Origin of the sequence: uncultured Abiotrophia sp., from assembly GCF_938010525.1 — a bacterium.
Lineage (GTDB): Bacteria > Bacillota > Bacilli > Lactobacillales > Aerococcaceae > Abiotrophia.
Window position 1 is genome coordinate 1 of sequence record NZ_CALLVK010000010.1, and the last position, 50,641, is coordinate 50,641.

The 50,641-nt window shown below is 45.6% G+C and carries 50 protein-coding genes, 1 tRNA gene and 1 riboswitch; of the genes, 10 read left to right on the plus strand and 41 right to left on the minus strand.

The annotated features are described in order from the left end of the window. Positions 1-75: 75 nt before the first annotated feature. From Q0339_RS01540 to Q0339_RS01585, 10 genes are all read right to left on the minus strand, one after another. Positions 76-822 carry an alpha/beta fold hydrolase gene (locus tag Q0339_RS01540; protein ID WP_298077021.1) on the minus strand — a complete coding sequence of 249 codons (747 nt, stop codon included), beginning with the start codon at positions 820-822 and terminating at the stop codon, positions 76-78. Positions 823-889: 67 nt separating this feature from the next. Beyond that, the gene (secG, locus tag Q0339_RS01545; RefSeq protein ID WP_083316232.1) at positions 890-1,126 is read right to left on the minus strand and encodes a preprotein translocase subunit SecG; all 237 of its coding nucleotides are present in this window, start codon (positions 1,124-1,126) and stop codon (positions 890-892) included. A 67-nt stretch (positions 1,127-1,193) separates the two neighbouring features. Beyond that, on the minus strand, positions 1,194-1,979 hold the full coding sequence (locus Q0339_RS01550) for a sulfite exporter TauE/SafE family protein (RefSeq protein ID WP_298077022.1): 786 nt from the start codon (positions 1,977-1,979) through the stop codon (positions 1,194-1,196). 288 nt (positions 1,980-2,267) lie between these two features. Beyond that, positions 2,268-3,566 (minus strand): phosphopyruvate hydratase, encoded by a 1,299-nt coding sequence (gene eno, locus Q0339_RS01555; RefSeq protein WP_298077023.1) that lies wholly within the window; start codon positions 3,564-3,566, stop codon positions 2,268-2,270. Positions 3,567-3,675: 109 nt separating this feature from the next. Further along, on the minus strand, positions 3,676-5,205 hold the full coding sequence (gene gpmI, locus Q0339_RS01560) for a 2,3-bisphosphoglycerate-independent phosphoglycerate mutase (protein ID WP_298077024.1): 1,530 nt from the start codon (positions 5,203-5,205) through the stop codon (positions 3,676-3,678). Further along, positions 5,205-5,960 (minus strand): triose-phosphate isomerase, encoded by a 756-nt coding sequence (gene tpiA, locus Q0339_RS01565; RefSeq protein ID WP_268444953.1) that lies wholly within the window; start codon positions 5,958-5,960, stop codon positions 5,205-5,207. The genes gpmI and tpiA overlap by 1 nt, the downstream gene beginning before the upstream one ends. A gap of 75 nt (positions 5,961-6,035) precedes the next feature. Next, positions 6,036-7,226: a phosphoglycerate kinase gene (locus tag Q0339_RS01570; RefSeq protein ID WP_070755291.1), complete on the minus strand. Its 1,191-nt coding sequence runs from the start codon at positions 7,224-7,226 to the stop codon at positions 6,036-6,038. A gap of 199 nt (positions 7,227-7,425) precedes the next feature. Continuing rightward, positions 7,426-8,427: a type I glyceraldehyde-3-phosphate dehydrogenase gene (gene gap / locus Q0339_RS01575; RefSeq protein ID WP_298077025.1), complete on the minus strand. Its 1,002-nt coding sequence runs from the start codon at positions 8,425-8,427 to the stop codon at positions 7,426-7,428. A gap of 26 nt (positions 8,428-8,453) precedes the next feature. Continuing rightward, positions 8,454-9,503, minus strand: coding sequence for a sugar-binding domain-containing protein (locus tag Q0339_RS01580; RefSeq protein ID WP_298077026.1), 1,050 nt, complete (start codon positions 9,501-9,503; stop codon positions 8,454-8,456). Positions 9,504-9,891: 388 nt separating this feature from the next. Further along, a complete protein-coding gene (locus tag Q0339_RS01585; RefSeq protein WP_291428612.1) occupies positions 9,892-10,362 on the minus strand; it encodes an S-ribosylhomocysteine lyase in 471 nt (156 codons plus the stop codon). Positions 10,363-10,589: 227 nt separating this feature from the next. Between Q0339_RS01585 and Q0339_RS01590 the strand changes: the two genes are divergently transcribed. Further along, positions 10,590-11,252 carry a hypothetical protein gene (locus Q0339_RS01590; protein ID WP_298077027.1) on the plus strand — a complete coding sequence of 221 codons (663 nt, stop codon included), beginning with the start codon at positions 10,590-10,592 and terminating at the stop codon, positions 11,250-11,252. 394 nt (positions 11,253-11,646) lie between these two features. Here Q0339_RS01590 and Q0339_RS01595 read toward each other — a convergent pair whose 3' ends face one another. The 14 genes from Q0339_RS01595 to Q0339_RS01660 all read right to left on the minus strand — a co-directional run bounded on the left by Q0339_RS01595 (position 11,647) and on the right by Q0339_RS01660 (position 19,068). After that, a complete protein-coding gene (locus Q0339_RS01595; RefSeq protein WP_298077028.1) occupies positions 11,647-11,784 on the minus strand; it encodes a hypothetical protein in 138 nt (45 codons plus the stop codon). Between the two features lie 92 nt (positions 11,785-11,876). Beyond that, positions 11,877-12,113, minus strand: coding sequence for a hypothetical protein (locus Q0339_RS01600; RefSeq protein WP_298077029.1), 237 nt, complete (start codon positions 12,111-12,113; stop codon positions 11,877-11,879). A gap of 181 nt (positions 12,114-12,294) precedes the next feature. Next, the gene (locus Q0339_RS01605; protein ID WP_298077030.1) at positions 12,295-12,666 is read right to left on the minus strand and encodes a replication protein; all 372 of its coding nucleotides are present in this window, start codon (positions 12,664-12,666) and stop codon (positions 12,295-12,297) included. 8 nt (positions 12,667-12,674) lie between these two features. Then, positions 12,675-13,247, minus strand: coding sequence for a hypothetical protein (locus Q0339_RS01610; protein WP_298077031.1), 573 nt, complete (start codon positions 13,245-13,247; stop codon positions 12,675-12,677). Continuing rightward, positions 13,235-13,405 carry a hypothetical protein gene (locus Q0339_RS01615; RefSeq protein ID WP_298077032.1) on the minus strand — a complete coding sequence of 57 codons (171 nt, stop codon included), beginning with the start codon at positions 13,403-13,405 and terminating at the stop codon, positions 13,235-13,237. The genes Q0339_RS01610 and Q0339_RS01615 overlap by 13 nt, the downstream gene beginning before the upstream one ends. A 143-nt stretch (positions 13,406-13,548) precedes the next feature. After that, on the minus strand, positions 13,549-13,734 hold the full coding sequence (locus tag Q0339_RS01620) for a hypothetical protein (RefSeq protein ID WP_298077033.1): 186 nt from the start codon (positions 13,732-13,734) through the stop codon (positions 13,549-13,551). After that, on the minus strand, positions 13,706-14,137 hold the full coding sequence (locus tag Q0339_RS01625) for a hypothetical protein (protein ID WP_298077034.1): 432 nt from the start codon (positions 14,135-14,137) through the stop codon (positions 13,706-13,708). Before Q0339_RS01625 ends, Q0339_RS01620 begins: the two co-directional genes overlap by 29 nt. Further along, positions 14,134-14,610, minus strand: a complete 477-nt coding sequence (locus Q0339_RS01630; protein WP_298077035.1) for a hypothetical protein — start codon at positions 14,608-14,610, stop codon at positions 14,134-14,136. The genes Q0339_RS01625 and Q0339_RS01630 overlap by 4 nt, the downstream gene beginning before the upstream one ends. Positions 14,611-14,664: 54 nt before the next feature. Next, on the minus strand, positions 14,665-14,868 hold the full coding sequence (locus Q0339_RS01635) for a hypothetical protein (protein WP_298077036.1): 204 nt from the start codon (positions 14,866-14,868) through the stop codon (positions 14,665-14,667). Between the two features lie 281 nt (positions 14,869-15,149). Further along, a complete protein-coding gene (locus Q0339_RS01640) occupies positions 15,150-17,528 on the minus strand; it encodes a DNA primase family protein (protein ID WP_298077037.1) in 2,379 nt (792 codons plus the stop codon). Next, positions 17,529-17,843 carry a helix-turn-helix transcriptional regulator gene (locus tag Q0339_RS01645; RefSeq protein ID WP_298077038.1) on the minus strand — a complete coding sequence of 105 codons (315 nt, stop codon included), beginning with the start codon at positions 17,841-17,843 and terminating at the stop codon, positions 17,529-17,531. 11 nt (positions 17,844-17,854) lie between these two features. Continuing rightward, positions 17,855-18,292: a hypothetical protein gene (locus Q0339_RS01650; RefSeq protein WP_298077039.1), complete on the minus strand. Its 438-nt coding sequence runs from the start codon at positions 18,290-18,292 to the stop codon at positions 17,855-17,857. 171 nt (positions 18,293-18,463) lie between these two features. Beyond that, positions 18,464-18,742 (minus strand): helix-turn-helix domain-containing protein, encoded by a 279-nt coding sequence (locus Q0339_RS01655; RefSeq protein ID WP_298077040.1) that lies wholly within the window; start codon positions 18,740-18,742, stop codon positions 18,464-18,466. 122 nt (positions 18,743-18,864) lie between these two features. Continuing rightward, a complete protein-coding gene (locus tag Q0339_RS01660) occupies positions 18,865-19,068 on the minus strand; it encodes a helix-turn-helix domain-containing protein (RefSeq protein ID WP_298077041.1) in 204 nt (67 codons plus the stop codon). Between the two features lie 155 nt (positions 19,069-19,223). On the opposite strand from Q0339_RS01660, the gene Q0339_RS01665 reads away from it, so the two are divergent. Continuing rightward, positions 19,224-20,090, plus strand: coding sequence for a helix-turn-helix transcriptional regulator (locus Q0339_RS01665; RefSeq protein WP_298077042.1), 867 nt, complete (start codon positions 19,224-19,226; stop codon positions 20,088-20,090). Positions 20,091-20,235: 145 nt separating this feature from the next. After that, a complete protein-coding gene (locus Q0339_RS01670; protein ID WP_298077043.1) occupies positions 20,236-21,378 on the plus strand; it encodes a site-specific integrase in 1,143 nt (380 codons plus the stop codon). A 104-nt stretch (positions 21,379-21,482) separates the two neighbouring features. On the opposite strand, the gene Q0339_RS01675 is transcribed toward Q0339_RS01670, so the two are convergent. Then, a tRNA-Ser gene (locus Q0339_RS01675) sits at positions 21,483-21,570 on the minus strand. A 138-nt stretch (positions 21,571-21,708) separates the two neighbouring features. Further along, positions 21,709-21,810, plus strand: a riboswitch (THF riboswitch). Positions 21,811-21,869: 59 nt separating this feature from the next. Here Q0339_RS01675 and Q0339_RS01680 point away from each other — a divergent pair. Next, positions 21,870-22,433 (plus strand): folate family ECF transporter S component, encoded by a 564-nt coding sequence (locus Q0339_RS01680; RefSeq protein ID WP_298077044.1) that lies wholly within the window; start codon positions 21,870-21,872, stop codon positions 22,431-22,433. Positions 22,434-22,513: 80 nt separating this feature from the next. Next, entirely contained in the window at positions 22,514-23,065 is a 552-nt protein-coding gene (locus Q0339_RS01685; protein ID WP_298077045.1) for a GNAT family N-acetyltransferase, read from the plus strand. Positions 23,066-23,169: 104 nt separating this feature from the next. Here Q0339_RS01685 and Q0339_RS01690 read toward each other — a convergent pair whose 3' ends face one another. Beyond that, positions 23,170-24,522, minus strand: a complete 1,353-nt coding sequence (locus Q0339_RS01690; protein WP_298077046.1) for an FAD-dependent oxidoreductase — start codon at positions 24,520-24,522, stop codon at positions 23,170-23,172. A 285-nt stretch (positions 24,523-24,807) separates the two neighbouring features. On the opposite strand from Q0339_RS01690, the gene Q0339_RS01695 reads away from it, so the two are divergent. Both Q0339_RS01695 and Q0339_RS01700 read left to right on the plus strand, forming a co-directional pair. Continuing rightward, entirely contained in the window at positions 24,808-26,298 is a 1,491-nt protein-coding gene (locus Q0339_RS01695) for a flavocytochrome c (RefSeq protein ID WP_298077047.1), read from the plus strand. A 164-nt stretch (positions 26,299-26,462) separates the two neighbouring features. Beyond that, a complete protein-coding gene (locus Q0339_RS01700; protein WP_298077067.1) occupies positions 26,463-27,953 on the plus strand; it encodes a helix-turn-helix domain-containing protein in 1,491 nt (496 codons plus the stop codon). An 83-nt stretch (positions 27,954-28,036) separates the two neighbouring features. Here Q0339_RS01700 and Q0339_RS01705 read toward each other — a convergent pair whose 3' ends face one another. Together Q0339_RS01705 and malQ are read right to left on the minus strand one after the other, a co-directional pair. Further along, the gene (locus Q0339_RS01705; protein WP_298077048.1) at positions 28,037-30,316 is read right to left on the minus strand and encodes a glycogen/starch/alpha-glucan phosphorylase; all 2,280 of its coding nucleotides are present in this window, start codon (positions 30,314-30,316) and stop codon (positions 28,037-28,039) included. Between the two features lie 127 nt (positions 30,317-30,443). After that, positions 30,444-32,138: a 4-alpha-glucanotransferase gene (malQ, locus tag Q0339_RS01710; protein WP_298077050.1), complete on the minus strand. Its 1,695-nt coding sequence runs from the start codon at positions 32,136-32,138 to the stop codon at positions 30,444-30,446. 97 nt (positions 32,139-32,235) lie between these two features. Between malQ and Q0339_RS01715 the strand changes: the two genes are divergently transcribed. Beyond that, positions 32,236-32,484, plus strand: a complete 249-nt coding sequence (locus tag Q0339_RS01715) for a hypothetical protein (protein ID WP_298077051.1) — start codon at positions 32,236-32,238, stop codon at positions 32,482-32,484. Positions 32,485-32,531: 47 nt separating this feature from the next. Here Q0339_RS01715 and Q0339_RS01720 read toward each other — a convergent pair whose 3' ends face one another. Together Q0339_RS01720 and Q0339_RS01725 are read right to left on the minus strand one after the other, a co-directional pair. After that, positions 32,532-33,704 carry a hydroxymethylglutaryl-CoA synthase gene (locus Q0339_RS01720; RefSeq protein ID WP_298077052.1) on the minus strand — a complete coding sequence of 391 codons (1,173 nt, stop codon included), beginning with the start codon at positions 33,702-33,704 and terminating at the stop codon, positions 32,532-32,534. Between the two features lie 90 nt (positions 33,705-33,794). Continuing rightward, positions 33,795-35,072, minus strand: a complete 1,278-nt coding sequence (locus tag Q0339_RS01725) for a hydroxymethylglutaryl-CoA reductase, degradative (protein WP_298077053.1) — start codon at positions 35,070-35,072, stop codon at positions 33,795-33,797. 129 nt (positions 35,073-35,201) lie between these two features. Here Q0339_RS01725 and Q0339_RS01730 point away from each other — a divergent pair, with 129 nt between their 5' ends. Then, the gene (locus tag Q0339_RS01730) at positions 35,202-35,888 is read left to right on the plus strand and encodes a YggS family pyridoxal phosphate-dependent enzyme (RefSeq protein WP_298077054.1); all 687 of its coding nucleotides are present in this window, start codon (positions 35,202-35,204) and stop codon (positions 35,886-35,888) included. Between the two features lie 69 nt (positions 35,889-35,957). Here the strand turns inward: Q0339_RS01730 and Q0339_RS01735 are convergent, their stop codons facing one another. The 11 genes from Q0339_RS01735 to Q0339_RS01785 all read right to left on the minus strand — a co-directional run bounded on the left by Q0339_RS01735 (position 35,958) and on the right by Q0339_RS01785 (position 49,397). Further along, the gene (locus Q0339_RS01735) at positions 35,958-36,422 is read right to left on the minus strand and encodes a hypothetical protein (RefSeq protein WP_268445006.1); all 465 of its coding nucleotides are present in this window, start codon (positions 36,420-36,422) and stop codon (positions 35,958-35,960) included. Positions 36,423-36,534: 112 nt separating this feature from the next. Then, positions 36,535-37,041 carry a hypothetical protein gene (locus tag Q0339_RS01740; RefSeq protein WP_298077055.1) on the minus strand — a complete coding sequence of 169 codons (507 nt, stop codon included), beginning with the start codon at positions 37,039-37,041 and terminating at the stop codon, positions 36,535-36,537. Between the two features lie 151 nt (positions 37,042-37,192). Next, entirely contained in the window at positions 37,193-38,059 is an 867-nt protein-coding gene (locus Q0339_RS01745; protein WP_291431238.1) for a helix-turn-helix transcriptional regulator, read from the minus strand. Positions 38,060-38,215: 156 nt separating this feature from the next. Continuing rightward, entirely contained in the window at positions 38,216-40,021 is a 1,806-nt protein-coding gene (glmS, locus tag Q0339_RS01750; protein ID WP_298077057.1) for a glutamine--fructose-6-phosphate transaminase (isomerizing), read from the minus strand. A 658-nt stretch (positions 40,022-40,679) separates the two neighbouring features. After that, a complete protein-coding gene (locus Q0339_RS01755; RefSeq protein ID WP_023391066.1) occupies positions 40,680-41,231 on the minus strand; it encodes a DUF402 domain-containing protein in 552 nt (183 codons plus the stop codon). A gap of 129 nt (positions 41,232-41,360) precedes the next feature. Then, complete coding sequence (locus Q0339_RS01760) at positions 41,361-43,079, minus strand: ABC transporter ATP-binding protein (protein WP_298077059.1); 1,719 nt, start codon at positions 43,077-43,079, stop codon at positions 41,361-41,363. After that, positions 43,076-44,767 (minus strand): ABC transporter ATP-binding protein, encoded by a 1,692-nt coding sequence (locus tag Q0339_RS01765; protein ID WP_298077061.1) that lies wholly within the window; start codon positions 44,765-44,767, stop codon positions 43,076-43,078. The genes Q0339_RS01760 and Q0339_RS01765 overlap by 4 nt, the downstream gene beginning before the upstream one ends. Then, complete coding sequence (mutY, locus tag Q0339_RS01770) at positions 44,764-45,927, minus strand: A/G-specific adenine glycosylase (protein ID WP_298077062.1); 1,164 nt, start codon at positions 45,925-45,927, stop codon at positions 44,764-44,766. Before mutY ends, Q0339_RS01765 begins: the two co-directional genes overlap by 4 nt. A gap of 96 nt (positions 45,928-46,023) precedes the next feature. Next, the gene (locus tag Q0339_RS01775) at positions 46,024-46,566 is read right to left on the minus strand and encodes a biotin transporter BioY (RefSeq protein WP_023391070.1); all 543 of its coding nucleotides are present in this window, start codon (positions 46,564-46,566) and stop codon (positions 46,024-46,026) included. A gap of 178 nt (positions 46,567-46,744) precedes the next feature. Then, the gene (locus Q0339_RS01780; RefSeq protein ID WP_298077064.1) at positions 46,745-48,184 is read right to left on the minus strand and encodes a hypothetical protein; all 1,440 of its coding nucleotides are present in this window, start codon (positions 48,182-48,184) and stop codon (positions 46,745-46,747) included. Between the two features lie 7 nt (positions 48,185-48,191). Beyond that, complete coding sequence (locus tag Q0339_RS01785; RefSeq protein ID WP_298077065.1) at positions 48,192-49,397, minus strand: AI-2E family transporter; 1,206 nt, start codon at positions 49,395-49,397, stop codon at positions 48,192-48,194. A gap of 118 nt (positions 49,398-49,515) precedes the next feature. On the opposite strand from Q0339_RS01785, the gene Q0339_RS01790 reads away from it, so the two are divergent. Beyond that, complete coding sequence (locus Q0339_RS01790; RefSeq protein ID WP_298077066.1) at positions 49,516-50,541, plus strand: lactonase family protein; 1,026 nt, start codon at positions 49,516-49,518, stop codon at positions 50,539-50,541. The last annotated feature ends 100 nt before the right edge of the window (positions 50,542-50,641 follow it).

Genomic DNA, 50,641 nt, shown 5'->3' on the forward strand with positions numbered 1-50,641 from the left:
CAAAATTCTTTTTTCAATGCTTGTGAGTGCACTCATAGCGTCTCATGCACCTCCTTTGTTTTAAATTAAATTTCTTTAGTTATCAAATGCTTGGATAAATTGCAATAGGCTAGCTTCGAAGTCTGACCGATTGCGGTTAGTGGTAATAACATGGGTGTTCTCTTCACACCAGTGGAAGCTGATTTTGGCAGATTCCAGAGCCTCTAGCAAATCATAGACCGCTTCTGGATCCACTAATTCATCTTGGGCTGATTGAACAATGTAAACAGGCAGCTCAATCGAAGCGAGTTTGCCTTCAAAACCACGAGCGAAAGCCTGAATATCCGCCACCTGTTGCCGGTGGGCAGTCCGCACTGCTTCTTCCGTCTGCAAATAGTCAGGTAAATCGCCTCGCTTTTCTGCCAAATAGCGGGCAAAGGCCATGAAGCGATTTTCTAAATGCAGGCCATCCCGACTAATTACTGGCGAATTAAAGACGCCCCCACCAAGAAGTTGACTATCCGCCTCACATAGGGCGCGCATGGCCATAACTCCGCCCATCGATAGGCCGAAGACCAGGACTTTTTCGTAGCGTTCTTTCATAAAGGCTAGAGCCTCTTGTAAGTCTTGCCACCAGATTTCAGGACCCGCATTCAAGATATCCTGAATATCAGTCGTCCCATGGCCTGTAAATAAGGGACAGAGTACTCCATAGCCTTGACGATTCAGCAGCCCAGCCTGAGGTCTTACGTCAGCCGTGCTACCTGTGTAGGCGTGGCAGAGAATGATACCAAGCCTAGCTCCCGGAGCTTCTACATAATAGGCACCCTTAGAGAGGGGCATAATCATTCCTCCTTTTCAAGAAAAAAGACCTCTGAGTCTAAGGTCAGAGATCTAAAACTTAAGCAACTTATTTAGAAGAGAAATAAGCAAGTGCTAAGGCTAACACAAAGAACAAGACGCCAAACACCACGGTTGAGCGAATGAGAAAAGCCTCAAAACCACGGGCCTTGGTCTTACTCATTTGGTTCTCGGCACTACCACCTGACAATGAGCTTGCTGCATTACTTTTAGATGGTTGCATGATGACCAACATAATTAGAATAATTGATACGATGACTAAGGCAACAGTCAATACTTCTGACAAGGTACTTCCTCCTTTTTCGAAAATCTCTACCCCTTATAATACCACATATTAGGCAAGCTAACAACTCCTAATGCCATAATTGAAAGGCATTATAGAGATTAATCCCAATGACTAGCACGACCACCCATTGAAAGACCCGCCGAACTGCTTGGTCGGATAGAAGTCGTGACATCCGAGCCCCCAGTAAGCCACCCACGATAGCCGCTGGTACGATATATACCAAAATCGACAGGTCATAACGTGTAAAACCTGCCCCCCAGGCAATGGTCACCAACTTGGTTAACTGGGAACAAAAAATAGTAGCAATAGAATAAATCGTGGCTTCCTTGATCGGCATCGCGAAAACGAGCATAAGCAAGGAAACATTAATAGGTCCTCCGCCGATTCCTAATAGACTGGCAAAAAATCCCAAACTTAAACCTACAGCACTATACCAGAGTGCCCCTTGCTTGGACCAATGTAAATTTTCGTAGTGCGTGTAAATCATGGCAAAAACTAACAGCGTCACTGTCACTGCGATTTGAATCAGGGTAACCTGACTGGCCTGCGCTACTCTTTTAAGCAAAAACTCAAAAGTTTGATTTCCCAGATAGCCGCCCAAAACTGATCCTAAGGCCAGATAGGCTACTTGCTGCCACTGGATTTTACGTCCCGCTTGAACTTGACGTATGGTCGATACCAAAGACATGGTAAAGACTGCCACCGTCGAATAAAAAGAGATGGCCACTACCGAATCATGACCTACAAAGTCCAAAACCGGCTTGATAATGACACCACCGCCCATACCCGACACGCTACCTACCGCATTGGCAACTACAATAATCAGAAAATAAAGTACTCCTATTCCGCTCACACTTATTCGCGCTCCTCTGACCTCATCACTTCTCGTCACTTCTATTTTACACAAAAACAAGGCACTTTGAATAGTGAAGCGACTTCTTTTTTCTACTTCTAACTAAGTTCTATTCCCTACAAGTTCTAACTTATCTTAAGTTTTTAATTTCTCTTATTAGCGACTACTTCCCTCTTCAATTTCACATAAGAAAATATCTTAAGCTAACAAACAAATCAACATTTTGCATAGTCTAGACAATATAAAAGAGGCTAGGACACATGTCCTAGCCTCAAACTTACTTAAGGACTATTTACCTAAGTTGTAGAAAGACTTCAAGCCGTCGTAGCGAGCTACTTCGCCTAATTCGTCTTCGATACGGAGTAATTGGTTGTACTTAGCAATACGGTCAGTACGTGACAATGAACCAGTCTTGATTTGGCCAGCGTTAGTTGCTACGGCGATATCAGAGATGGTTGAGTCTTCAGTTTCACCTGAACGGTGAGATACTACTGCAGTGTAACCAGCTTTTTGAGCCATTTCGATTGCATCGAAGGTTTCAGTCAAGGTACCGATTTGGTTAACCTTGATTAAGATTGAGTTACCAATCCCTTTTTCAATCCCTTCAGACAATTTAGCAGTGTTAGTTACGAACAAGTCGTCACCTACTAATTGAACTTTAGAACCTAAACGGTCAGTCAATAATTTCCAACCATCCCAGTCGTTTTCGTCCATACCGTCTTCAATGGTGATGATTGGGTATTTGTTAACCAATTCTTCCAAGTAGTCTACTTGTTCAGCAGAAGTACGTTTTGCACCTTTGTCGCCTTCGAACTTGGTGTAGTCGTATACGCCATCTTCGTAGAATTCAGAAGCTGCACAGTCGAAACCTAAGAATACATCTTTACCTGGTTCCAAACCAACGTTCTTGATAGCTTCTAAGATAGTTTCTACGCCATCTTCAGTCCCTTCAAAGTTAGGAGCGAAACCACCTTCGTCACCAACAGCGGTTACTAAACCACGTTTGTGTAAGATAGATTTCAATTCGTGGAAGATTTCTGCCCCCCAACGAAGTGCTTCTTTGAAGCTTGGTGCGCCTACTGGCAAGATCATGAATTCTTGGAAAGCGATTGGAGCGTCAGAGTGAGAACCACCATTGACAATGTTCATCATTGGTGTTGGTAATACTTTCGTATTGAAGCCACCTAAGTATTTGTAAAGTGGAACGTTTAAGTAGTCAGCAGCAGCGCGAGCAACAGCAATCGATACACCTAAGATTGCATTAGCACCGAGTTTCCCTTTGTTAGGAGTCCCGTCTAATTCAATCATCAATTTGTCGATGGCGTTTTGTTCTAAAACATCGTAGCCTAACAAAGCGTCAGCGATGACGTTGTTCACGTTGTCAACTGCTTTAGAAACCCCTTTACCTAAGTAACGTGATTTGTCGCCATCACGCAATTCAACTGCTTCATATTCACCAGTTGACGCACCTGATGGAACCATCCCACGACCGAAGGCACCACTTTCAGTGTAAACATCTACTTCGATGGTTGGGTTACCGCGAGAGTCGAGGACTTCACGAGCATAAACGTCTGTAATGTATGGCATATTGTTCTCTCCTTTAAAGTTGATTAGCCTCTTAATTACTTAAGAGTATTGCCACTATCTATTTTAGTGATTTTCGTGGCAAAATGCAAAGATTTTCTTGCTTTTTAACCTATTTCTTAATGAGGGATTCCCCGGTCATTTCTACCGGTTGCGCAACCCCTAATAAATCCAACATGGTTGGGGCCAAGTCAGCCAAACGACCGCCTGAACGAAGCTCTACTCCTGGCTTGGTTACAATGACTGGCACTGGGTTCGTTGTGTGGGCAGTCATTGGTTGACCGTCTAAAGTCACCACTTCGTCTGAGTTCCCGTGATCAGCTGTAATGATGGCAGAACCGCCTTTGGCTAAGATTAAGTCAACGACTTCACCCAAGCACTCGTCAACTGCTTCAATTGCTTTGACAGTTGGTTCTAACATACCAGAGTGACCTACCATGTCAGGGTTAGCGAAGTTAAGGATGATGGCATCCAACTTATCTTCATTGATGGCAGCTACTAAGGCATCCTTGACTTCATAAGCAGACATTTCTGGCTTGAGGTCATAGGTTGCTACCTTAGGAGATGGGATTAAGATCCGATCTTCGCCTGGGAATTCCTCGTGACGGCCACCACTCATGAAGAAGGTTACGTGAGGATATTTCTCAGTCTCTGCAATCCGTAATTGTTGTTTGCCACTATTAGCAAGGACTTCACCGATGGTGTTTTTGAGGTCAACCTTCTTGAAGGCAATCTCTGCTAAGACATCATCGCTGTACACAGTGAAGGTCACGAATTTGAGGTCTTTTGGATAGTCGCCGCGGTCAAAACCGTCGAAAGCTGGGTTAGACAAGGCAGTCCCTAATTGGATAGCCCGGTCTGGACGGAAGTTGAAGAAGACAACAGAGTCGCCAGATTCAATCTCAGCTACTGGTTGACCACCTTCAGTGACCACAAATGGCACGACAAATTCATCATAAACTTCTTCTTTATAAGAAGCTTCAATCCCTGCCACAGCAGAGTCAAATTGAGCGCCTTTACCGTGAACCATGGCATCATAAGCCAGTTGCACCCGTTCCCAACGCTTGTCACGGTCCATGGCATAGTAACGACCAGAAATGGTTGCGAAGCGACCTACGCCGACTTCACCAAAGACTTCTTCAGTCTTCTTAACGAAGTCTAAACCTGAAGATGGCGCCACGTCACGACCATCTAAGAAGCCATGCACATAGACTTTTTCAAGGCCATATTGCTTAGCTAAACGCAAGAGCGCAAAGAGGTGCTCGTAGTGAGAGTGAACCCCACCGTCAGAGATTAAGCCCATCAAGTGAAGAGCTTTACCTGATTCTTTGGCTGCTTTCACCGCTTCAACCAATTCAGGAATTTCGTAGAATTGGCCTTCACGAATGGAAATGTTAATACGGGTTAGGGATTGATAGACAATACGCCCTGCCCCAATGTTCAAGTGACCTACTTCGGAGTTACCCATTTGGCCATCTGGCAAGCCCACGTCTTCGCCGCTGGCTTTGAGTTGGTTATGAGGGTAAGTTTCCCAGTAACGGTCAAAGTTTGGTTTCTTGGCTGCTTTAACGGCATTCCCGAACACTTCGTCGCGAATAGCGAAGCCGTCCAAGATGATTAAGGCTACAGGAGCTTTTGACATTATTTCACACCTTCTAATAACGCTAAGAATGATTCTGGTACTAAGGAAGCACCGCCGACTAAGGCACCGTCAACATCTGGACATGACATGTATTCTGCCACGTTCTCAGGTTTAACAGAGCCACCGTATTGCACGCGCACAGCGTCTGCTGCTGCTTGACCAAAGTTCTTAGCTACGACTGAACGAACCGCTGCACACATTTTTTGTGCGTCTTCTTGGGTTGCAGATTTACCAGTCCCAATCGCCCAAATTGGTTCATAAGCGATAACAGAAGCTTTAACTTGATCTTCTGAGAAGCCTGCCAAAGCAGCTGTTACTTGTTTTTCAACAACTTCTTCTGCTTGACCTGCTTCGTATTGTTCTAAGGTTTCACCACAGCAGATAATTGGCACCATGCCGTTGCGGAAGATTGCTAAGCCCTTCTTGTTAACGTCTTGGTCTGTCTCATGGAAGTATTCACGACGTTCTGAGTGACCAATGATAACATAGTCAACACCTAATGCTTTGAGTGATGCTGGGCTAGTTTCACCTGTAAAGGCACCTGCATCTTCGAAGTAGCAGTTTTGTACTGCCAAACCTAAGTTTGAGCCAGCTAAACTTGCTTTAACGTCTGAAGCCACTAAGGCTGGAACGCCTACAACTGCTTCAACAAGATCTGCGGAAGGTAATTTACCTTTAACCGCCTCAACGAAGGCTTTCGCTTCTTCGTTGGTTTTGTTCATTTTCCAGTTACCTGCAATAATTGGTTTTCTCATTAGTATCCTCCTAAGGATTATGGAAGGCCCCGGGGCTTAGAGACTAGCCCCAGCCTTCACAGATTGATTGAATTCTTATTTATCTGAGATAGAAGCAACCCCTGGTAATTCCTTACCTTCGAGGTATTCTAAGGACGCGCCCCCACCAGTTGAGATGTGAGTGAATTTATCAGCATAACCTAATTGAGCAGCTGCTGCCGCAGAGTCCCCACCACCGATAATAGTTGTTGCCCCTTCAAGGTGGGCAATTGCTTCGCAGACCCCAATGGTCCCGCCAGCAAAGTTAGAGAACTCGAAGACACCCATTGGCCCGTTCCATACAACGGTTTTAGCATCTTGTAAGTAGTCAGAGAAGAGTTTAACAGTCGCTGGACCGATGTCTAAACCTTCTTGATCTGCTGGAATAGCATCTGAAGGCACCACTGTAATTGGTGCATCATTGCTAAATTCTGGCGCCACCTTGTTGTCAATTGGCAATACTAATTTGTCGCCAGCCTTGGCCATGATTTCTTTAGCTAATTCTACGCGATCAGCTTCTAAGAGCGAAAGCCCTACTTCGTAGCCTTTTGCTTTGAAGAAGGTGTAAGCCATCCCACCACCGATTAAGACTTTGTCAGCCTTATCGAGGAGGTTTTCAATAACCCCGATCTTATCGGAGACCTTAGCCCCACCTAAGATAGCAACGAATGGACGTTTTGGATTGTCAACTGCACCACCGATGAACTTGATTTCCTTGTCCATCAAGAAACCAGCGGCAGTTTCCAAGTGGCTAGCCACCCCAACGTTAGATGCGTGAGAACGGTGTGCAGTCCCGAAAGCATCGTTGACAAAGAGGTCACCCAAGCTTGCCCAGTATTTACCCAATTCAGGGTCATTTTTAGATTCTTTTTTACCGTCGATGTCTTCAAAACGAGTGTTTTCGAATACTAAGACATCGCCTTCAGCTAAACCATCGATAGCTGCTTCTAAAGCTGCCCCACGGGTTTCTGGCACGAAAGTTACTTCCTTACCTAATAATTCACCTAAGCGTTTTGCAACTGGAGCTAAAGACTTAGAAGCCTTGTCTTCTTCAGTTTTAACTTTACCTAAGTGAGAGAAGAGGATGAGTTTTGCTTTGTTATCGATTAAGTATTGGATAGTTGGCAAAGCTTGAACAATCCGGTTGTCGTCAGTGATGACGCCGTCTTTCATTGGAACGTTGAAGTCCACCCGAACTAATACCTTTTTACCTGCTACATCTAAATCTGTTACGATTTTTTTTGCCATATAAAAACCTCCTTGGGCATGCGATTTGGTGCTGTTATCAATTGACAGCAGTGACTCTTCCTGGCGATGGGTCAACCTGCTGATGCAACTGACCTCAACACCAAAGCGGTGATATAAAAACAAAAGGCGAGGAAGCTTGTCACTTCCCCGCCTAGAGTGTCATGCGACTAAGCTCGACATTCGTATATGAAACTTATGATTATAAGCTTGCGAAGTAAGCTAAGGTACGAATTAATTGAGCAGTGTATGACATTTCGTTGTCATACCAAGATACAGTCTTAACTAATTGTTTGTCGCCTACAGTCATTACTTTGGTTTGAGTTGCGTCAAATAATGAACCGTAAGTGATCCCTACGATGTCAGAAGATACGAGTGGATCTTCAGTGTAACCGTAAGATTCGTTAGCTGCTGCTTTCATTGCTGCGTTAACTTCTTCAGCAGTTACAGGTTTTTCTAAAACAGTTACTAATTCAGTTAAAGAACCAGTTGGTACAGGAACGCGTTGTGCAGCCCCGTCTAATTTACCGTTCAATTCTGGGATTACTAAGCCGATAGCTTTAGCAGCACCAGTTGTGTTAGGTACGATGTTTGCAGCTGCTGCGCGAGCACGACGCAAGTCACCTTTAGGGTGTGGAGCGTCCAAGGTGTTTTGGTCACCAGTGTAAGCGTGGATAGTAGTCATTAAACCTTCTACAACGCCGAAGTTGTCTTGTAAAGCTTTAGCCATTGGAGCCAAGCAGTTAGTAGTACATGAAGCACCAGAGATTACTGTTTCATCCCCAGTTAAGATGTTGTGGTTAACGTTGTAAACAACTGTTGGTACGTCGTTACCACCAGGAGCTGAGATAACTACACGTTTAGCACCAGCTTTTAAGTGTAATTCAGCTTTTTCTTTTGAAGTGAAGAAACCAGTACATTCAAGCACGATATCTACACCTAATTCACCCCAAGGTAATTCTTCAGGATTACGGTTAGCTAAAACTTTAACTTCTTTACCGTTCACACGGAAAGCACCGTCTAATACTTCAACTTCACCGTTGAAACGACCTTGAGTTGAGTCATATTTTAATAAGTGTGCTAATTGTTTAGCATCAGTTAAGTCGTTGATTGCTACAACTTCCAAACCTTCTACATCTTGGATACGACGGAATGCTAAACGACCGATGCGTCCAAAACCGTTAATACCTACTTTTACTGTCATATTTGACTTCCTCCTTAAGGAAAAAATTATTTTAACGGGGTATTAGCCCCACTTAAAACCATATTCGCAATTCCTTCATCACAGATTAGAACACCATGATGTTGGATAAGTTTGTAGTAAGCCTCTACAGCGCGGGCCTTGCTAGCGCCGCCTACTACGGTAATCAAGAGAGGCACCTCACGCAAAGACTGGAATTGAATGCCAAATCTCGGTAAACGTAAGACCTCCTGGCCACTTTGATTGAAAAACACCCCAAAGGCTTCCCCAACCGCATCTTGGTCCTTCAATAATTGTTTCTGCGTCGCAGTTAAATCATGCCGTTCTGCCATAACATTAGCATTACCGACCGATAATAAGAGTACATTAGCCGTCTTGCTTAGTTCAACAGCGTGACGTATTGAAGGGTTATTGAGTAGTACTTGCGAAACTTGCTCCCCGATATTTTCAGGGATAAAGAGTGGCACAAATTGACCATCTGTCTGTTTAGCCATCAAGCCTCCGATATTGTTGGCTTGAATATCATAGGAGCCCCCAACTCCACCGCGGGCAGGTACAAAGACTAAATCCCGTCCCTCTCCCAATTGAGGTGTGAATTCTTGGGCTACTTGAGCTAGGGTAGTTCCCCCAGTCATGGCTAAGACATGACGTCCTTGATCCAAGTTCAAGGCCAGAAACTCTGCTACCTTGCGTCCTAGTCGGCTCCCAACCTTAAGGTCGATATCGGCATCTCCTTTGACAATCCAGACTTCTTGGAGCCCTAATTTCTCCTTGACTCCCTGAGCCAATTCGAAGAACTCATGGTGATCATCTAAGGCCTGCTCCATGGCTTCTAAAACATCTAAGCCAATAGGCGTTAACCGAATCCCCGACTGCTTGACATCAACCAAGCCCTGAGATCGCAAGCTATCCATCAAGGTCCGCAAGCTACGCTCTGATAGGGCCACTTCCTCTGCTAGGGTCTTACGACCAATCCGCTCGGGATGTTGGGCCAAGGTCTTCATTATGCGCAATCGCTGTACTAATTCTTGGCCGACTTGCGGGACGACTTTCTCAATCAAAGAAAACATATCTCGCATCATCTGCCTCCTTTGGTCAAAGATTGACCATGCAAAGCTTCTCAGACTCCTGTCTTAAGAAGAATTGCTCCTTCTCTAACCTCTTTAATGATACCATTCTTATTCCTATAATGCAAATGTTAAACCGCATACATTTATATTTCTCATGTAATTTTCATCTTATTGCGAATGGTCGGAAAACGACCAACCGATAGGAAGTGCTTTCATGAAAATAACGCTACCATCGCTTTTTGTGTCCTATAACAGGCTAGGGATGGCAAACTAACGACCTACTCTCTCATACTAGGACCTAGACCTTACCCTATCTTTCCTGTCGGCAACATTTTTTTGATTCCTATCTTGGAGTAGACAAAAAGGACAGGCCTGGGCCTGTCCTTTTTGATATAAATTAACGGATTACCTGATCACGGACAAAAGGATCCGTGCTAATGCCTTGTTCTAAGACCAAACGGGCATATTCTTTGGCGCCCCAGAGCGAATGATCCTTGTAGTTCCCACATTCCTTAGCGGTGGCTGCCGGAATATCAGTAAAGCCTTGAACCTTCTTCAAAACATTGGCTAGCGCTTGAGCCACTTCTGCTGGCGTGTGTTCATTCCAAATCACCATGTAATAGCCAGTACGGCAGCCCATTGGCGAGATATCCACGACCCCTTCCAACTCATCGCGTAAGTTAATGGCCAAATAGTGCTCCAGAGTATGGAGGGCTCCTGTAGGGATTGCATCTTGGTTAGGTTGCAAGAAACGCATGTCATATTTTTGCAAGAGGGCTCCAGATTCGTGGCGCTCCGTGCCAGCTAGGCGGACATAAGGCGCCTTAACGGCATTATGATCCAGGGTAAAACTTTCTACTTGTGCCATAGTATTCCTTCTTTCTATCTTTCTTCAGCCAGAAATCCGTTTGTCAGTCCCTTTTTAGGAGGGGGAGGAAGTTTTTCTTCCTATAAGATACGGGTTATTTCTAGTTACTATTATAGGTATTTTGCGCCTGAACTTCAACCCGTCTGCTTGAGGATTTCCTGATAGGCAAATTAGGGGAATTATGCTAGAATAATAGGGTTGTGAAATCAAGAAAGGAACTTTAAAGAATGTCTCAACCCCGCCCACTCACTCTCCAGGAAAAAATATATTACCTGTCTATCTCCATCTTACTCAATACATTTGGCAATGCTCTGACCATTTCCATGAATATGGGCTCTTCCATGTGGACCGCTGCTTCAGTCAATATTTCCAATTACTTTCCTATTCAACTGGGCACCGTCTTGCTCTTCAACGCCTTGCTAGGCATTATCCTGAACATTATCATTGATAAGAAAATAGATATTCCCCTGATTATAGGGAACTTTGCCTTCATCTTCCCTTTCAGTGTCATGGTCCAGTTTTTCGTTCAAGGTATGGGCTGGATAGGCTTACCTGGTCTGCCTATTTGGCTACGACTGGTCTTGAATGTGGCTGGCATCTTCTTGATTGCTATTGCCATTTCCATCTATCAACGGGTCAATTGGATTATTCATCCTTTAGATGAATTGACTAACACCATCCGCTTCAAGTTCTGCAATGGCAACCCAGTACATGCGCAACTCCTAACCTTTAGCATCCCAATTGCTATGCTGATTATTATGTTTGCCCTCTCCGGCCATCTCTATGCCGTTAACCTGGGCACCATCGCCGCCCTGCTCTGCCAAGGCGCTTGGATTGGTTGGGCCGACAAACGCGTCTTCGCTAGCCTGCCTCATTATTTTAGAGATTAAAATGTCAAAAGCCATCCTTACGTGGGATGGCTTTTTTATCTGATATAACGGAGACGGTGGGGAGCAATCAGGTAAATCTGAATCGCATCATTGGCTAGCAAAAAGCCCAATATTACCAGGGTTGTTGTTGATTTGTTACCTATTGTCACTGATTGGCACTCCTCGTTATCTAACCCGATATCTAAACCAGTTTATTTCCCACGGACGGTTGGGCGCATCATACAAGATGCGCTCTTTTTATTTGCCCTGAAAAAGAAAAAGGCCAGTCGCACAATCAGGCGGCTGGCGCTAATTGGAGATTCTCCAGGCTAAAAATATGGGAGCAAGTCCCTCCATACTTCGATTCTATCATTAGCTATACTCTAAGATAAAGAAAAAAGCACCTCGAAAGTCGCTAGAATTTGGCCACCATACGACCAATGAGTTCGTAGGCCTTTTCTTCCGTTATTTCATCGAAGTTAACGTAGTCACTTACTAGAATCTTATCAAACCAGTAAAAACTAGCTTTCCATCCACCATCAAATACATACATAGTATCAACATCAAATTTGAGTACTTTAGGATTTTCAGTTGTAGTCACATAGTATGCTTTCACTTAAATCACCTTATTTCGATTTATTTCTTCTAAAAGGCGCTTGTAGTTAATTTATTGGGTGTTAAAAACTCTACTTCGAGCCCCGATAAGGCACCGTCAATCTTTTTATCTAGCAGTACCGATTGCTTGTCTCCAAAACCGAAATTTCTAATTTTATAAACAAAGTCTCCAATTTTTAAAAAATCACCGGGAGTCGCCATAACGGGGGCCTCTGATAGAACCACAACAGAACCAATCGGAGATTGGTAGATGCCTTCAATTTTCATTATGTTACCAACCTCTTCAATATTGATTCCAAATATCTTATGGGTATATTATACTCCTTTCTACCGTGAATAAAAAGAGCAAATCTTATTGATTCGCATAAGAGAGCTATAAGGCAAGCTTCTTTTTTGTCTAAGCCATGATGGTTTGTAATTTTTCATGTTTCATATTTTTAAAACTCCTTTATTTGTTATTATCTGTAATCTGCTCCAAGCGTTCGATACGTTCTTCTAGATCCTCTAATTCCAGCCCTTTATACGCTTTATCAAGTACTAGCTGGGCAGCGTTTATCTTGGCGTATGGGCTAGCTTGGGGGTTATCTAGAATTTGCTCTAGTTCTTGGGTTGCTTTTAGTGCTAAAAACTGTAGGCGTGCGGTTGTTTGCTTCATAATCTCCCGTCGCATCTTCTTGTAGGCCTCACTAAATACTTCGTTACGAAGATAGTTTCTTCCGGTCTTTGGAGATATGCCAGCGGTACGGCATGCTTGATTGACCGTTGGCTCCGATAGAAGAGCGAGTAAAAACTTCTCCTGACGGGCTGTTAGGTTGGACATAGTATCACCTAGAAGCCCGCTAGCTTCGCTACTTCGTCACCGCTAATCAAAGCAATTTGGCCATTGGATCTAGTAGTGGCAAATTCGCCACCAAAACCTAACTCTAGTTCTAAGGCCTCTTTTTCTGCTTTGAGTGTTCTATATCCTGAATCAGATTCTGCTTTAAAATCTCTTTCCATTAAGAGAGCATCCATGTATTCCCCAAGACCTTTATCCCTTAGAACCTTCTCTAAAAACAGTTCAGTATACTCGCTATGAGGAGCACGAAGTGTTTCTGCTGCGTATTCTTTCAAAGTTGCTGTTGGCATCAACTCGACCTTAAGCGTCAGCTCTTGACGGTCTAGCAACTCCTCAATGGTCGGTTTTCTAGGTACAATCTCTTTACTTTTCTCTTGGAATTTACGCATTTCGTCAGAGAACTTGATAATCTTATCTTTCACTGCCTGAATGGTCTCAACCTTTAATTCTGCGCACTCCTTTTGGAACTCTTTCCGCAAGTATTCTTTGTCATATACGCCTCTGGCATTATTATTACGGTATTTTTCAATAAGATTCTGTGTTTTTGTTACTAATTGTTGCATTGTTTTTCCTCCTTAACATCATCAATAAAAATTATGGTATTTGGTCCTAGTTTCTTTAGATCCGATTCTGTGGGCTCGTGGTCAAAGAAAACTACTTCACGGATCTCGCCGCCCCTGGCATTCTCCAACTTCTCGAGCCTCCTAATGAGTCGACTCATGGCAATATACCTCCTGTTCTCTGTATTGATACCACACCAGGGCCGTATAATGCCCGTTACGGTGTGCAATCAGCTTAGGCGCCTTGGGGTTGCATACGCACGGCTCGCGTTTGAATTCAGCTAATTCTTCCATGATGCCTTTTTTACTGTCGCTGTATAAAAGCCTGATTCGCTTTTGCATCTTCATATTCACCTCGATTCATTCGTTCGTTATGGACTTCTGTAACTTTATCGGCCCATTCTTTTGATTCCTGATAGAGTTTTCCCCTTATTGCTAATAGCTGCGCCAGGGTGTGCTGCTTATACTTCCATAGCTTCGGTTTGGGCATTTGCTAACCTCATTTCTAGCAAGGTTTCAGCCAAGGCTTTTACTGCTCGCTTCTCAAGAAACGATACTTCTTGGCGGGTAATTCCTAAGATCTCAGCCATTTCCGGGTGAGTGCCACACTTTACGCACCAGTTACGTCTTATACCCAGTGGCAACTTTCGGTGGTGTGATCTAGGGTGACCTAGATAGCGCGGTCTATATTCTCCCATAGTGAAGTACTTCAGATAGAGTAAGCGCCCAAGGTCTTGAGGCATCTGCTTGAGGGCAGCCATGAATTCCTGGAGCTCTGCTAATTCGTCCGGTGTGGCCTGATGCTTTAACTTAGAAATTAGATACATACGGCATAGGTATAAGTTAGTAACGCTTACCATGCACTCACCTTTAATTAAAAATACTGGCTTCATATTGCAAACAACTCCTTCAATTCGTTTTCCATTCCCTCAATATCTACCATGGACGCGTTGCTCATCTCATCGGAAGGGATTACCCCTAAGACGTGGCCGGTCATATAGAATTCTATTTCTTGAATATAGTCGTACACTCGCATCATTAAAGGGGATGCCCCGTATTCAGCCAATAACTCGTGTTTGAGGGCAGTTACCTCTAAGACGGTAAATTCATCGGTGAATAACCGGAGCCTTGTTCTAGCCCGCTCTAGCCGGGTAGATATAATAGATTCATCGGTTAGTATCTCCACAATGGCTTTCTCTGGCGAGAGGGCTCGCTGTACGTCCGCAAATTCGCCTTGAAGGCCGCATCCAGTGAAAGATTTGGCAGCATAGTAGTGTGAAGAGACGGCTCTTAAGGCAAGCTCTAGCGACTCAATGCGCTGCGGAAGTGCCAGGTAATACTCTATTAGACTTTTAACTTCATCCATCTAACCCCCCCTGGGTATATAAAAAGGACGCATAACAGATATACACTCTGCGTATTATTCTCCTTTGTATTCGTGTTTGGTATGTTCAAGTGCCCCGTAAGGTGGCTTTTGTACTGTGTAATGTAAGCCGTTCTCTATCCGCTTATGGAAGACCATGCCCCGGCTTACCAGGTATTCCTCTATGAGTTTCTCGACGTCGACCCACACAGTGGATAACTTTCCTTCATCTACCTCAATCGTGATGTTCCGTCTTGGCATCCGATCGCCTCCTTTCTGTTCAGAATCGTTTTATACTCCACATTCAAAGGGCTTTAATCGGGAGCACCAAAAACGTTGATACAATAATGTTTGTAGCGTTCTTCCAGTTCATCCAGATTGTTTTCACTTTGTTTATTTTTCTTAATTCTTGTACTTTTATCTCCTATATACCTATATATTCTATATTTCTCTAATAATATAAAATAATCTGGATGAAAAGGATGAAAGGGTATAAAGGTTGATTTATCAGTTTTTCTAGTCATCCTGATTATTTGGATGAATTAGGATGAATCAGGATGAGTTTCTGGGCCGTCGGTTTTCGATACAGTCCAGTTCATTCCTGTAATAGGATGATCTCGCATCTCTGGGGGTAAGTGTAGAGTATCTGAATGACTGAAGTAAGCCTTACGATGCTCGTATTTATTGCCAGTTAACTTATTAAGTCCGGTCACAACTCCCCTTGCCAAGTGATAAGGCACCTTCTCCTTAGATCTCATCTCTTCGAGAAACTCACCATAGGAATAACGGATAAAATTCATCGGAACTAATGCCAGCTCGTGGTAACCAGACTCGATATACACACTCTCTAGGTAGGCCTCTAGATAGTCGTTTTCCTTCCGGTATTCGGCCAAGGCGTCTTGGGCAGCTTGTGGGTGGATGAAACTATCAAACTTCAATCTGATAGCCTTAGAGAGGACATATTCAAGCACTTTCGGGTCTTCCATGTACTTATCCTTAATCTTCTTATCCTCTGCTTTGCCGTTGAAGTCAGCATTGAATGGGATAATCAGCATCCGTCGATAAAGGCCCTGGGACTTATTCCGCATTCTAGGCATCTCGTTGGCACTGAATAAACAGAAAAGCTTAAAGGCTATGTCATAGGCTGGCCCCTGTTTGATTTCCACGCCTACAGAGTCCCCTGTTACTACACTCATGAGGTTTGACGCATCATCAATGTAGCCACTACTGATATCGTCCCCGATATTGCACACCTTCCCCATGAGGCGGGCCATATCGAAACGGTGCTTGCTACTATCGAAGTTGTGTGGCTTGAGGGTCGAGACGTTGCTAGGACCGATTAATTGGATCAGCATCTTTTGGAAAGTCCCCTTCCCGTTGTTCCCACCGCCTACTAAGAACCCCATCTTGCCCCGCGTGTGGTTCGGGTTCAATGACTCATTGATTACTTGCCATAGGAGCGTGATAACTTCTTCATCGTCGCATGCTATTGTTTTTAGCCAGGCGTCAAAGTCAAAGTATTTAGGGCACTGCGCATCCGGTTTGAAGTTCGTCGCTATCTTACTGGTAATAGCATACTCTGGGCTAAATGGCAGTAAGGTATCAGTACTCAACTGATAAATGCCGTTATTAACGGGAATTAGGTCACTATTTTGGAGAGTAGGCACTAGCGGCACTTTTGTTCTGAGTTGGGCTATAACGTTTTTCCATTGGGCAGTATTATGTCGCCATTCAATACACTGGATAAGCTCCTGAATCAAGGTATCACTGGCTACGTAAACGCCTGTATCGAAGTTATAAATATACAGAGGGGCAGTATCTTTTTCAGTACCAATTAAACGGAAATGGCAGTATTGCTTGAGTTTATCGGCCACAATAGCCGCGTGCATCGGTGCGGGTAGTTTTACTTCCCCTTTACTGTTTACAGTGGAATTCTCCGCTCGCCAGGTATTGCCCACCTGGGCCAGGATCTTCTTAAGCGCGGCTATTGAAGTAATCGACGCTTTGAGGTTTACCATCCGGACCCGTTCAATAAAGGTCATGGTCCCCTCATTCACCGCATCATTCCGATAGATAGCATCTTGTAACTGGGCTACATTGTTGGCTTCATAGGCATGGTTTCCCTTGGCCAGCCATACCGCATAGTTATAGGCCTGGTCCTGGGTCAACTCCCCTACCTGGAGACTCTTCAAGAGAGAATACCGGAGGGCAGACCAATTGCTTTCGCTATCTAGGTTCTTGCTATCGTTTTGAATGTACTGGCGGACTTCCTCGTCATAATCGGCGGTTTTAGTTACGCCAGGAGCCACACCCTGGGATACAGGCATTACCTTAGCCGGCTGGACAAAATTTAAGGCTATTGGCTGCTCTACTGGCTTAACTGGATAAGGCTTGCCCATGGCTATGATGCGGGCCTCGTGTTGGTTGTCTTCAGTTGAAACCGGAAGTCCCTGGAGTTGGGACCATGTTCCGCTTGAATGGTCGTAAGGGAAATCTAATTTGTCAGCTAATTCTTTAAGGACTTGTGCATATTCAACTTCATTTGCCGGACGCTCCAGTGCAACTACCAATCGATAGCGTGGCTTATTATCTGTATAACTAATTGTGGGGTAAACGATATGGCTATACTCTCCTAGGAGCCAACCTATACGGCCCTTGAACTCTTCTTTTGATACTGTTAAATCGTCATAATCGAGGAAAGCCAAGGTTCGGCTCTTGAGGCTTTTATTATTTCGAACTATGCGGCCATCAGGCCCCGGCTCAATTTCTCCAGCTATTGCGTATTCGGCGTTTTTTTGCTTAAACTCTTCCTTTGACCCTACTTGCATTGGCGCCTGGTAGTTAGCAATGAAGGTGAAATCATTTTCAGCATCCGAGGGCTCTAACTTGTTTGTTCTAATCCCGATACTTTTATAGATCATCTACTCACCTCCCAGAGGGCCTAAGGCTTGCTCTAAGCGTTCCAATTGCTTAGGTTGGGGAATAGTTGTCCCTGATAGATAACGCCCGATAGAGGATAAACTAACGCCACTAATCGAGGCGAGGGCTTCCCGGTCTAGCTTCTTCTTTCGCATCATCGTCTCAAGTCGGGTGCTGAATGCCTCTAAGCGAACCTCCTGGTCGGTTAGTTCTACTTGGATGCCTTGTAGCTCGTTGATACATGCCTTAATCATGAAGTTACCAGGCTGTAAGGTCAGAGCTTCAATTACTTGATTGAGTCGTTCGCTTGTTTTCATGGTAGGCCTCCTTAGATTTTTAGCTCGCCTGTAGCCGCGTATTTAACGCCCTTATAGAAGCCGTTAATAAATCGTTCCTGGCTCGTGTGGCCTAGTAGATCGTCGGTGAGGTCGTCTAGCTCATCTGAACCTTGTTCTTTTATGAGGCGACTATAACAAGATCTAAGACTTACTGATTTTTCATCATTAAGGGCATAAGTTTCTTCCTCACTCTCCCAAAACAGATTGGCTAGTTCCTCGCGACTTACAGATTCACATGATTCAATGTCAAGTAACTGGTCCGTTAAACCGTCTAGGCGATCAATTAGGGCGTTAGTCGTTTCGTGGAGGGTATCTAGCAAGCTAATAACTCTTTCTCTTGGAAGATTGATAGTATCGGCACCCCAGAGTGCTTGGCTTTGTAACTTCAGAATGCTTTGGATAGCGTCGATTTCTTTAATTGGGTTCATAATAGTTTACCTCTTTCGGTTTAGTATAATTTGTGGTAGAATAAAGCCAGTAGGTTGCTATGAACAACGGTCTACCAATCGTATTATCATAGCCTTTTGAGTTTAGGAACGGTGGGGTTCCTAAGCTCTTTTTTTTATGTCTGTGGGAGGACTATTTTTTATTTGATAGGTCTACTGGCGGTGTTTTTCAATGTATGCGTATAACTCTGCTTTCTTAATATAGAGCTTGCCTTCTACTTGATATGTAGGGAGCCCGTTTGCTATCCAGTTCTTGAGAGTACCCCTAGAAACTGCTAGGAAGCTCTCCGTGATTTCGTTGATTGTCAGGAAGTCCCGCATCATTCCAGAATCTTGCCGCGCTTGGTCGATGGCTTGGCGGTAGATAGTCCTCAATGATGCGCTTAGCTCCTGGTTAAACTCCTCAGATATCTGTAAGCTTAAGGTTGTCATGGCGTCACCTCCTTCATAGTTTTACGGAATTCAAATCTGTTAATTTGGGAATTTATCATTTAAAATTCCGCAAACAAACTCTTCCCTCACCTATTAACACGTAGTAAAACGTAGTAATTAGATTAAAAAAATATATCTTCTAGTGTAACTGTAGAGTCTTTTTGTCTGACTAGATCTAGAAAAATTCGCATCTCACTAGGTCTAAACTCCGTGATACCTCGTTCCTTCTTCGAGTATCCATCAGTTGAAAGTTCCAGCTTTTTCGCCATTTCTGCTTGATTCATACCCAAGGCTTTTCGGTAAGAAACAATCTTTCTGACTTCCATGTTAGTACCTCCTTCTTATAATTTATGGCTTAATAATACCACGTAGTAAAACGTAGTGCAAAAGTTATTTCGTAAAAAAACGTAGAAAGGTCTTTTTTCAGTATAGAAAACGTGTTATTATATAGAAAACAAATCATACGAAAGGATATGGAGATATGGAAGCAGATAAGAAATCTGTAGGAGTAAGAATAAAAAGAATTCGCCAGGAAAAGGGACTATCTATGGAACAGTTTGGGGCGTTGATTGATTCCCCGGCTGTTAAATCAGGCATTATTTCTAGATGGGAAACTGGAGTATCTTTGCCAAATGCCAAGCGACTAAAGAATATAGCTGATTTAGGTAACACTACAGTAGAAGAATTACTTCACGGCCAGAAGATATCTAGCAAACAGGTACGGTCTATGTTGCTGCACGGGGTGCTAGAACACCCCCTAAAGAATAGACTCGCTTCTTTCATAGAAGAGTCTATCGAAGATTATGAAAAGGTATGTATATTAAATTTTGATAAGGTTCTTTACTTTAGAAAGCTATTAGGGCGTCTAAATATATATATTCCTAATGATGAAACAAATGATCTATTTTATCAAACTAAAAAGAAGCAAGACAACACTATATCAAACTTGGTTAGTATGATTCAGGAAGATCTAAAGCAGCATTTGCAAAATACCGGCGATGAAGAAAATAGTCCTCTGTTTTCGATGATTACGTCTTTCCTCAACAAAGAAGACGAGGTGCTGAATATATTCCTTGATTATATAATCACTGTAGGCGAGAATTTAGCAAAGCAAGACCCAACCGCCCTTAGTTTTGTAATAACTAATAAAATCGGAGCCCTTATCGATGGCCTGAATTCATTTCTTAAGAAACAAGATTACGATGGTGTGGCTATCCAGCAATACGGCGCATATATAGACCCATCTATCCTTATAGAGACTATGGATTATCAAACCTACAAAGAGATGCAACAGCAACTAGTCGACGTGATAAATTTCGTGGATGATAGATTTAAAAGAGGAAGCTAGCTTACGGTGAAAAGGTTTCTCCGCATCATACCAGTTCCTGGAATAAATTTTATTATCCACACCCCAGGGAGTAGCCAATCTCTACTGGGGTGACCTTTCTTTAACCGTCTGTGGGAGGACAAGCGAGAAAGGAAACTGATATGATATGGCGACCTACACACCATACGACAAACAAGGCGCTAAGCTGTGGCGCGTGACGGCATACCTGGGGATGGACTCAGTAACCGGAAAGCAGCGCAACATGAAAAAAGGTGGCTTCAAGACAAAAAAAGAAGCCCAGCTCTACTATAATCAAGTAAAGCTAGACTTTGAGAATGGGACCCTAGATCAGGAAAATAAGAGCCTGACCTATGGCCAAGTATATCAGGAGTGGTTAGAGGTCTACCGGAAGACGGTCAAAGAAAGTACTTGTTTCAAGACTGAGTACCTCTTCAAGCAGCATATTCTGCCTGTGCTAGGAGAACTCAAGGTACAAAAGATTACGAGTGCCTACCTCCAGAAGCAACTGAACCGATGGTATGAACGCTTTGGTCAGTACAAGAAGGTCTTTAATTATGCCTGTACCGTCCTCCAATATGCCGTGGTTCAAGGCTATATGCGGGATAACCCCAAGCAACGGGTCACTATGCCTAAAATTCCGCTTGATTACGGCCACGAGAGCGAGAGTTTAGCCTTTTATACTAGGGAGCAATTACAGACGCTCCTAGGCGTCCTGGATGGGCAATGGTTGGCCTTTTTCCGTCTATTGGCATTCTCTGGGATGCGTCGAGGAGAGGCGCTGGCTCTTACCTGGAACGATATTAGCTTCAAGGATAACACCGTTAGCATATCCAAGACCTTGACCCAGGGGCACGAACGGCGGCTTATTGTACTTCCTCCAAAGACTAAGACCAGTAACCGCATCATCACCCTAGATCCAAAAACGATGGCCATTCTAAAGTCCTGGAAGATAGAACAAGCTAAGCTCCTCCTTGCCATGGGCCACAATGCCACACGCCAAGGGCAACTAATATTCTGTAAGGTGAGTTCTAATAGCTTCCTAGACTTAGCCGCCCCTAGAAACCGGCTTTATGATGCGTGCAAAAAGAACGCCCTCCCCTTTATCAAGGTTCACGGCTTTCGGCATACGCACTGTAGTTTGCTATTTGATGCTGGCGTACCTCTAAAGGACGTCAAGGAACGGTTAGGTCATTCGGATATCCAAACGACGATGAATATCTATACACATGTTACCCAGGATAGCCGGGATAAATCGGCCCAACTGTTCGCAAAATACGTAAATTTCTAGTAAATCTAAACCAAACTCTAAACCACTTGAGAGGATGACAAAAAGAAAACACCTTAGAAACGCCCGTCTCAAGCTGTTTCTAAGGTGCATATCAAAAATTCTAACGGAGACGGTGGGATTCGAACCCACGTGCCGGTTGCCCGACAAAATGATTTCGAGTCATTCCCGTTACGGCCTCTTCGGTACGTCTCCGGAACAAGCTTATTATAGCACCGGAATTATTAGTCTGCAAGGCTTGACAAAGCCTCCTTTTATCCCTATGCTTAGGAGGTTAGAACCCTAATCTAGAAGAAGGAGGTTAAGGCAAGAAGGGCGCTGACACCAACTAACACCAGAGTAAGAAAAGAAGCGTTAAGTGATAGCGAGATGGAATGTTGCTCCTATACGAAAAAATGCTGGACATTTTGCGGTTTCTTTTCTGCATTCGCTGCATTTAATTGGTTCTGTCAGTTAAATGAAGCAGCTCGCTAAATTAAGGAGATGCTATTAAAATGGAAAATCAAGTATACCGTCGCAAAGGCGCCGTCACCACCCTACAGCTAACTACCCTGGCCATCTTGTTGGCTATCCGCTTCGCCTTGGATTACCTACCAGAAATCGATTTAGGCGTTACCAAAATGGGTTTTGGCTTTGTGGGGGCTGCCTTGACTGGCGCAATTGCCGGCCCAATCCCTGCCATGATTCTTGGCGCCGCCCACGATATTCTCAAATTCGCCCTGGGTGGTGCTAAAGGTGTCTACTTCCCCGGTTACACCCTAACGGCCATTGTCGGCGGACTCATCTATGGACTTGGCCTTCACCGCCAAACTAAGACCCCTCTGCGAATCTTCCTGACTGTCTTGGCTGTCACCCTCATCTGTAACTTGGGACTTAATACCCTCTGGACCATGATGGTTCAGCAAAAAGCTATCATGGCTATCTTGCCAGTGCGTTTCTACAAAAATATGGCTTCCCTAGTGGTCAATTCAGTCGTCCTTTATGTCCTCTTCAATAACGAGCCAATCAAACGGCTGATTGAACAGATTCAATTTCCTAGCCTTTTGAGTAGAAAATAAAACTAGCCAAGACAGCACTCCTGTCTTGGCTTTTTTCTTCCTTGAGCGTATAATCAAGGTCAAAGAAAGGAGGCTTACCCATGAAAGCCATTGGAACCCAAACTCTCATCACAGAAGACCTCATTTTACGACGATTTGAATTATCAGATGCGCCTGCCATGTTCAGCAACTGGGCGGGCCGTCCTGACAATGTCACCTACCTGACCTGGCCAGCTCATGCCGACTTAGATGTCACTCAAGCCACCCTAGAGCGTTGGATAGCTTCCTATCAAGACGGAGATTCCTTTAAATGGGCCATCACTCTCAAATCCCAGCCTGACCAAGTCATTGGCGATATTAGTGCCCTCGACTATGTGCCTGCCACCAATTCCATGACCATAGGCTATGTCTTAGGACGAGATTACTGGGGCAAAGGCTACATGACCCAAGCCCTCATTGCGGTCAGCCGTTTCCTCTTGCAAGAAGCAGACCTCAATCGACTTAGTACCACCCATGACACTGCCAATCCTGGATCTGGACGCGTCATGCAAAAGGCGGGCTTCCACTTTGAAGGCATCCTACGCCAAGCCGGGCACAACAACCAAGGCATTGTGGATATCGCCCACTATAGCCTGCTCAAATCTGATTTATAGACAGACAAAAAATCCCATTATATCATATATGATATAATGGGATTTTTAATTTACCCCGTGTACCCATAAAAAAAAGAGACTGGCAAGGCCAGTCTCATTCGCTATTAAGCGTTCAGTTTGCGTTCTTGTTCAACTGCAGCTTGAGCTAAGATGTTGAGGTAGTTCCAAGGACGGTCAAAGACAGGTTGGAAGAAGAAGTCAACATAAGCCAAGTCTTCAATGGTCATCTTGTTTTGGATAGCCAAGGACAAGGTGTTAGCAGAAGCGGTACAGTCGTATTTAGACATTACTTGCCCACCTACGATACGGTTGGTCCCTACTTCGTAAACTAACTTCATGTAGATTTTCTCGTTTGTTGGCATGAATTCTGGACGGTAGTTGTCCACCACGTATACTGAACGAGTATCTAAACCGAAGTGCTTAGCAGAGCCTTCGTTAACCCCAGTTGAGCCAATGTTCCAACCGAAGAGGTGGAGACCAGAAGTTGATTGAGTCCCACGGTAACGAACTTTGTCGCCTGCGATGTTCTTACCAACCAAAGCACCCATACGCACAGCGTTAGTTGCTAATGGAATGTAAGCATGACCGCCATTAGGGTTGTAGTTAACCGCACAAGAGTCACCCGCTGCAAAAACATCTGGATGGCTAGTCTTCATGTAGTCGTCAACAATGATAGCACCGTTAGGCATAGTTTCAACTTGGTCTTTAACTAAGTCAGTGTTTGGACGGAAACCTACACAGAGGATTACCATGTCAGCTTCGTATTCGCCACCAGTGGTTACCACTTTCTTCACGACGCCGTTTTCACCTTTGAAGCCTTGAACCATTTCGTTAAGGCGTACTTCAACGCCACGGTTACGCAAGTCTTCTTCTAAGACATCCGTGAATTCTGGGTCTAAGTACTTGTTCAAGATACGGTCTAAACCGTCAAGCAAGGTAACGTCTTTACCTTCTAAGTTGAAGGCTTCAACGAGTTCAATCCCGATGTAACCCCCACCGATGACTACCACTTTTTGCTTGTCAGTCTTCTTAGCGAAGATTTCTTTAGCTTGGTTGTAGTTCTTGCAGAGTTGAACGTTTTCTAAGTCTAAACCTTCTAATGGTGGGATGATTGGCCAAGAACCAGTCGTTACCACTAACTTGTCATAAGTTTCTTCGAATTCTTCACCAGTTTTGAGGTTTTTAACGCGTAAGGTCTTGGCTTTCAAGTCAGCCTCTAAAACATCGTGTTCCATGTTGACTTTAGCACCTAAAGAAGCTAATTCTTCTGGGCTTGAGTAGAAGAGCCCTTGAGGATCTTTCACAACCCCACCGACGTATAAAGCAATCCCACAAGACAAGAAGGATACGTTGTCATTACGTTCGTAAACAACAACTTCCGCTTCTGGGTGATCATTTAAAATAGTTTTAACAGATGCTGTTCCTGCATGAGTACAGCCAACTACTACTACTTTCATATTTTTTCTTCCTCCTTAAGATATTGCTTAGCAACAGATATATAATACCACATAAACAGCAAAAAAGGTAGCCTTTTAAGCTCTTTAAAGCAAGTTTTTTGAGCGTTTACATCCCTGATTTAACAAGACTCTTATCCACCTTGCTTTCACAAAGTTTTTCATTTTACCCTGTCCACTAGAAAAAGTGTCTTTTTCTATCTTTTTCCGGCAAAAGATTGAAATTTAGGCCAAAATTCTGTATAATATAATAAGATAATTAAATCACAAAAGGAGATGTCAGTTCACATGCGTAAAAAATTATCTATCCTTTTCGCAGCTTTGTTCTTGGTCTTTGCTAGCCTCGGTCATACCTTATCTGTCTTGGCCCAAGAATCTTCCAAGCCCGATACAACTTCAGGGGCGTCCGAGAAAAAATATACGGACCCAGCTGAACTCAAGGAAAGCTATGACGTAATCGTTGTCGGTTCCGGTGGTGGCGGTATGGCCGCAGCAATCGCAGCCCATGACGCTGGAGCCAACGTTGTAATTTTCGAAAAAATGCCAATCGTGGGTGGGAATACTAGTAAGTCTTCTGCTGGGATGAACGCCAGCGAAACCAAATTCCAAAAGGAAGCTGGCATTGAAGACTCTAACGACAAGTTCTACGAAGAAACCTTCAAGGGCGGGAAAGAAAAGAACGATCCAGAATTGCTTCGCTTCTTAGTAGATCACTCTGCTAGCGCCATTGATTGGTTAGACTCTATGAACATTAAGCTAGATAACTTAACCACTACCGGTGGGATGAGCGTTAAGCGTACACACCGTCCATCAGATGGTTCTGCAATTGGGGGCTACTTAGTAGAAGGCCTCTACGCTAACGTAACTGAGCGTAAGATTCCAACCTTCGTTAACTCTGATGTAACAGAAATTACGGAAGAAAATGGCTCTGTTTCTGGCGTTAAAGTGACCGTTGAAGGCCAAGAAAAAACTATCAAATCTAAGGCTGTTGTCTTAGCTACAGGTGGTTTCGGGGCTAACTTAGACATGGTCAGCCAACTTAAGCCAGAACTCAAAGGCTTTGTTACAACTAACCAAGAAGGTTCCCAAGGGGACGGTATCAAGATGGCCGAAAAATTGGGCGCACAAACCGTTGATATGGATCAAATCCAAATCCACCCTTCTGTTGAACAAAAGACTTCTTACTTAATCACTGAAGCCGTTCGTGGTGAAGGTGCGATCTTAATCAACCAAGAAGGTAAACGTTTCTTCAACGAATTAGAAACCCGTGATAAGGTTTCTGCTGCCATTATCGGCCAAGAAGGAAAAGCAGCTTACGTAGTCTTCGACGAAGCCCTTAAGGGACGCGTTAAAGCCATCAACCAATACGAATCTAAAGGCTTAGTGGTCAAAGGTGACACCATTGAAGGCTTGGCTAAGGAAATTGGTGTGGACCCAGCTAACCTAAAAGCTAGCCTGGAAACTTGGAACAAAGCTGTTGCTGATAAGAAGGACGACGAATTCGGCCGGACTACCGGGATGGACAATGACTTGTCACAAGCCCCTTACTACGCAATTAAAATCGCACCAGGGATTCACCACACCATGGGTGGTCTCAAGATTAACACTAACGCGCAAGTCCTCAACAAGGAAAACCAACCAATCAAAGGTTTGTACGCTTCTGGTGAAGTAACTGGTGGGGTTCACGGCGCTAACCGTATCGGTGGTAACGCCGTTGCCGACATCATTATCTTCGGCCGTCAAGCAGGTGAGCAATCTGCTGCCTTTGTCAAAGAATAAGGCCAGCTCACACCTCCCTTTTGGGAGGTGTTTTTGTATGGTTAGAAGCTACCAAATTGGCCTGTTTTTTTCGTGGTTTCGGGTCATCTTTTTTCCGCAAGCAAACATTTTTATGATATAATTAATAAAAATTCGTCAGTACAAATTTTAAGGGGGCTATCATTATCGAAAAGTTACTTTCCAAGACGCACAAGCGTCAACTCCAGTTATTAAATATCCTCCACGCTTCCGATAACGCCCTGCCATTAGACCAACTGGCTGAGACCCTCGACTGCTCTACCCGTATCTTGAAGGAAGACCTTCAGCAAATCGCCAGTAATCTGCCACAGTATGAGATTTCAGTCCAGCCTGATGGCGCTAAAATGGTCAATCGCTTCACGGTCGACATCAACCTAGCCTACCAATTTTATCTAGCTAACTCTGTCCACTTCCAAGTTTTAGAATACCTCTTCTTCCACCCCCAAACTGAAATGGAAGAAGTCCTAGAGCACTTTTTCATGAGTTACCCTACCTTCTACCGAACCATTCGTCGCATTAACCGCTGGTTTAATGGCCTCTATAATATTCAGGTATCTACCAAACCGCTGGCCATCACGGGTAATGAGAATGAGATTCGCTTCTTCTTTGGCCAGTACTTCGCTGAGCGCTATCCCTCAACTACTTGGCCTTTTGAAGATATTAAAGAATCACATATAGACAAATTCGTGGCCACCTTCATCAAGATTCTTGATCGGCCATTGGATTTCTCCCTCTACTATCTGATTAAGCGCGCAACCATTATCAATATCAAGCGTCACCACTTCAAATGGGACCTTCCCCTTCACAAAACTAATGTCTCAAGTCGTTTTGCCCAAGCCTTGGCGCAAAAAGCGGACCAAGAATTCGTTCGGTCCTTATCTGACTATGTGGGAGAGCCTTTGGGAGATATCGTGCTGTCTAACCTACTCTACCCATTCTTGCGAGAAGATTACTTCTATACTTTTGAAGATATGCTCGTGGCTTCTCGTCTACACGCCTCAATCCACACTTCCTTGATTCAGACTCAGCTTATGATTGAGAATATCCGTCAGCATTTCGATCTCGAAATCACCAACCCAGAAGTTCTGACCATCCTCTTCCATAATGCGTCCTCTGTCGAATGCTATGAAGTATTTGCTAAGTCACAAATTTTCCGACGTCGCGCTACATGGATGAGTCATCTCTATGCTGATTTTCCTGATTTTTACGATTTCCTTGAGAAAGCCGTTATCCAATACAGACAAGCAAATAAGCTACACACAAGTCCTGAAATTATCCGATACTTAATCTATACTATCTTCTCTACATGGTCTGAATTAATCCCTCAGCTCATGACATGTCAGAAGAAGATTAGAGTGGGTATCTTCAGTAGCATTAACTCCTCTCATTCCTTAATGATCCGAGACCTCTTGACTTGTTCATGTTCACAGCAACTAGAATTTCATGCACCCCAGGTCCTCTATCAAAATGTCCACGAGATTATACGTTCTGAATATGATGTCATTCTCAGTAATGTGCCTATTCCGCAATTACAATCTAAATTATTCATCAATATCAATGCCATTTCCATTGAAACACTGATTGAACGACTTAATAATATTGGCAATGAGCTTGCTCAGTGCCCTCAAGAAAGTTAATAAATAGCCGGAAGACATAAGTCCTCCGGCTATTTTGTTATATAAAAGAAAGCTGGGATAAACCCAGCTTTCTAATTAATCGATTAGTCGATTTCTACACGGTTTTCTTTCAAGTGCCAGATATCGCGGTTGTATTCTGCAATGGTCCGGTCAGATGAGAAGAAGCCAGCCTTAGCAATGTTAATCAAGGCTTTCTTGTTCCATTCAGTACGGTTTTCGTAGTCAGCCAACATCTTTTCCTTAACTTGGATGTATTCTTCCAAGTCAATTAAGGTCATGAACCAGTCTTTGCTGATTAATTCATGATGTAGACGGTTGAGGCGTTCCTCGTTCCCTGCTGCTAACATCTTATCGCTCACGATGAAGTCAACTAATGGACGAATCGCGTCATGCTCGTAGTAGTCACGCGCTACATAACCTTGAGTTTCGTAGAGCTTGATGATTTCATCACTGTGCTTACCGAAGATGTAGATATTGTCATCACCAACTAATTCGTGGATTTCCACGTTAGCCCCATCTTCAGTCCCTAAGGTCAAGGCCCCGTTCAACATGAACTTCATGTTACCAGTACCACTTGCTTCCTTAGAAGCCAAGGAGATTTGCTCAGAAATGTTACATGCTGGAATCAAGTATTGAGCACGTTCTACGTTATAGTTCTCAATCATTACCAATTGTAAGTGTGGACTTACTTCTGGATCATTGGCAATTACCTCAGACAAGGTCAAGATTAAGTGAATAACATCTTGCGCAATTGTATAAGCTGGTGCAGCCTTCCCACCGAAGAAAACAGTCAATGGGGTTGCTGGAATGTTGCCGGCTTTAATATCTAAGTACTTGTTAATCACGTAAAGAGCGTTCATTTGTTGACGTTTGTACTCGTGCATACGCTTGATTTGGATGTCAAAAATAGAGTTCTCGTTAATGTCTACGCCTTGTACTTCCTTGAGGTAGTGTTTGAGGCGGAGCTTGTTATTGAACTTGATAGACTCTAACTTATCTAAGACTGCTTGGTCGTTGACATAGTTGAGTAAGCCTTCTAACTCAGCAGTGTGGTGCCATTGACGGCCAATCAAGGAGTCAATGTAGTCAGACAATTCCTTGTTAGCGTCCATGATCCAACGACGGAAGGTAATCCCGTTGGTCTTGTTGTTGAATTTCTCTGGGTAGATTTCATAGAAGGCACGCAATTCTGACTTCTTCAAGATGTCTGTATGCAGTGCCGCAACCCCGTTTACAGAGAAGCCGTAGTGGATTGACAAGTGAGCCATGTGAACACGGTCAAATTGGTCGATGATTTGTACTGCGTCGTTATCTGGGAATTGTGCCTTAATACGAGCATCCAAGTTACGGATAATGGCCATCACGTTAGGAATTACTTCTTCCAAGAAGGATACAGGCCATTTTTCTAAGGCTTCAGCCAAGATTGTGTGGTTGGTGAAGGCAGTCATTGAACGAACGATTTCTACTGCTTCATCGAACTCAATCCCGCGTTCGCCTAAGAGACGAATCATTTCTGGGATAACTAAGGCTGGGTGAGTATCGTTGATTTGGATCACTGCGTAGTCTGCCAAGTCGTGTAAATTGCTGCCCTTAGCGACTGCTTCTTCCAAGATCAATTGAGCCCCGTTAGATACCATGAAGTATTGTTGGTAAATACGTAATACTTCACCTGCGTGATCAGAGTCATCTGGGTAGAGGAAGAGGGTTAAGTTCTTCTCGATGTCGTGTTTGTCAAAGGAAATGCCATCTTCAATAATGTCAGAAGTCACGCTGTCTAAGTCGAAGAGACGGAGACGGTTACGCTTAGTTTGTTTGTAACCTAATACGTCGATATCATAAAGGGTAGAATGCAAGGAGAACTTGCGGAAAGGAACAGTATAAGCCTTCTTGCTTTTGATAGTCCAGTCATCGCCAGTCAACCAAGCATCTGGAATAGTCGTTTGTTGGTTGTCTTTGAATACTTGACGGAAGAGCCCGAAGTGGTAGTTCAAACCAACCCCGTCCCCGTTAATCCCTAATTTGGTGATAGAGTCAACGAAGCAGGCAGCCAAACGACCCAAGCCCCCGTTACCTAATGAAGGTTCATTTTCAGCTTGTTCGATATCCATGATAGATTTGCCGTGAGCTTGTAACTCAGCGTTCACTTCATCGTAGATACCTAAGTTCAAGAGGTTGTTGCTCAAAAGTTTCCCGATTAAGAACTCTGCAGAGAAGTAGTAGAGTTTTTTCTTGTCATCGTGAGTTGGTAATTCGCGAGATTTGTCACGCGTAATATCTAAAAGGGCTTTGTAAAGTTCTGCATCGTTACAAGCATCAATTGATTTATTGAAAAGCTTCTTAGTATAGTTTTCTAAAATAGTCATTGTTAACTCCTTATTTCGATTAGGCCTTTGGCCGCATTAAAGATTCTGATTGATAGACAAGCAAGCAATCGGTGTTAGAAGAAATCTCCTAACACCGGCCACACTTATTTATGGGTCTTGCTGGGTATTACTTAGTTGTAGGCTTTTTGGCCTTTTTAACTTCAGTAGTCTTAGTTGACTTAGTCTCTTCCGCTACTTCAGCCTCTTCACTTGCTACTTTGAAGGCAGGATTCAAACGGCAGTAGGTAGTTGTCAACTCCAATAATTCTTCCGCTAATTGGTCAGTCAGAGCATCTGACTTCATACGCCATTTCCAGTTGTTACCTAAGGTAGATGGCACGTTCATACGCGCTTCGTTACCTAAGTTCAACAAGTCTTGCATGGTGTAGATTGCCATCTTGCTGACAGCAGCAGCAATCCCGCGGTTGAGGGCATGAGAAACTGTTTCATTTTCCCCACGTCTCATGTAGGCATTGAAGAATTCACGTGATGCCTCATCAGCTGAGTCTTGGAACCAGCCTAAACCAGTTTCGTTATCGTGGGTTCCCACATAACATACAGAATTATAGACGTAATTGTGAGGTAAATCAACTGAATCCCCTCCGCCAAAACCAAATTGCATGATCTTCATACCTGGGAAGCCGGTTTCATCCCGCATATCAATTACTTCCTGGGTCATAAAGCCTAAATCTTCAGCAATAATCTTAACATCGCCTAATTCCTTGCGAATAGCACGGAAGAGGTCGCTACCTGGGCCTTTGACCCATTCACCATTGATAGCAGTGGTGTCGCCAAATGGAATTTCCCAGTAGGACTCGAAGCCACGGAAGTGGTCAATCCGGACTACATCGTAGAGCTTGAAGCTTTCCTTAAGGCGAGTAATCCACCAAGCATAACCGTCAGCCTTCATAGCGTCCCAGTTATAGATTGGGTTACCCCAGAGCTGGCCGTCGGCGGTAAAGGCATCTGGTGGGCATCCAGCCACAACACTTGGTTGGTGATCTTCAGATGTCTTGAAGTAATGTGGGGTCATCCACATTTCAACACTATCCGCTGCAACATAGATTGGCATGTCCCCAATAATCTCAATGTGTTGAGCATTGGCATATTTCTTAAGTGCTTGCCATTGGATGTTGAAGAAGTATTGCACTACACGGTGGTAGGTCAAGACATCCGCTAATTGTTGACGCAAATGAACGATGGTCGCTTCATCGCGCAAGGTAGCTTTTGGATCCCATTGGAACCATGGCTTGAGATCATAATGCTCCTTGATTGCCATGTATTCACAGTAAGGCTCCAACCATTCATAGTTGTCCGCCAAGAATTGTTGGTAGTCCTTCTTGTCAGCTTTAGCCAAGAAGTTAGCGACTGCCTTCTCCAAGATTGGACGACGTTCTGTATAGACCTTGGCATAGTCCACATATTCTGGATGGTCACCGAAGTCTACCCCAGCATAATCAGCTTCTGTCAGCCAGCCCGCTTCAACTAGGAGATCCAAGTCGATGAAGTGAGTGTTGCCGGCAAAGGCAGAGAATGATTGGTAAGGGGAGTCTCCATAAGACGTGGTCCCTAGAGGCAAAATTTGCCAGTATTGTTGGCCTGTTTTTGCCAGGAAATCGACAAAATCATAGGCTGATTGCCCGAAAGACCCAATCCCAAACTTAGATGGGAGAGATGATATATGAAGGAGTACGCCACTCGTACGTTGCATACCCAAACCTCCTTTGCATATTTTCTTTTTTTTGACAACTCTAATTATACGCAAACGGTTTGCAAGTGCAATCCCTTTCTCTGATGTTCTCGGTATCAGAATATCAGTCATTAGAACTGGTTTCAGAACTTACAAGCAAATCCCTTGTTTCCTAGTCATATCAGGCTTAAAATGAGTCTAAAGACCATTACTTTGAGGAGGATTTTTCATGACACACCCTACCCTATTTTTTAGTGACAAGTGCCCCGATACCCAACCTTTTGTAGCGGGACTTGAAGCTCGTGGCATCCGCTATGATGCTGTCAATATTACGAACTCCATGCGGGAACTTAAGGCCTTCCTACAGCTTCGCGATAGTCGCCCTGAATTCCAAGCGGTTAAGGATGGCGCTAGAGTTGGGGTTCCTGTCTTGCTTAAGGAAGATGGCAGCCTTCATTTTAGCTTAGACAGCCTTTAAGCTAGTCCTATATCAAAAAAGAAACTGGGACTTAGGTCCTGGTTTTTTTAGTGTTTGCCATAGTAACGGCGGTGGCCGTCGATTTTATCTAAGACAAAGCCTGCTTCCTGGCTTTGGCGTGGTACTTGATAGTCCGCTTCTTGTGGCAAGCGCTGAGAAAAAATCCGCTCGTAGTCTTGGACTGCTAGGGCTTGTCGGCGCTCCAGGTGTGCCTTCAAGGCAGCCAGATCCAAAGCCTCTCTAAAGCCTTCTTGTAGTGTCCCAGAGAAGAGTTCGGCGACCGCGCCTGAACCATAGGAGAAGAGTCCCAGGCTGTCCCCTGCCGCTAAATCCTCTACTTGCGTCAAATAGGACAGGAGGCTGAGATAGAGGGAGCCGGTGTAAATATTGCCCACCTGACGCCCCAAACGCGTAGCCGGTTCATAGGCTGCTTGCCAACGCTCAATCAGACTGGCATCCAGGCTTCCTTTTTGCGCTAAGGCATCCAAGGCCTTCTTGCCCATCTTGGTAAATGGCAGGTGGAAGACCACATTGCGCCAGTTTTCAGGCGACAAACCTGCTTGTTTGGCTGACGCCATGACCTGACAGAAGCAATCTTGGTAGAGTTCAGTCGAGAATTTGCCATCTACTAGCGCCACGTCAGAATAAGATGGACGCCAGAAATCAAATTGGTTATCAGTATAAGAAATAGATTGACTATCCAAGGCCAAAATCCGCGGATTAGCAGAGATGAGGAGGGCTACTGCCCCAGCTCCTTGCGTAGGCTCACCTGGCGTACCGAGACCGTAGCGGGCGATGTCGGTGGCCACCACTAGTACCTTACGGTCTGGTCGTAGGCGAACGTAGTCACAGGCCGAATGGAGGCCTGCTGTCGCCCCGTAGCAGGCTTGCTTGATCTCATAGGCCTTACAATAGGGTTGTAAATCCAATAATTCGTGTAAGTAGCTAGCTACTGACTTGGAATAGTCAAAAGCCGATTCAGTCCCTACAATGACTTGGTCAATAGCTAAACGGTCATGCTCATCTAAGATGCTAGCGGCCGCATTGGCCGCCATCGCGACCACATCTTGATCTAGGGGTGGCACGGCCATCTTGTCTTGGCCGATACCAATCGTGTATTTACTTGGCTCAACGCCACGGGCTTGAGCTAATTCGGTCATTTCAATATAGTATTGGGGCACATAGAGCCCGATTTTGTCTATACCGACAGTTACGGTCATCTTTTATCACCTATATTCCTAATTTGTCACGCTTATTGTACCACGAAAAAGGCGCCTTTAACTTAAAGGCGCGCTAACTTAATAAATTTTTTAACTTCCCTCTTGGCTGCGTAGCTGGGCTAAGAGCTGTTCAGCTAAAGCACGGTTCATGGCAGGAGTCTGACGCAAGGCCTTAACTAGGGCAGGCACTTCCTCTAGACTGGCACCCACTTGAAGGGCCAAGGACCGGGCTTGCAAGGCCATATGACCCTTTTGAATGCCGTCAGTCACTAGGGCTCTCAAGGCAGCAAAGTTCTGGGCTAGGCCGACTGCTGCAATGATTTGGGCCAGCTCACGGGCATTGGGCTTGCCTAAGATAGCTAGGGCCAATTGGGCCGTTGGATGGACAGCTAGGGTCCCGCCAACGGTCGCAAGGGACAAGGGCAGGGTTAATTCCCCTTCTAGTCTTGCTTGGTCAGGGGAAAGGGTCCATTGACTGAGGCCCCGATATTGACCATCCCGAGCCGCATGGGCGTGGACACCGGCTTCCACCGCTCGCCAGTCATTACCGGTGGCAAGTAAGACCGCATCTACCCCATTCATAATGCCCTTATTATGAGTCACCGCCCGACGTGGATCCAACTGGGCCACGCGACTGGCCTGACTCAAACGTTTGGCCAAAGTCAAGGCCTGCTCTGGATTGGCGTGAAGCTGGGAGACGGGCAGGCTAACCTGGGCTTTGACTAGGAGCTTGTCGCCATGGTTAGAAAGAATCCGCAGAAGGGCTTGCCCCCCCAGGCTGGCTTCAACTTCAGGCGCAAGGGCCTCTAGGACCGTATTCATGACATTGGCGCCCATGGCGTCACAGGGATCCAAGCTCAAATAGACACAGAGAAAATCGCCCTGATCATCCCCGTAGCTATCGGCCCATAAATCGCAAGGGCCGCCACCACGGGCTACCATGCTAGGACAGGCTGCCCGAGCTAGGTCCAGCCAGTGGTCTTTATGCGCCGAAACTTGCTCAAGCCCGCTAGCCAGGTCTTCAATATCGGTTAGCACAATCTGTCCAATTAGTTGGCGACTTAAGACCTGAGACTGGATATTGCCCAGGCGTTTGCCCCCGTTGCTGGCTGCAGCCACCACGCTAGGCTCTTCAATAGCCATTGGCACCACATAGTCCCGACCATTAATTTTGAAGGTTGGAGCCAGACCAAAAGGCAGACTATAATTGCCCACATAGTTCTCAATCAACTGGTTGGCCACTGACTCTGGCAAGGCCAGGGCTGTTTCCAGGGCTTGGGCTTGCCCTTCCTCTTCCAAATAAGTCGCCAAAATGTCCCGGCGCTGGCTGATTTCTTTCTGATAGAAAGCTCCAAAATCTGCTGGCATCTTAGATCCTCCTCAAGACGTATTCTACCTCCTTAGTATAGCATGTCCCACGCCACTTGGGAACGCGGGACTTTTGCAAAAAGCTAGCGACCGTGCTATACTACAGCCATTAAGTAGGAGGAATATTCCATGACTCAGAAGCTCATCCAGGATCGCTATCAGGCGGTCTTAGACCGTATCCAAAAACATAGCCCAGAAGGCAAGGCCCCTCAGCTAATTGCCGTCAGCAAGACAGTGGGCGCCGACCAAATTCAAGCCCTCTATGATTTAGGCCAACGGCATTTTGGCGAGAATCGCTATCCTGCCCTCTTAGAAAAGCAGGCCGCCCTAGCCCAAACTGCTCCAGACATTGTCTGGCACTTCATCGGCAGGATCCAAACCCGCCAGGTCAAGGAGTTTATCAATCAAATTGACTATCTCCATGCCCTAGACCGCTTTGACTTAGCCAAGGAAATTCAAAAGCGGGCCGACCACCCTATCAAGTGCTTCCTCCAGGTCAATGTATCGGGCGAAGAGAGCAAGACAGGCTATGAGCCCGAGCAAGTCTTTGCGGCCATCGAGCAGCTAGCTCCTTACGATAAGATTGAAATCGTGGGCCTGATGACCATGGCGCCAGCCGATGCCCTAGAAGGCGAGCTCCACTTCTTCTTCAAGACTCTCAAACATCTCCAACTCCTAGTCCAAGAAGCCGGCTATCCTCACGCTCCTTGTAGTGAGCTCAGCATGGGCATGAGTCAAGACTATAGCATCGCCACCGAGGAAGGTGCTAGCTTCCTGCGTGTGGGCAGTGCCCTTTTCGCGCCTGAAGGCTATTAATTTATGCTATCAAGAAAAGACCCCTGAAGCCAGGATTCCAAATGGCTTCAGAGGCTTATTTTATTGTTTTTAACGTTGACGGGCTGCCTTAAGGTCAGACAGTTTCACCACTAGGCGACCATCTTGGGTATAGCAGAAGTTGCGTACCTTGCTGGCATCAGCCATGACTTCAATGAGACGGTCGCGGTAAGGCTCAGCCAACTCGTCGAAGAGGAACTCATCATCAGACAGTTGCAATTGTTGACGTTGGGCCTCAATTTGTCCTTGGGTCCAGAGTTGATAGCTACGACTTGGCAAATTGCCTTGGAATTTGCGTTTTTCGATCCGGTAGACGTAACGATCATCATCATAGGTGATTTCCAAGGCCCCGGTATTAGTCCGCGTCTCCTTGACATCCCGATGGTGTTCCTTGTGGATGCGCCACCAGGTGTAAATAGCATTGAGGGCTTCTTCCTCTGTTAGGTAGGAACCATGCTCCTTGCGGGCATCTGTATAGCGGTCTACCCAATAGTTCGTGTACACAACTTTTTCCATATGAGAACCTCCTTGTTAAGCGTTTCCATAATCTTATTATAGCATAGCCTTATGAAATAGCAATGAAAAAGCCGACTACTTTGCAAGTGATTGCTAGTAGTCGGCTATGGTCTTATGGCTTGACTTCTTGAATAGAAAATTGGTTACCCTGTAAATCCAGGGCCTTGCCGGTCAGAATTTGAGCCACTAAACGCGTGACCGTGGTCTTATCATATAGGACCTTAATAGAAGATGGCTCTTCTACTATTTCCACATTCTTAAACTCAAAGTAACGCGGTGTGATGTCTTGGTCATGGTCACTATGCTCGACATAGTCCAGCCTTTCCTGGCTGGCCTCCTGCTTCTTACTTGGATCAGCCAAGGAAACCCTTTGGGGATTCTGGGTCAGCTGGTAAAAATCATCGAGCACTTGGTCGGTCTGACTGTCGCGGTTAAAGCGATAGGTCTCTGGCAGATAGAGTCGTACCGTCGTGTCCTTGATTTCAATGGCTACTAGACTGCTGTCGGACCTATCATTACGGAAGACCACTTGGCGCGGACTGGCAGCCACCGAGGTCCAAGTGACCAAGCTAAGTAAAATAGCTAGAAAAGGAATGAGAAATTGTTTGAGTGCTTTCATAATTGTCTACCTCCTTTTAGTTAATTGAACAGTTTTTAACCCTTGCTGAGATTTGGCGGAGTAAGATTCCCTTTCACAATACAACAACTTTACTTCATTAGAGTTTAAAGCCGATAAATAGTGCATGAACAAGGTTAATGATGCTATAGAATTAATATGTTGTTATCCCCTCCTCAATTTCTCTCAACAAGGATTTTGCTGCATTTAAAGCCAATTTTTTCTCCTCAATTTCGAATAACATGACAGAACGTTGACAAGACAGTAAGGCGCTATCAAGTAACCCTAATTCATTCCATGCATATGCCTGATAAAAATAGGCTTCGCCTAACAAGAATAATTTTTGGCCCTTCACTAATAAATCAACTGTTTTCGTGGCATAATCTAAGCACATTACATTATTATCGAGGTACATATATAATCGTGCTAAATTGATTAGAACCTTGGCTACAAACTCCGGCCCCAAAAATTCATAATAATGCTGTTCTAGCCCTTCTAGGGTAACTTTGGCAGCTTGGTAGTCTTTAATTTCCATTTGGACAATAGCCTTGGAATTGAGTGCTAGATAATATATACGCTGAGACTGTTTCTCTTTGGCAATCAACTCATCAAATTCTTCTAGTGCACGAGGGGCATCTTTTTCAAGATGAAATGCTAGGATGGCGTGGACCCACTTATAGGTTAGGACATCATCGTAAGATGCCGTTTCTAAATTCATCTTATCCAAGAGAAAGGCCAAGGTCTGATAGTCTTGCCGATACAAAAGGGTCTGAATCTGGTCTTGTGACAGTTGGTTAGTGACCTGTGTTTCAAGATTGAATAGCGCCAAGATATCCTCCATTGGCATTTCTAGCTTCTTAGCCAACTTAAAGAAAAGGTCAACAGACGGTAGAGATTCCCCTTTTTCAATCTTACTGATAACTGTCTGTGTACAAATACCTGTCGCCAACTCTTTTTGAGTCCATTGCTTTTGTTTACGGTACTGAAACATCATCTGAGCAATCCGCTCCTTGATATCCAACTTATCCCCCTCCTTTCTACAATCATATTATACATCGTAACACTTTCGGAATCAAGAGAAAACTATAGTGTTTATATAAAATTTATCCTTTAGGAGAGTGACTGCTCTCTCTAAAATAAAAGGAGGTTGAGACCTGTGTCTCAACCTCCACTATTCTTATTCAACTGTAACGGATTTAGCCAAGTTACGTGGTTTGTCCACGTCTAGGCCACGGCCTAGGGCAGTATAGTAAGCAATCAATTGAGTCACTACCACCATCGCCAGCGGGCTCAATAATTTGGTTACATTTGGTACCACGAAGAAGTCATCTTCTTTGGCTACTTCTTGGCTTGCAATCACGACGGCTTGGGCGCCACGCGCCTTAACTTCTTCCACGTTACCGCGAGTATGAGCGGCTACGCTTGGATCACTGATTAAGGCCAAGACTGGAGTCCCTTCCTCAATCAAGGCAATGGTCCCGTGCTTCAATTCACCCGCTGCAAAGGCTTCGGTCTGAATATAGGTAATTTCCTTGAGCTTGAGGGCAGCTTCCATGGACACATAATAGTCCAAGAGACGGCCGATATAGAAGGCATTGCGAGGTTCCATCAAGTTGGCGTTACACCATGCTTCAAGCTGGTCTTTCTCTGCCAAGATAGATTCCATGGCGCTAGCCACTAGGCTCAGCTCATGTGCCATGTCGAAGTCTGTTTCCTTACCTAAGTGGCGGGCTAGGCAGTCTGCCAAGATGGCCATGACCGCGATTTGGGCAGTATAAGCCTTGGTAGAGGCTACTGCGATTTCCGGCCCTGCGTGTAGCAAGAGGGTATGGCTTGCTTCACGAGATAAGGTCGAACCCTTAACGTTGGTAATGGTCAAGGATGGGTAGCCCAACTCATTGACACGAACCAAGGCCTGACGGCTGTCTGCCGTTTCCCCAGACTGGGTCAAGAAGATAAAGAGTGGTTTGCTGCTAAAGATTGGCAGGTCATAGGCAAATTCGCTGGCTAAGAGAACATCGACTGGTTTGCCAGCCATCTTCTCAATCAAGTTCTTGCCGACCCAACCTGCATGATAGCTGGTCCCGCAGGCCACCACATAGAGACGGTCCGCTTCTGTTAAGGCAGCCAAAAGATCTTCAGACACGTGGAAATGGCCCTTGTCGCCTTGGTATTCTTGAATCAGACGACGCATAACGGTTGGTTGCTCGTCGATTTCTTTGATCATGTAGTAAGGGTAAGCGCCCTTCTCTAAATCTGCCGCGTCTAATTCTGCTTTGAAGGCAGCACGCTCTACCACTTGACCTGAGTAGGTTTCGATGGTCACAGCAGATGGGGTCAAGGTCACGAATTCCTTGTCCTTGATTTCAAGGTAGTCAGCAGTTAAATGGATAGTTGCCATGGCATCTGAAGCAATCAGGTTGTAGCCTTGGCCTAAGCCTACTAAGAGCGGTGATTTATTCTTAGCTGCATAGAGGGTATCTGGAGTCTCGCTATCGATTAAACCGAAGGCGTAAGAACCGTGAATCAAGCTCAGGGCTTTCTTGAAGGCTTCCTTACCAGACAAGCCATCTTTTAAGGCAAAATGCTCGATCAATTGAACCACGACTTCTGTGTCAGTATCAGACTTGAAGTCGACGTCTTGCAGATAGTTAGCCTTAAGGTCAGCAAAGTTCTCAATCACACCATTGTGCACTAAGGCAAAGCGACCACTAGCGGATAAATGTGGGTGGGCATTGTATTGGGTAGCTGGCCCGTGGGTAGCCCAACGGGTGTGACCAATCCCAACGGTGGCAGGTAAATCAAAATCCACAATTTCCTTGAGTTGAGCAATGCGCCCTACTTCCTTGAAGAAGCCCACGGTCTCATTGTTGCGCACAAAGATACCTGCTGAATCATAACCACGATACTCTAACTTTTCTAGGCCGGTAATCAAGGTTTCTTGAACCTTGCCCGCGCCGATCATTCCTACTACTCCACACATGGGGGTAACAACTCCTTTATTATCATAAATTAAGTTGCTTTTAGGTGCTTAGACAGAGTCTCTGTCCTGGGATTTACATCCCCAGTTTTATGCTCTCTCTTGTGGACTGCACGGCCCCGGGTCATCCGCCGAAAATTCGATAAACCCGCTCCTCGTCCCCTTCTCATGTGAAGGGCTGGCGCTATCCATTGGTCTACAACTATCCTCCTTGACTTTGAATTTTCTAAAAGCTCCTTATACTTTACTATAAAGTATTTGTAATGTCAAAAATTCTCAACTCCTGATTGCACCGGGCTTGAGCGCACTTAAAAGCTCAAGCTGGCAAAATTTATAGGCAAATATACATTTGTTATATAAGGGCATTTTCATAAAGGCTCCATGCAGAATCCCTTTAAATCAGCCTTCTGGGCTAAAAACACGAACATTCTTGTGAAATTGGCCCGACTATGTGAAATCCAGCCAAATTACCCCGTAAAAAAGTCGCGCTCAAACCCTATTTATAGGTGTAACCTATAAATAGGCAAGGCCAGTCAAACTAGGGCCTAGCACAAGCAAAGGCCCGCCCCCAAATCCGAAAGATTTGGGGCTGAATACCAAACAAAAGAAGAGGCTGGGAGTTTTCCCAGCCTCTTCTTTAATCAATTGGCATCACGATTAATCAGTTATGCTTAGATTTACGTCGATGAGTCAGTTGACAATACCGCTCATACCAGATATCCACGAATTCTGGTGCGAAGGGACCTTTCTTCTCTTCGATCCAGCGGACCAGTTCTTGGATATTATATTTGAGGATACGATCGATTTCTTCCGGATAGCGGTATCGCTTGCTGTGGAGCTCGTACTCGTCCAAGTCCAGCAGCCGCTTTTCCCCATCAGGAAATACCTTAATATCTAAATCATAGTCGATATACTTGAGCGCCTCATTATCAATTAGATAAGGAGAAGCCAAGTTACAGTAATAAGTAACGCCGCGTTTGCGAATCATGGCTACAATATTAAACCAGAAGTGCTGGTGATAATAGAGCAAGGCTGCTTCCCGGGTTACCCAGCGACGACCGTCCGATTCCGTTACTAAAGTATGATCGTTACACCCAATGATGGATTGATCGCTGGTCTTCAATACCATGGTATCGCGCCAGGTCCGATGCAAAGACCCATCATGCTTATAACTTTTAATCGTGATGAACTCGCCTTCCTTGGGTTGTTTCATCACTGAACCTACTTTCCGTTCCAAATTGAACCGGTACTTCGACCGTTAACCAATACTCCGATATTATAGCACAATTTCACCTATTATGCTAAGGCTTTATGCAGTCTTGGCAAATTTTTCTGAAAAGTCTTAGACTTCTTCTTGCATTTGGTAGTAAAGTTGGCGCTTGGCCATGAGTTGGTCGTGAGTCCCTTGCTCTACAATGGCCCCATGATTCATGACAATAATCAGGTCCGCGCTGCGAATGGTAGCCAAGCGGTGGGCAATGACAAAGCTGGTCCGACCAGCCATGAGTTGGTTGAAGGCTTCTTGGACCTTGAGCTCTGTATAAGCGTCGATGGACGAGGTCGCCTCATCCAGCAATAAGACCTTAGGTGGCTTAATGAAAATTCGAGCCAAGGCTAGTAGTTGGGCCTGACCTTGCGACAGTCCCCCACCCTGTCCTGACAGGATAGTGTCATAGCCCTGAGGCAGGAGTTCAATAAAGTGATGGGCCTTAGCCGCCTTAGCCGCAGCGACTACCTCCTGGCGACTAGCATCTGGTCGGCCAAAAGCAATATTGTCATGGACCGTCCCAGTGAAGAGCCAGGTTTCCTGGGGCACCAAGCCAAGTTGATCGCGCCAAGATTGTCGTCTATAGGTCCTAATAGCTTGACCGTCTAACTCAATGGCCCCAGAGCTTGGCTCATAGTAGCGCATGAGCAGGTTAATCATGGTGGATTTACCGGCCCCAGTTGGCCCCACCACGGCCACCATACTGCCAGGCGGCACATGTAGGTTGAAGTCTTGGATTAGGGGCTGGGCTGGGTCATAGGAGAAGTCCATGTCGACAAAGTCAACAGCGCCTTGAACCTGGTCTCCTGCTAGGTCAAGCGTGGCACTTTCAACTAAGCTTGGCAAATCCAGAATTTGGTAGAGACGTTCGGCACAGGCAATGGCACCCTGAAGTTCCGATAAGACGGAGGAGATATCATTGAAGGGTTTGGTGTACTGGGTGGCATAGGCCAGAAAAGTCACCAATTCCCCTACCGTAAACTGGCCACCCACTACCCGACTAGCCCCCACCCCAATTAAGAGGGCATAAATCAAGGCATTGACGAAGCGGGTCATAGGATTGACCGTCGAAGAATAGAAGGTAGCCCCCAAGCTTGCCTGGCTATAGGCCTGGTTCAAGGTTTGGAACTCGTCAGCTAGGAATTCCTGGGCATCTAGTTCCTGCAGCAAGGTCATTTGGCGAATGGTCTCCTCTACCCGCTGAGCCTGGTCACTCCGGGTCTGAGCTTGATCCCGATAGCGATGATAGCTTTGTTTGGCGATAAAACGGGCAATGAAGAGGGAGACTGGGGTTAGAATGACCACCAAGCCAAAGAGAACCAGGTCCATGCCCGCCATGAGATAGAGGGTCACGCCAATCGTGAAGAGGCCACTCATGAGTTGAGTGAAGAGCATCATCAGGCCATCCGTTAATTGCTCCAAGTCGTTAGTCAGACGGCTGACCAAGTCTCCCAGGCCAAAGCCATCAAGGGCAGGCACCGGGCTAACTTGAAGCTGGGCCATGACCTTTTGCCTTAGCCCTGCCATATGTCCATAGACCAGTTGATTGTAGAGCCAAGGATTGAGCCATTGGAAGGCAATAGTTAGGCCAATAAGAACTAACATTTGGACCAGTAAATCTTGCAAGACTCCTTGCTGCCCTGTCCCGACCCAGTCAATGGCTCGACCAATCAGAACGGGTAAATAGAGGACGAGACCGGCCTGGACCAAGGTGGATAGCAAGGCTAGGAACATGAGCCATGGTCGACTAGCCAAGCCTTTAAGTAGGCGTTTCATGACTTGACCTTGTGTCATTGGCGGTCACCTCCCTGGCTTTGGGTCTGGACTAGCGTCCGGTAGTAAGGATTGGATTGGGCTAATTCTTGGGCCGGCCCATATCCTGTAGCCTGGCCATCTTCTAAGACCAAGATTTGGTCAGCAAAACGCAAGGCATTTAAGCGCTGCGAAACCATGATGACCATGAGGTCAGGCCGCGCCGCCTTTAGGCCGGACAGGAGGCGACTTTCGGTAGCATAGTCCAGGGCTGAAGTCGCATCATCAAGGATCAGGCCTTTTTTGGCCTTGAGTAAGGCTCGGGCCACGGTCAGTCTTTGCCGTTGGCCACCTGAGAAATTACGACCAAAGGCCGTGACTTGGGCATCCAGCCCACCCTTTTCGGCAACAAAGTCGTCTGCTTGAGCCAGGGCCAAGGCCTGCCATAAGTCCTGGTCACTGGCCTTGTCTTGGGCCAAGAGCAGATTGGAGCGAATGGTCCCTTTGAAGAGTTGGGCTTGTTGAGGCACCCAGGCTAAATCTTCAGCGTCAGGCCCCGCCAGGCTACCCTGGTCAGCTGGTAAGATACCCAGCAGGAGTTTGATTAGGCTAGTCTTACCTGCCCCGGTTACCCCGGTCAAGCCTAGCCACTGGCCTTCTTGAAGCTGCAAGCTGACCTGATTAATCGTTGGCATGGGACTGCCTGGGTAGGTGTAGGTCAGAGACTGAGCCCGCCAGATTGAATCAGAGCTTGCCCCTGTCACTTGGCAGCTTGCTTTCTGGTCTGAAAGCTCTTCTGGCATAGCTAGGACTGCTTGAATTCTTTGAGCGCTAATCCAGGCCTTGTTGAGGTTTCCTAGGACAATGGTTGTTTTAATCAACTCGCCTAAAATCAAGGTCAGATAGTTGACCAGAGCCACCAGCGCCCCTTTGGCTAGCAATCCTTGGCCCAGAGCCCAGTCCCCTTGCCAGAGGACTAAGACTGTGGTGACATTGACTACTAGGTAAGTTAGGGGATTAGTAAGAGCCGCTAGGAAGCCGGTCTTTAATTGATGGCCAAGCAAGTTTTGATTAACCTGTTCATAAGTAGACAAATAGCCATCTACCTGATTAAAACTCCGGATGACCCGATAACCCGCCATACCTTCTTGCGTGACTTGGACTACCCGGTCAGTAGCTTGGCGAATCTTGACATAACCAGGCGCTGTCAGCCCCATCAAGACCGCCAAAATCAGATAAAGAGCCAGAATCATGACTAAGAGATAGCTGGCCAACTGGGCATTGAATTGCCAGGCCATATAGGCAGCCCCGAAAACAATAAAAGGTGACCGCAGGAAGAGGCGGAAGAAGATATTAAGCCCGGTCTGCACTTGATAGGTGTCATTGGTCACTCGCGTAATCAGACTGGATTCCCCTAGACTCTGACGCTGGGACTCGGGCAGGCGACTAATCTTTTGATAGAGGGCCTGGGTCAATTGCTGGGTATAGCCAATGGCCGCCTTGGCAGAAAAATACTGAGCCGTAATAGCCATGAGGACACCCGCCAGGGCCAGCCCCAACAAGAAGACAATGGATCCCCAAATAGCACCGTCACCCGTCAAGATGCGGTCAATAATCTGGGCCACTACCAAGGGTACCGCTAATTCAAGTAGGGCTTCCGCCAACTTAAGCAATGGCCCCAAAAGGGCGACCCCGCGGTAGCCCTTAAAAAAAGACCATAAGGATTTCATCGGACGACCTCCCTTTCATGAACTAGGACTTGCATGAGTTTTTCCTGCAAGGTAGACAGAGGTAGCTGGCCAACAGCCTCTGGTGCCACCCAGCACCAGCCTTCTCGGAGGGGACTGCTTGTATCCAGCCGCAAGCCTACCAACTGCACCTGCCAAATTCGGTGGCTGAAGACATGTTTGACTTGCCCTAGGGCTGGACTGACCACTTGGCAATTTATGGAGCTATCCCCCTCTACCAAGGCATCTTCCCTTAGCCAATCTAAGACTGGCTCAGTCAATTCGGCCGCCGTCACTTCTTCATAGACCATACTTTGTTCCAGCATGGGGAAGTGCCAAAGTCCTGTCAGGAGTTCATTCTCCCCATGACGGCGCAGGAGCCAATTGCCTTGGCTATCCACAAGAAAGTAGGCGGTCAAATCGTGCCGGGTTTGTTTGACTTTTTTGCTCTTGACCGGATATTGGTCAGAATCCCCAACCTGATAGGAAGCATCATAGGTCGCCAAGGGATGATTGTCTGGCCGGGGATTGCTTGGCGTCATGACGCAGGCTCCCAAATCCATCATGGCCTGGTTAAAATCTCCCGGCCGATCTGGGTCAATCAAAATATCCAGAATTTCCATAAAGACCTTACGACTTTTAGGCAGGGCAATGTCGTCTTTAAGACGGAAGAGACGGGCTACAATTCGAAAGAGGTTGCCGTCCAGGGCCGGCGCCACCCGACCAAAGGCCATGGAGGCGATGGCAGCTGCCGTATAGGGGCCAATGCCTTTGAGACTTAAGAGGCTGTCAACTTGGTCAGGCATCCGACCGCCAAAGTCAGCCATAACTTGTTGGGCAGCCGCCTGCATATTGCGGACACGGCTATAATAGCCTAGTCCCTGCCAGAGATTGAGCAAGGTTTCTTCTGGCGCTTGAGCCAAGTCGGCCACTGTGGGCAAGGCCGCCATAAACCGTTGGTAATAGGGAATAACAGTAGCCACCTGGGTTTGTTGCAACATAATCTCGCTGACCCAGATGGCATAGGGATCCTGACTCTTACGCCAGGGCAAATCACGCTTATTTTTATCGTACCAGGCTAGGAGGTCTTTCCGAAAGGCCTGGACTCGGGCCTGGTCCCAAGCTACCATAGCTTGAGGCCAGCTACTTCTAGAATTAGTCATATATAGAGCTTCCTTCCTACTCACATTCTCATTTATTATAACCAAAAAAAGCCCGGGAACCAAGTTCAATCACTTGTTTCCCGGCAAGGAAGAGCTTTAGTTAAAATGGCGGGTTACCACCTGCAGACGGTCTGCTAAGAAACCTGATACCACTGCTTTGAGGATATCACCTGGTACAAAGATCAAGGCAGTCGTCACTGCTTTAGTTAAATCCATATGCGCGAATTGCACGAAGCCCCAAATCCCCATGACCGTTACAATTGGAACGGTGATGATGAGGGTTCGCAAAGCATAAGAGACAAAGCTTGGCTTCTTGCCCTTGAAGATAGACAACAAGGTATAGGCAATTGGGAAGGAGAAGAGGTAACCCCCTGCTGGCCCTACAAAAGATGCAAATCCACCGCGACCACCAGCAAATACCGGTAAGCCTACAGCCCCTAGCAATAGGTAGAGTAAGATAATCGCTAAGGCTTGTTTAGGTTTATAGACCAAACCAATCAAGCAGAGGGCAAAAGTCTGCATGGTAATAGGTGCTGGGAAGCCCCACAAGGGGAAGGACAAATAGGAGCAGACGATTAAGACTGCCAAGCCTAAGGCCATGCGGGTTAAGACACGAACATCTTTAAAATCATTGAACATTAGAAAAACTCCTTTATTTAGGGCTAGGGCCCCTAGAATAATAGCTATGTTATGAGTATAGGCAATTCGTCTCTTAATGTCAACCTATCAACAGGGTAAGGTTGACGCAAAAACAAAAAAAGAACAGCTCCCCTAACCATAAGAAAAAGGCTGAGACCTAGATCCCAGCCCTTCCCTACTATGGGTTTTGACTATTGCTTGTGCTATTAGCAGGTTGAAGCTTCAGGTCTTCGCTAAGCGTCTGAATCAGCTTAGGCACCAAATTGAAGGTAACGCTATAGGTTGTTACTTCAGGCGCTGGGTTAGCAGTTTGACCTTGCATTTGTGCCCCTTGAGTTTCTGGGTCGGTTTGCCCTTCTTGCCCCTCTTGGCTGGAGCTTGCAGAATCTACTACTGGTTTCTTTTCAGGAACGGAAATGGTTAGGCTATAGTCATGACCTTGCCAATGTTCCTGGTAGCGACTCTTGTCCAAGGCGAAAGTCTTGATAACATGGTAGGTTTGACCCGGTGCCAATTCCTTACCATAAACTTGGTTGGTTAAGACATAGTCACTATTAATCGGATCCCCATTAATAGTTAAGACTGTATTGCCATCAACTGGCAAGAGTGTCTTCTGTGACTTGTTAGTCACATCATATTCGACGGAAACAATCACGGCCCCATATTTAAAGTTACGGAAGGATTCTTCGTTGTAGCTATTTGGCTGGAAATCACTGACTTCCAAACGCGTAATCGTCACATCGATACCTTCATCACTTTCCTTAAGCTTAGGCTTATCGTCAGCCAAGACCCTCTTAGTCCCCCAGTATTCTGTAGTTAGACGGTCTGGTACATGAGTGGCAGATTCTTTGAGCGATTTAGCCGCTTCATCCTTAGCCGGCAAATACAGCAATTGCTCGTCACCCAAACTATTAACACTAATCCCGGTAATATCAGATTCGCTACGCTTAGGAGAAACTACCTTGATATAGAAGTAACCATCTTCCTGAACACGCTTGACTGAACTAGCACTTAAACCAAAGACCAGGTAGCCAGACACTGTTTGACCGGCATCAATGGTCCCCTTATTGTCAGATAAGGTTTGAGCTAGGTTGCCATCCTCTGCAGGGTAGAGTTGGTAACTTGGCGATACTTCTAAGCTAGCCTCGTTATAGGATAACTTGAGTTCCTCAACCGGATAATGTACGGTTTCTTTGGTCTTGTTGGTGATAGAGACGTGCATGACCACTAGGCCCCCGCCACCTTCTTCAAAGTTGAACTCATTCTCTAATTCTTTGGCAAAACTATTGACCGTGTAGAGTCTCAGCATATCCACTGTCACGGCAAAGTTCTGTTGGTCTGCCTTAAAATCATCATCTGTTTGGTAGAAGGCTTGGGGATTAATTTTTACCTGGCTATTTTGTTTAAGCAATTCTTCTAATTGATTGTAGGCCTCACGGCTAACCGAGGTATCCGCCTCTTGGTAGGAAGAACTAGACTCGGCAGGATCTACCATCTTGACCTGGCCACTGGAAGACGACTCAGTCTGAGCACTGACTAAGAGTGCGCCTTGGCTCAAGCCGGTCGCTAGGGCTAGACCCAATAGGGTCACACGTTTGAATACTTGTTTTACTGACATCCTATCACTACTTTCTTTCATTGCTAGCAAGTTCTTGGCTAGTTTGGTCTGTTGGAGCTTGGATAGCTTCTTTGGGACCATATGCCCCAGAACGCTCACGATATAATTCATAAAACTCACCCACAATTACCTTGATAACGGCGTAACCTGGCACCCCTAGGATGACCCCGACTAAACCGAAGGCCTTACCAGCAGATAAGAGAACAATCAGAATTGTCACCGGATGAATCTTGAGGTTATTACCCAAAACTTGTGGGGCAATAAAACGCCCTTCGATGGTTTGCTCGACCATCATGACAATGGCCACCTTCAAGACCATAACAGGACTGGTAATCAAGGCAATGATAAAGGCCGGAATCACTGCGATGAAGGATCCTAGGAAGGGAATAATATTGAGGAAACCGGACACGACCCCAAGGGCAATAGCATAGTCTAGACCGACAATACTATAACCAATGCAGAACATAATGGCAACGCAGATTGCCACGATAATTTGGCCCCGAATATATTGGGCCACTTGATAGTGCCCTTGATACATCATACGAGACGCCATGGGACGGTGCTTAGTCGGCACGAATTTCAGGATGTAATTGCCCAAATGCTGACCATCTGCCAAGAGATAATAGAGAATAATTGGCACGGTCAAGAGCCCCATAATGACGGAGGTCACTGCCTCAACCAAGGATCCTAAACTACCGAAGGTCGAAGAAGCGAAACGACTCAGTTGCTCAGCCATACTACGGAAATCGAAACCATCTAGGAAGGACTGCAGACGTTGGGTGACTTCCTTATTCTCAGTCAGAAAAGGTGACTGATACAACATATGATAGATTTCATCATAGTATTTAGGCAGGCTACGAGCAAAGCTCAGAATTTGGGTCTGTAAGGTCGGTACAAGAGAGGCAATCCCCCAAGCCGACAATACAATTAAACCAATAAAGATAGCCCAAATGGCCCACTGGCGCTTCATCCCCCGCGCTTCTAGCTTATCCACAAGAGGATATAGCAAATAATAGAGCACCCCTGAGGTAATAATTGGGAAAGCTGCCACATCGATGACCACCCCAATTGGCGCGAAAACATGTGTAATTCTAGTAAAAACCCAAATAATTAATAAAACCAAGAGTAAAATCAGGAGACTGACTACCATCTGGCTATTTAGGAATTGACGGGTGAACCAAGACGACTGGCGTTTTGGTGTGTGTTCTTGCATAGAACTCCCTCCTTGAAATTTCTGTCATCTTATTCTACCATAAGGATAGGTGCCTTGTCTTAGATTTATGCACGGTCAAGGCAATAAAACTCATTCATTAGCGAAAGGACCTGATTTCATGACTGAAACCTATATCCTAGGTGGCTACACCAAGGGGCGCAACCTAGGGATTTCAAGCCTTGACTTGGACCCTGTCACTGGCCATTTAAGCCAGCCACAGCTGATTGCCAAACTCAATCAACCTACTTTTCTAGCCTATGCCAAAGAAACTGCCACCCTCTTGGCCCTTCACCGCGGTGAGGAAGAGAGCGGTTTGGTAGCCTTTAAACGCCAAGGTAAGGACTGGCAGGAAGTCAGCCGCCTACTCAATACCAAAATCCCTGGCTGCCATCTAGCAGTCCATGAAGCTAGTCAGACCGTCTATGTCGCTAATTACCATGAAGGCTCCATTGATAGTTACCATTATGACCAGGCTGTCTTAAGCCCTTTTGAACGCCACGAGCATGTGGGCTCTAGCGTCCACCCTAATCAGGCCAGCGCTCATATCCATTTTGTGGGCTTAAATCCTGAGGGTGACCTGCTCTATGTCTGTGATTTGGGCAGTGACAAAATTTATGTCTATGAAGTAACCCCTAGCTCTGGTGCTCTCAGCTTGGTTCAGACCTTTACTTGTCCACCGGGAACTGGTCCTCGTCACCTAGTCTTTCATCCGAGTCAAAAACTAGTATATGTCATTGGCGAGCTGGCAAATAGCCTTCTAACCCTAGCCCTTGATTCAAGCGGTCATCTTAGCTTGGTCCATCAGCTGGACCTTCTAGATTCTGGATATTTAGAATCTGCCGCTAGTGCTGCCATTCGCATCAGCCAGGATGGTCGTTTTCTCTATACTTCTAGCCGCTTCCATGATGTCATCTGCGCCTTTTCCCTGTCCGACCCTAAGCAGCCTCTTAAAATTCAAGAAATTGCCAGTGGCGGACAGATTCCACGGGACTTCGTCCTAAGCCAAGACCAGACTTATCTCCTTGTGCCCCACCAAGATAGTGACCATATCGCCGTCTTCAGTCGCGATGGTGATAGCGGCCTTGTCAGCTTCATCGAGGCAGAAACCCAGGCGCCTGAATGTGTCTGTATCTATCCTATCTAACTTTGATAATAAAAATAGCATAAAAATCTAGTTATCCGCATAAAAACTGGACTTATCACACTTTATCAAGGTCAAAACCACTCAATTTACTACTAATTTA

Coding starts and splice junctions, on each gene's coding strand:
- Q0339_RS01540 (WP_298077021.1), bottom strand. CDS start 822: ATGCCCCTCTCTAAGGGTGCCTATTATGTAGAAGCTCCGGGAGCTAGG.
- eno (WP_298077023.1), bottom strand. CDS start 3,566: ATGCCATACATTACAGACGTTTATGCTCGTGAAGTCCTCGACTCTCGC.
- gpmI (WP_298077024.1), bottom strand. CDS start 5,205: ATGTCAAAAGCTCCTGTAGCCTTAATCATCTTGGACGGCTTCGCTATT.
- tpiA (WP_268444953.1), bottom strand. CDS start 5,960: ATGAGAAAACCAATTATTGCAGGTAACTGGAAAATGAACAAAACCAAC.
- Q0339_RS01570 (WP_070755291.1), bottom strand. CDS start 7,226: ATGGCAAAAAAAATCGTAACAGATTTAGATGTAGCAGGTAAAAAGGTA.
- gap (WP_298077025.1), bottom strand. CDS start 8,427: ATGACAGTAAAAGTAGGTATTAACGGTTTTGGACGCATCGGTCGTTTA.
- Q0339_RS01580 (WP_298077026.1), bottom strand. CDS start 9,503: ATGCGAGATATGTTTTCTTTGATTGAGAAAGTCGTCCCGCAAGTCGGC.
- Q0339_RS01585 (WP_291428612.1), bottom strand. CDS start 10,362: ATGGCACAAGTAGAAAGTTTTACCCTGGATCATAATGCCGTTAAGGCG.
- Q0339_RS01590 (WP_298077027.1), top strand. CDS start 10,590: ATGTCTCAACCCCGCCCACTCACTCTCCAGGAAAAAATATATTACCTG.
- Q0339_RS01595 (WP_298077028.1), bottom strand. CDS start 11,784: ATGTATGTATTTGATGGTGGATGGAAAGCTAGTTTTTACTGGTTTGAT.
- Q0339_RS01600 (WP_298077029.1), bottom strand. CDS start 12,113: ATGAAAATTGAAGGCATCTACCAATCTCCGATTGGTTCTGTTGTGGTT.
- Q0339_RS01605 (WP_298077030.1), bottom strand. CDS start 12,666: ATGTCCAACCTAACAGCCCGTCAGGAGAAGTTTTTACTCGCTCTTCTA.
- Q0339_RS01610 (WP_298077031.1), bottom strand. CDS start 13,247: ATGCAACAATTAGTAACAAAAACACAGAATCTTATTGAAAAATACCGT.
- Q0339_RS01615 (WP_298077032.1), bottom strand. CDS start 13,405: ATGAGTCGACTCATTAGGAGGCTCGAGAAGTTGGAGAATGCCAGGGGC.
- Q0339_RS01620 (WP_298077033.1), bottom strand. CDS start 13,734: ATGCCCAAACCGAAGCTATGGAAGTATAAGCAGCACACCCTGGCGCAG.
- Q0339_RS01625 (WP_298077034.1), bottom strand. CDS start 14,137: ATGAAGCCAGTATTTTTAATTAAAGGTGAGTGCATGGTAAGCGTTACT.
- Q0339_RS01630 (WP_298077035.1), bottom strand. CDS start 14,610: ATGGATGAAGTTAAAAGTCTAATAGAGTATTACCTGGCACTTCCGCAG.
- Q0339_RS01635 (WP_298077036.1), bottom strand. CDS start 14,868: ATGCCAAGACGGAACATCACGATTGAGGTAGATGAAGGAAAGTTATCC.
- Q0339_RS01640 (WP_298077037.1), bottom strand. CDS start 17,528: ATGATCTATAAAAGTATCGGGATTAGAACAAACAAGTTAGAGCCCTCG.
- Q0339_RS01645 (WP_298077038.1), bottom strand. CDS start 17,843: ATGAAAACAAGCGAACGACTCAATCAAGTAATTGAAGCTCTGACCTTA.
- Q0339_RS01650 (WP_298077039.1), bottom strand. CDS start 18,292: ATGAACCCAATTAAAGAAATCGACGCTATCCAAAGCATTCTGAAGTTA.
- Q0339_RS01655 (WP_298077040.1), bottom strand. CDS start 18,742: ATGACAACCTTAAGCTTACAGATATCTGAGGAGTTTAACCAGGAGCTA.
- Q0339_RS01660 (WP_298077041.1), bottom strand. CDS start 19,068: ATGGAAGTCAGAAAGATTGTTTCTTACCGAAAAGCCTTGGGTATGAAT.
- Q0339_RS01665 (WP_298077042.1), top strand. CDS start 19,224: ATGGAAGCAGATAAGAAATCTGTAGGAGTAAGAATAAAAAGAATTCGC.
- Q0339_RS01670 (WP_298077043.1), top strand. CDS start 20,236: ATGGCGACCTACACACCATACGACAAACAAGGCGCTAAGCTGTGGCGC.
- Q0339_RS01680 (WP_298077044.1), top strand. CDS start 21,870: ATGGAAAATCAAGTATACCGTCGCAAAGGCGCCGTCACCACCCTACAG.
- Q0339_RS01685 (WP_298077045.1), top strand. CDS start 22,514: ATGAAAGCCATTGGAACCCAAACTCTCATCACAGAAGACCTCATTTTA.
- Q0339_RS01690 (WP_298077046.1), bottom strand. CDS start 24,522: ATGAAAGTAGTAGTAGTTGGCTGTACTCATGCAGGAACAGCATCTGTT.
- Q0339_RS01695 (WP_298077047.1), top strand. CDS start 24,808: ATGCGTAAAAAATTATCTATCCTTTTCGCAGCTTTGTTCTTGGTCTTT.
- Q0339_RS01705 (WP_298077048.1), bottom strand. CDS start 30,316: ATGACTATTTTAGAAAACTATACTAAGAAGCTTTTCAATAAATCAATT.
- malQ (WP_298077050.1), bottom strand. CDS start 32,138: ATGACTGATATTCTGATACCGAGAACATCAGAGAAAGGGATTGCACTT.
- Q0339_RS01715 (WP_298077051.1), top strand. CDS start 32,236: ATGACACACCCTACCCTATTTTTTAGTGACAAGTGCCCCGATACCCAA.
- Q0339_RS01720 (WP_298077052.1), bottom strand. CDS start 33,704: ATGACCGTAACTGTCGGTATAGACAAAATCGGGCTCTATGTGCCCCAA.
- Q0339_RS01725 (WP_298077053.1), bottom strand. CDS start 35,072: ATGCCAGCAGATTTTGGAGCTTTCTATCAGAAAGAAATCAGCCAGCGC.
- Q0339_RS01730 (WP_298077054.1), top strand. CDS start 35,202: ATGACTCAGAAGCTCATCCAGGATCGCTATCAGGCGGTCTTAGACCGT.
- Q0339_RS01735 (WP_268445006.1), bottom strand. CDS start 36,422: ATGGAAAAAGTTGTGTACACGAACTATTGGGTAGACCGCTATACAGAT.
- Q0339_RS01740 (WP_298077055.1), bottom strand. CDS start 37,041: ATGAAAGCACTCAAACAATTTCTCATTCCTTTTCTAGCTATTTTACTT.
- glmS (WP_298077057.1), bottom strand. CDS start 40,021: ATGTGTGGAGTAGTAGGAATGATCGGCGCGGGCAAGGTTCAAGAAACC.
- Q0339_RS01755 (WP_023391066.1), bottom strand. CDS start 41,231: ATGAAACAACCCAAGGAAGGCGAGTTCATCACGATTAAAAGTTATAAG.
- Q0339_RS01760 (WP_298077059.1), bottom strand. CDS start 43,079: ATGACACAAGGTCAAGTCATGAAACGCCTACTTAAAGGCTTGGCTAGT.
- Q0339_RS01765 (WP_298077061.1), bottom strand. CDS start 44,767: ATGAAATCCTTATGGTCTTTTTTTAAGGGCTACCGCGGGGTCGCCCTT.
- mutY (WP_298077062.1), bottom strand. CDS start 45,927: ATGACTAATTCTAGAAGTAGCTGGCCTCAAGCTATGGTAGCTTGGGAC.
- Q0339_RS01775 (WP_023391070.1), bottom strand. CDS start 46,566: ATGTTCAATGATTTTAAAGATGTTCGTGTCTTAACCCGCATGGCCTTA.
- Q0339_RS01780 (WP_298077064.1), bottom strand. CDS start 48,184: ATGTCAGTAAAACAAGTATTCAAACGTGTGACCCTATTGGGTCTAGCC.
- Q0339_RS01785 (WP_298077065.1), bottom strand. CDS start 49,397: ATGCAAGAACACACACCAAAACGCCAGTCGTCTTGGTTCACCCGTCAA.
- Q0339_RS01790 (WP_298077066.1), top strand. CDS start 49,516: ATGACTGAAACCTATATCCTAGGTGGCTACACCAAGGGGCGCAACCTA.